General features: G+C 38.1%; 52 protein-coding genes and 2 tRNA genes (2 of these 54 cut by a window edge). 45 read left to right on the plus strand and 9 right to left on the minus strand.

The genetic code is table 11. The annotated features are described in order from the left end of the window. Positions 1-1,526 carry the 3' portion of a RagB/SusD family nutrient uptake outer membrane protein gene (locus R2Q70_RS10835; RefSeq protein WP_316807604.1) on the plus strand. It extends 319 nt beyond the left edge of the window, so the window shows 1,526 of its 1,845 coding nt (coding positions 320-1,845); the start codon falls outside the window, past its left edge; it ends in the stop codon at positions 1,524-1,526. Between the two features lie 69 nt (positions 1,527-1,595). Here the strand turns inward: R2Q70_RS10835 and R2Q70_RS10840 are convergent, their stop codons facing one another. Further along, the gene (locus R2Q70_RS10840; protein WP_316807605.1) at positions 1,596-3,431 is read right to left on the minus strand and encodes a PQQ-binding-like beta-propeller repeat protein; all 1,836 of its coding nucleotides are present in this window, start codon (positions 3,429-3,431) and stop codon (positions 1,596-1,598) included. Between the two features lie 151 nt (positions 3,432-3,582). Continuing rightward, the gene (locus R2Q70_RS10845) at positions 3,583-4,185 is read right to left on the minus strand and encodes a porin family protein (protein ID WP_316807606.1); all 603 of its coding nucleotides are present in this window, start codon (positions 4,183-4,185) and stop codon (positions 3,583-3,585) included. Positions 4,186-4,355: 170 nt separating this feature from the next. Here R2Q70_RS10845 and R2Q70_RS10850 point away from each other — a divergent pair, with 170 nt between their 5' ends. The 6 genes from R2Q70_RS10850 to R2Q70_RS10875 all read left to right on the plus strand — a co-directional run bounded on the left by R2Q70_RS10850 (position 4,356) and on the right by R2Q70_RS10875 (position 16,444). After that, positions 4,356-4,571 (plus strand): hypothetical protein, encoded by a 216-nt coding sequence (locus R2Q70_RS10850; protein WP_010599278.1) that lies wholly within the window; start codon positions 4,356-4,358, stop codon positions 4,569-4,571. A 143-nt stretch (positions 4,572-4,714) separates the two neighbouring features. Then, positions 4,715-6,406, plus strand: coding sequence for a S41 family peptidase (locus R2Q70_RS10855; RefSeq protein ID WP_316807607.1), 1,692 nt, complete (start codon positions 4,715-4,717; stop codon positions 6,404-6,406). 93 nt (positions 6,407-6,499) lie between these two features. Then, entirely contained in the window at positions 6,500-8,758 is a 2,259-nt protein-coding gene (locus tag R2Q70_RS10860; protein ID WP_316807608.1) for a GH92 family glycosyl hydrolase, read from the plus strand. 39 nt (positions 8,759-8,797) lie between these two features. Then, positions 8,798-11,401, plus strand: coding sequence for a glycoside hydrolase family 2 protein (locus R2Q70_RS10865; protein ID WP_316807609.1), 2,604 nt, complete (start codon positions 8,798-8,800; stop codon positions 11,399-11,401). Positions 11,402-11,758: 357 nt separating this feature from the next. Continuing rightward, positions 11,759-14,938, plus strand: a complete 3,180-nt coding sequence (locus R2Q70_RS10870) for a TonB-dependent receptor (protein ID WP_316807610.1) — start codon at positions 11,759-11,761, stop codon at positions 14,936-14,938. Positions 14,939-14,956: 18 nt separating this feature from the next. Further along, on the plus strand, positions 14,957-16,444 hold the full coding sequence (locus tag R2Q70_RS10875) for a RagB/SusD family nutrient uptake outer membrane protein (RefSeq protein ID WP_316807611.1): 1,488 nt from the start codon (positions 14,957-14,959) through the stop codon (positions 16,442-16,444). A 158-nt stretch (positions 16,445-16,602) separates the two neighbouring features. Here R2Q70_RS10875 and R2Q70_RS10880 read toward each other — a convergent pair whose 3' ends face one another. Both R2Q70_RS10880 and R2Q70_RS10885 read right to left on the minus strand, forming a co-directional pair. Further along, on the minus strand, positions 16,603-16,929 hold the full coding sequence (locus R2Q70_RS10880; protein WP_029204033.1) for a 2Fe-2S iron-sulfur cluster-binding protein: 327 nt from the start codon (positions 16,927-16,929) through the stop codon (positions 16,603-16,605). 66 nt (positions 16,930-16,995) lie between these two features. Continuing rightward, entirely contained in the window at positions 16,996-18,006 is a 1,011-nt protein-coding gene (locus tag R2Q70_RS10885; protein WP_316807612.1) for an NAD(P)/FAD-dependent oxidoreductase, read from the minus strand. 251 nt (positions 18,007-18,257) lie between these two features. On the opposite strand from R2Q70_RS10885, the gene R2Q70_RS10890 reads away from it, so the two are divergent. Next, a complete protein-coding gene (locus R2Q70_RS10890; RefSeq protein ID WP_316807613.1) occupies positions 18,258-18,944 on the plus strand; it encodes a hypothetical protein in 687 nt (228 codons plus the stop codon). Between the two features lie 45 nt (positions 18,945-18,989). Here the strand turns inward: R2Q70_RS10890 and R2Q70_RS10895 are convergent, their stop codons facing one another. Beyond that, positions 18,990-21,116 carry a prolyl oligopeptidase family serine peptidase gene (locus tag R2Q70_RS10895; protein WP_316807614.1) on the minus strand — a complete coding sequence of 709 codons (2,127 nt, stop codon included), beginning with the start codon at positions 21,114-21,116 and terminating at the stop codon, positions 18,990-18,992. Between the two features lie 165 nt (positions 21,117-21,281). On the opposite strand from R2Q70_RS10895, the gene R2Q70_RS10900 reads away from it, so the two are divergent. The 5 genes from R2Q70_RS10900 (at position 21,282) to R2Q70_RS10915 (ending at position 24,422) form a co-directional block, all read left to right on the plus strand. Beyond that, positions 21,282-22,022 (plus strand): UDP-2,3-diacylglucosamine diphosphatase, encoded by a 741-nt coding sequence (locus R2Q70_RS10900; RefSeq protein ID WP_316807615.1) that lies wholly within the window; start codon positions 21,282-21,284, stop codon positions 22,020-22,022. Positions 22,023-22,460: 438 nt separating this feature from the next. Next, entirely contained in the window at positions 22,461-23,534 is a 1,074-nt protein-coding gene (gene prfA / locus R2Q70_RS10905) for a peptide chain release factor 1 (RefSeq protein WP_010599269.1), read from the plus strand. A 102-nt stretch (positions 23,535-23,636) separates the two neighbouring features. Next, positions 23,637-23,710, plus strand: a tRNA-Asp gene (locus R2Q70_RS10910). A 60-nt stretch (positions 23,711-23,770) separates the two neighbouring features. Continuing rightward, positions 23,771-24,046 carry a GIY-YIG nuclease family protein gene (locus tag R2Q70_RS21905; RefSeq protein WP_410478372.1) on the plus strand — a complete coding sequence of 92 codons (276 nt, stop codon included), beginning with the start codon at positions 23,771-23,773 and terminating at the stop codon, positions 24,044-24,046. A gap of 302 nt (positions 24,047-24,348) precedes the next feature. Continuing rightward, positions 24,349-24,422 (plus strand) — tRNA-Asp (locus tag R2Q70_RS10915). 146 nt (positions 24,423-24,568) lie between these two features. On the opposite strand, the gene R2Q70_RS10920 is transcribed toward R2Q70_RS10915, so the two are convergent. Together R2Q70_RS10920 and R2Q70_RS10925 are read right to left on the minus strand one after the other, a co-directional pair. Beyond that, positions 24,569-25,420, minus strand: a complete 852-nt coding sequence (locus R2Q70_RS10920) for a DMT family transporter (RefSeq protein WP_316807616.1) — start codon at positions 25,418-25,420, stop codon at positions 24,569-24,571. A 116-nt stretch (positions 25,421-25,536) separates the two neighbouring features. Continuing rightward, on the minus strand, positions 25,537-25,884 hold the full coding sequence (locus R2Q70_RS10925) for a hypothetical protein (RefSeq protein WP_316797188.1): 348 nt from the start codon (positions 25,882-25,884) through the stop codon (positions 25,537-25,539). Between the two features lie 120 nt (positions 25,885-26,004). Here R2Q70_RS10925 and R2Q70_RS10930 point away from each other — a divergent pair, with 120 nt between their 5' ends. Next, positions 26,005-26,535 carry a superoxide dismutase family protein gene (locus R2Q70_RS10930; protein WP_316807617.1) on the plus strand — a complete coding sequence of 177 codons (531 nt, stop codon included), beginning with the start codon at positions 26,005-26,007 and terminating at the stop codon, positions 26,533-26,535. A 94-nt stretch (positions 26,536-26,629) separates the two neighbouring features. Then, positions 26,630-27,160 carry a biopolymer transporter ExbD gene (locus R2Q70_RS10935; RefSeq protein WP_316807618.1) on the plus strand — a complete coding sequence of 177 codons (531 nt, stop codon included), beginning with the start codon at positions 26,630-26,632 and terminating at the stop codon, positions 27,158-27,160. A 66-nt stretch (positions 27,161-27,226) separates the two neighbouring features. Here the strand turns inward: R2Q70_RS10935 and metK are convergent, their stop codons facing one another. Continuing rightward, positions 27,227-28,513, minus strand: a complete 1,287-nt coding sequence (gene metK, locus R2Q70_RS10940) for a methionine adenosyltransferase (RefSeq protein ID WP_316807619.1) — start codon at positions 28,511-28,513, stop codon at positions 27,227-27,229. Positions 28,514-28,731: 218 nt separating this feature from the next. Between metK and R2Q70_RS10945 the strand changes: the two genes are divergently transcribed. From R2Q70_RS10945 to R2Q70_RS11090, 30 genes are all read left to right on the plus strand, one after another. Next, entirely contained in the window at positions 28,732-29,613 is an 882-nt protein-coding gene (locus tag R2Q70_RS10945) for a diacylglycerol kinase family lipid kinase (protein ID WP_316807620.1), read from the plus strand. 21 nt (positions 29,614-29,634) lie between these two features. Next, positions 29,635-29,985, plus strand: coding sequence for a translation initiation factor (locus tag R2Q70_RS10950; protein WP_316807621.1), 351 nt, complete (start codon positions 29,635-29,637; stop codon positions 29,983-29,985). A 230-nt stretch (positions 29,986-30,215) separates the two neighbouring features. Next, positions 30,216-31,811 (plus strand): phosphoenolpyruvate carboxykinase (ATP), encoded by a 1,596-nt coding sequence (gene pckA, locus R2Q70_RS10955; protein WP_316807622.1) that lies wholly within the window; start codon positions 30,216-30,218, stop codon positions 31,809-31,811. Positions 31,812-32,108: 297 nt separating this feature from the next. Then, entirely contained in the window at positions 32,109-32,939 is an 831-nt protein-coding gene (locus R2Q70_RS10960) for a MotA/TolQ/ExbB proton channel family protein (protein ID WP_010601914.1), read from the plus strand. A gap of 74 nt (positions 32,940-33,013) precedes the next feature. Then, on the plus strand, positions 33,014-33,628 hold the full coding sequence (locus tag R2Q70_RS10965; RefSeq protein WP_316807623.1) for a biopolymer transporter ExbD: 615 nt from the start codon (positions 33,014-33,016) through the stop codon (positions 33,626-33,628). Between the two features lie 3 nt (positions 33,629-33,631). Next, the gene (locus R2Q70_RS10970; RefSeq protein WP_010601912.1) at positions 33,632-34,138 is read left to right on the plus strand and encodes an ExbD/TolR family protein; all 507 of its coding nucleotides are present in this window, start codon (positions 33,632-33,634) and stop codon (positions 34,136-34,138) included. An 18-nt stretch (positions 34,139-34,156) separates the two neighbouring features. Next, positions 34,157-34,978 carry an energy transducer TonB gene (locus R2Q70_RS10975; RefSeq protein WP_010601911.1) on the plus strand — a complete coding sequence of 274 codons (822 nt, stop codon included), beginning with the start codon at positions 34,157-34,159 and terminating at the stop codon, positions 34,976-34,978. A gap of 240 nt (positions 34,979-35,218) precedes the next feature. Continuing rightward, positions 35,219-36,121 carry a substrate-binding domain-containing protein gene (locus R2Q70_RS10980; protein WP_316807624.1) on the plus strand — a complete coding sequence of 301 codons (903 nt, stop codon included), beginning with the start codon at positions 35,219-35,221 and terminating at the stop codon, positions 36,119-36,121. A 154-nt stretch (positions 36,122-36,275) separates the two neighbouring features. Then, positions 36,276-37,991 (plus strand): tetratricopeptide repeat protein, encoded by a 1,716-nt coding sequence (locus R2Q70_RS10985; RefSeq protein WP_316807625.1) that lies wholly within the window; start codon positions 36,276-36,278, stop codon positions 37,989-37,991. Between the two features lie 83 nt (positions 37,992-38,074). Beyond that, positions 38,075-38,446 carry an NADH-quinone oxidoreductase subunit A gene (locus tag R2Q70_RS10990; RefSeq protein ID WP_056850770.1) on the plus strand — a complete coding sequence of 124 codons (372 nt, stop codon included), beginning with the start codon at positions 38,075-38,077 and terminating at the stop codon, positions 38,444-38,446. 215 nt (positions 38,447-38,661) lie between these two features. Further along, positions 38,662-39,204, plus strand: a complete 543-nt coding sequence (locus R2Q70_RS10995; protein WP_108197409.1) for an NADH-quinone oxidoreductase subunit B — start codon at positions 38,662-38,664, stop codon at positions 39,202-39,204. Continuing rightward, on the plus strand, positions 39,204-39,704 hold the full coding sequence (locus R2Q70_RS11000; RefSeq protein ID WP_316807626.1) for an NADH-quinone oxidoreductase subunit C: 501 nt from the start codon (positions 39,204-39,206) through the stop codon (positions 39,702-39,704). Before R2Q70_RS10995 ends, R2Q70_RS11000 begins: the two co-directional genes overlap by 1 nt. Before the next feature lie 5 nt (positions 39,705-39,709). Then, entirely contained in the window at positions 39,710-40,924 is a 1,215-nt protein-coding gene (locus R2Q70_RS11005; protein WP_316807627.1) for an NADH-quinone oxidoreductase subunit D, read from the plus strand. Continuing rightward, positions 40,917-41,432, plus strand: coding sequence for an NAD(P)H-dependent oxidoreductase subunit E (locus tag R2Q70_RS11010; protein ID WP_316807628.1), 516 nt, complete (start codon positions 40,917-40,919; stop codon positions 41,430-41,432). The genes R2Q70_RS11005 and R2Q70_RS11010 overlap by 8 nt, the downstream gene beginning before the upstream one ends. A gap of 73 nt (positions 41,433-41,505) precedes the next feature. Continuing rightward, positions 41,506-42,876 carry an NADH-quinone oxidoreductase subunit NuoF gene (gene nuoF / locus R2Q70_RS11015; protein ID WP_316807629.1) on the plus strand — a complete coding sequence of 457 codons (1,371 nt, stop codon included), beginning with the start codon at positions 41,506-41,508 and terminating at the stop codon, positions 42,874-42,876. Positions 42,877-42,885: 9 nt separating this feature from the next. Beyond that, positions 42,886-43,257, plus strand: coding sequence for a four helix bundle protein (locus tag R2Q70_RS11020; RefSeq protein WP_316807630.1), 372 nt, complete (start codon positions 42,886-42,888; stop codon positions 43,255-43,257). Between the two features lie 48 nt (positions 43,258-43,305). Beyond that, entirely contained in the window at positions 43,306-44,316 is a 1,011-nt protein-coding gene (locus R2Q70_RS11025) for a 2Fe-2S iron-sulfur cluster-binding protein (protein WP_316807631.1), read from the plus strand. Beyond that, positions 44,316-45,353, plus strand: a complete 1,038-nt coding sequence (nuoH, locus tag R2Q70_RS11030) for an NADH-quinone oxidoreductase subunit NuoH (RefSeq protein WP_316807632.1) — start codon at positions 44,316-44,318, stop codon at positions 45,351-45,353. Before R2Q70_RS11025 ends, nuoH begins: the two co-directional genes overlap by 1 nt. A gap of 2 nt (positions 45,354-45,355) precedes the next feature. Continuing rightward, complete coding sequence (locus R2Q70_RS11035) at positions 45,356-45,859, plus strand: NADH-quinone oxidoreductase subunit I (RefSeq protein ID WP_316807633.1); 504 nt, start codon at positions 45,356-45,358, stop codon at positions 45,857-45,859. A gap of 179 nt (positions 45,860-46,038) precedes the next feature. Further along, positions 46,039-46,542 (plus strand): NADH-quinone oxidoreductase subunit J, encoded by a 504-nt coding sequence (locus tag R2Q70_RS11040; RefSeq protein WP_316735423.1) that lies wholly within the window; start codon positions 46,039-46,041, stop codon positions 46,540-46,542. After that, complete coding sequence (gene nuoK, locus R2Q70_RS11045; protein WP_010601897.1) at positions 46,542-46,871, plus strand: NADH-quinone oxidoreductase subunit NuoK; 330 nt, start codon at positions 46,542-46,544, stop codon at positions 46,869-46,871. The genes R2Q70_RS11040 and nuoK overlap by 1 nt, the downstream gene beginning before the upstream one ends. A gap of 13 nt (positions 46,872-46,884) precedes the next feature. Beyond that, on the plus strand, positions 46,885-48,786 hold the full coding sequence (gene nuoL / locus R2Q70_RS11050; protein ID WP_410478374.1) for an NADH-quinone oxidoreductase subunit L: 1,902 nt from the start codon (positions 46,885-46,887) through the stop codon (positions 48,784-48,786). Positions 48,787-48,806: 20 nt separating this feature from the next. Beyond that, positions 48,807-50,270 (plus strand): NADH-quinone oxidoreductase subunit M, encoded by a 1,464-nt coding sequence (locus R2Q70_RS11055; RefSeq protein WP_316807634.1) that lies wholly within the window; start codon positions 48,807-48,809, stop codon positions 50,268-50,270. Positions 50,271-50,273: 3 nt separating this feature from the next. Beyond that, positions 50,274-51,647 (plus strand): NADH-quinone oxidoreductase subunit N, encoded by a 1,374-nt coding sequence (locus R2Q70_RS11060; RefSeq protein WP_316807635.1) that lies wholly within the window; start codon positions 50,274-50,276, stop codon positions 51,645-51,647. 48 nt (positions 51,648-51,695) lie between these two features. Next, positions 51,696-52,352, plus strand: coding sequence for a DedA family protein (locus tag R2Q70_RS11065; protein ID WP_316807636.1), 657 nt, complete (start codon positions 51,696-51,698; stop codon positions 52,350-52,352). Positions 52,353-52,354: 2 nt separating this feature from the next. Beyond that, positions 52,355-52,906 carry an inorganic diphosphatase gene (locus R2Q70_RS11070; RefSeq protein ID WP_316807637.1) on the plus strand — a complete coding sequence of 184 codons (552 nt, stop codon included), beginning with the start codon at positions 52,355-52,357 and terminating at the stop codon, positions 52,904-52,906. Then, positions 52,906-54,330: a hemolysin family protein gene (locus tag R2Q70_RS11075; RefSeq protein WP_316807638.1), complete on the plus strand. Its 1,425-nt coding sequence runs from the start codon at positions 52,906-52,908 to the stop codon at positions 54,328-54,330. The genes R2Q70_RS11070 and R2Q70_RS11075 overlap by 1 nt, the downstream gene beginning before the upstream one ends. Before the next feature lie 8 nt (positions 54,331-54,338). Then, positions 54,339-55,043, plus strand: a complete 705-nt coding sequence (locus R2Q70_RS11080) for a 16S rRNA (uracil(1498)-N(3))-methyltransferase (RefSeq protein ID WP_316807639.1) — start codon at positions 54,339-54,341, stop codon at positions 55,041-55,043. Between the two features lie 53 nt (positions 55,044-55,096). Then, entirely contained in the window at positions 55,097-55,759 is a 663-nt protein-coding gene (locus R2Q70_RS11085) for a DUF4159 domain-containing protein (protein WP_410478375.1), read from the plus strand. A gap of 2 nt (positions 55,760-55,761) precedes the next feature. Beyond that, positions 55,762-56,262 carry a biotin/lipoyl-containing protein gene (locus tag R2Q70_RS11090; protein WP_316807641.1) on the plus strand — a complete coding sequence of 167 codons (501 nt, stop codon included), beginning with the start codon at positions 55,762-55,764 and terminating at the stop codon, positions 56,260-56,262. A 66-nt stretch (positions 56,263-56,328) separates the two neighbouring features. On the opposite strand, the gene R2Q70_RS11095 is transcribed toward R2Q70_RS11090, so the two are convergent. Then, a protein-coding gene (locus R2Q70_RS11095; RefSeq protein ID WP_316807642.1) for an SUMF1/EgtB/PvdO family nonheme iron enzyme crosses the window boundary here: on the minus strand, positions 56,329-57,671 show its 3' portion. The gene runs 340 nt beyond the window's last position; only the last 1,343 of its 1,683 coding nucleotides appear in the window; its start codon lies off the right edge, out of view — the gene reads right to left on this strand; its stop codon occupies positions 56,329-56,331.

Raw genomic sequence — 57,671 nt, forward strand, 5'->3', positions numbered from 1 at the left:
GGCTGGCAACTTATGCCGGACCAACGTGGAACTTCTCATGGGTACGAAAATCAAATGTGATGATTAACCGTTTGGATAACGTAGCTAAACCTAAAATTTCAACCGAAGCTTATAACCATTGGTCGGCTGTTGCACGTTTTTTCAGAGGTTTTGAGTACAGCAGATTAGTAAGTGTTTTTGGCGATGTTCCTTATTTTGATAAAGAAGTTGCCGATACTGATTTAGCTACTTTATACAAAGATAGAGACGCAAGAGGTGTGGTGATGGATAAGGTTTATGACGATTTTAAATTCGTAATGGCTAATATTCGTGAAAATGATGGGGCACAATATTTAAACAAATATATCGCTGCTGCATTTATCTCAAGATTTATGCTTTTTGAAGGCACGTATGAACATTATCATGGCTTAGATGCTGCAAGAGCTAAAAAATATTTGGAGTTTGCGGTAGAAGCAGGAGATTATGTAATCAACAGCAATAAATACAACTTCACCCGCGACTTCAAGTCTATCTTTTCAAGTGATAATCTTGCCGGTCATCCCGAAGTATTGCTTTACAGAACTTATGATGCGGCCTTATCCGTTACCCATAGCATTGGCTCGTACCAAAACGGAACCGAAGTTGTAGGTGTGGATGGAAACTTGGTTTTGATTAAGTCATTCCTATTAAATGATGGAAAAGTTTGGCAAAATTCTGCTGTTACAGGTGCAAACTCGTTCACTATCGCTGATTTGGTGAAAACCAGAGACCCACGCTTTGAAGCTTCATTTTATGATAAGGCTTTGGTGCCGTCGGCTACTTTGCTATATGGCTTCAAATTTGCTTCAAGAGATGCCCTTACCTATATCGGTAAAACTTATCCGGCAGCTTGGGGAAGTAATACCAATACCAGTGATGCGCCAGTAATTCGTTTAGCGGAAGTGGTTTTAAACTGGGTAGAGGCAAAAGCAGTATTGGCTCAATATTTTGGTGCGGCAGCGGTTACGCAGGCAGATTTAAATAAATCTGTAAACGCAATCAGAAATCGCCCGTTGGATGCTGCTGCCATTGCAAAAGGCGTTTTAAAAACCGCACCTTTAACCATTGGTTCACTTCCTGTCGATCCTGCCCGTGACGCTGATGTTCCTGATTTAATTTGGGAAATCCGCAGAGAAAGACGTATGGAATTCGTTTTCGAGCACACCAGGTTACTGGATTTAAAACGTTGGAAAAAACTGAATAATATGAACTTCAGCACCAACCCGGATTATTTTCTGGGTCCTTGGGTGAATGTACAAACAGAAGCTCCGGCCTACCTTACACCTGCTAACGCGACGGCAGGAAACGTTAAAGTAAAAAAGGCAGACGGCACTATTGTTACGTATAATGGAACAAACGCAGCAGCTATGGTGGGTTATTGGATGGTTACCAACGCAACAAACAGAAATGCATTTACCGACCGTGCTTATTTAGCACCAGTTGGACAAGCGCAAATTATTCAATACCAGGAAAAAGGGTATAAACTTACACAAACCACTGGCTGGTAACAGCTCAAAAATGTAATACAAAAAGAGCCCTCGTTTAGAGGGCTCTTTCGTTGTGGGGATTTCGCACTATCACTTTTTTACATTCAGCCAAACTACTTTTCCATCCATGGTGCTCACCACCAGATTTTTCCCATCAATAACATTTACCGTGTTTATCATCGAGTTATCTATTTTATGTGCCCATGTTGTTGTTTGGCTTTTAGGATTGACAGCATATACTACACCATTTTTTGTACCAAAGAAAACGTTGCCATCTTTTTCAATCAACATAGATGGCACATGTTCATAACCAAAGCCAGCATTGTATCTCCAAAGCACACCCGGATCTTGGGGCTGTGCCTTGTATGCAACGATTTCATCTTGCATGGTTTTACCGTAAATGGTTGTACTATCAGTTGATAAACCTATTGACTCACGAACCGTAGCTTCTTTGTTTCTCCAAAGGGTACTGCCATTATTTGCGTCAATTGCAGTTAAGTGTCTATCAGGAGCGGCAATGTATACAATGCCTTTAGCAGCCACAGGAGTTACCATTGCCGGAGAAAACATTCTATTTGCCTGCCCATTGTTCCATTTCCATAGCAGATTGCCATTGTTTATATCCAACGCATATAAATGTCTCCCCCATGAACCAAAAATAATTTTGCCCTGATAGATCAGTGGCTTGCCTACAATTGTACCTTCTACTTCTTTGAAAGCCCATACTTCCTTTCCTGTTTTTGCTTCCAAGGCTCTGAAAGTATTGTCACTTCCACCGATATAAACATGTTTACCGTTTACAATTGGCGAACCCAAAACAGAATTAGCAGTTTGCATTTTCCAGCTGATTTTACCTGTCTTTTCATTTAATGCGTAGATAAACCCATCACCAGAGCCTAAAATAACCAGATTGTCTACCACAACAGGAGAGGAGTAGATTGCGCCCCCGGTGTTAAAAACCCAATCTCTTTGACCTGTTTTTTTGTTCAGCGCTTCTACTAAACCAAGGCTGTTTCCAAAAATGACATGATTGCTGGAATAAGCAGGTGTATTTACTACATTGGCACTTGAATGATATGACCATACCTCCTTTGTATTGGCGTATTTTGTATTAACATTAAAATCGGGGCGAGGATATTTCTTCTCATCATCTTTAAAAGTTTTTAAGGCAATTTTTCTCCAGGCGGCACCAATAGCTTGAGTAGGCTTTTTCGTCTGGAAGAAAACAGTGTCCTTTGTCATGCTGACGATGTTATAGCCGCCAATGCTGTCTTTGGCCCGCAAGTTAGAGCGACCCATCGTAGCTTCAATTCCTTCGAAATTATAAGGATGGTTATTATGCCCATGCCCACATAAAGCATATTGAACATTATATTTCTTCAATCGATCCGTTGCTTCGTACCAATTATCTAAGCTGTTATCAAGCGGATAGTGGTTTGCAAAAATGATGGGCATATTCTTTGGGGTTGCTTTTAATACGCTATCCAGCCAAACGGTAGCATCCCTTGGGATGTGTCCATCGCTCATCCTAACATAGGGGCCTGATGCACAGGCGATAAAACGATAGCCATTATGATCGAAAGTAAATTTATCACCACTAAATTCTGTGATAAATTTTACCCCTCCAGATTCCGACCAACCCGTGTCGTGGTTTCCAGGAATAATGTGGTAAGGCTTTTTAAGTCCGGATAAGATTTGTTTTGCTAAAGTCAATTCATTATTGGTACCCATTTCTGTGATGTCGCCAGTAATGATAATAAAATCAATGTCGGACAATTCATTAATGTCGGCAACGGTTCTTCGAAGGTCTTCTTCTCCAGTCGACGATCCGATGTGTGTATCGGTAACAAATGCGTATTTAAAATCTTGTGCCCGGAGGCCGAAAGATATCAGCAGGGTAAATAAGAAAAGAAAAGGGATTTTCATTTTAGTTGGATTAAAAAATGCTGATATAAAAATCGTGTTTTTTTAAGCTAACTAACTGCTGTAATGCCAATTTTACAGATGCGGCATTTGAAAATGATAAGCGTTAAAAATAATCAAGCGCCAAAAAACTAATTTCTGGCGCCTGAGTTGCCTACAATATTTTAAATCCTAAACTCAATTGAAACAAGTTGGGCTTTTGGGTATATTTTTCACTTTTGCTGATGTTTGAAAGGCCAGCCTCATAACGTAAATCAACTGAGATTGCGCCAACATCTACACCTGCTCCAGCCTGGATGCCGAATGCCTGGTCTTTGTAGTTTTTTAAATCAGTAGCCTGATCATAAGCACTGCTAAAGCTGGAGTTTTCATCTAACACGAAGGAAACAACTGGTCCGGCCATTAATCTGAAGTTAAGATTATTGGCTCCAAACTTGGTTCCCAACAAAACCGGAATATCTAAAGTGGTAAATTTCACTTTACCTTCTGCTGCTATTTCAGTATTGTTGTTGTTGGTAAAGCTGATAAACTTATTGCCTTTACTTCCAATATAAGCCTCAGGCTGTACATAAAAGCTTGCGCCGCCAATACGGGCCCAGGCACCAACCTGGTAGCCTAAACGATTTTCTTCGCTGGCAAAATCTGCATTTAGTTTAGATAAGTTTACGCCTGCCTTAACACCCAGGTTAAAAGTTTGCGCCTGAGATGTCGCCCAACCAATCGTTAGGAAAACAATAGAAAGGATGATTTTTTTCATGTTTTTGAATTTAAATTTTTGCGTGTTTGTTTTAATTAGATTGTATAACGGTGTTTTAACACTATTATGGTGTAAAGATATTCCCTAAAACTCTATTTTTTTAACACCAGAGACAAAAAAGTAATAACCTGAGCAAATATTTTTTACTTTTGCGTCAAATAAAATCTGCTATGGCTAATTTTCAACTTACTTCAGAAACTGCATTTAAGGTAAAAACAAAGTTCTTAAGGAAATACCGTGATTTGGCTAATGAGCCTTTGGAATTTACTCCAGGTAAAGAAGATCAATTGGTTGAAGATTTAATGCGTCTCGTAAAACGCGATCGTACCTACATCGAATTTACCATTCAGAAAGCTTTGGCCGATACTAAAGGCAACAGACTTTAGCAGGCTAACATCTCCCAATAAGACACACATCCTCTCGTCTGCCAAATATCTTCTTTTTAATATTTGCACCTTTTCGTACATTTACCTTTATAGAAAATAATCATCCTAACAGTTTAGGCTGTGCCGGATTATAAATAAAAGGTATGAAGAAACTGAAATATTATGTTTTAGCCGCAGGTGTTTGCCTGGCTGTGATCTCTTTTTCTTTCAAAGAAGATTTGTTTCTTGTATCCAAAAACCTCGACATTTTCGCATCGCTTTACAAGGAGATCAACATTAACTACGTGGATGATACCAATGCGCCACAATTAATGAAAACCGGGATTGATGCCATGCTAGACAGTCTTGATCCTTACACAGAATACGTACCTGAATCCGAAATCGAAGACTATAAATTGAAATATGTAAGTACGCAATATGGTGGAATTGGTGCTGCCACTGTATTGATAGACAGTAAATTATTTATAAACGATGTAAGTGAAGGTTATCCGGCCAATAAAAGTGATGTAAAGCCTGGCGATCAGGTGTTGAAAATAAATGGCATTGAAGTTAAAGGAAAAGACAGAAGCCAAATCAGTCAGTTGTTACGCGGTCCTAAAGGAACCATTGTCGATTTAACATTAATCAGAGATGGTAAGGAAATCATTAAGAAATTAAATCGCGATGAAATAAAACAACCTAATGTTTCTTACTCTGGCATGGTTGGAGATGGCATCGGCTATATCAAATTGGATAAATTTTTAGAAAATTCAGGGCAAGAGGTTAAAGACGCGTTATTGGGCATTAACAAGGAAAATCCTAAAGGAATTGTGTTGGATTTAAGGAATAATGGTGGTGGCATTTTACAGGAAGCCGTGAAAATTGTAAACCTTTTTGTTGATAAAGATCAGCTGGTGGTAATTCAGAAAGGGAAAAATGCAGAAAAAACCATTACTTATAAAACAATGGCTGCGCCAGTTTCTACCTCCGTTCCGCTGGTGGTATTAGTTAATGCAAATTCAGCTTCAGCTTCAGAAATTGTTGCCGGATCACTGCAGGATTTAGATCGGGCAATTGTTATTGGCCAACGCAGTTATGGCAAAGGTTTAGTACAACAAACATTTAATCTGCCATACAATAGCCTGGTGAAAGTTACGGTAGCCAAATACTATACACCATCAGGCAGATGTATTCAAAAGCTCGATTATGCTCACAAAGATGCCAATGGAATTGCGGAACGCTTCGCCGATTCAACCATTGCAATGTACCAAACCAAAGCGGGTAGAAATGTGTACAGTGGTAACGGAGTTTACCCAGATGTAGTGGTAAACGCGGCCAAATTAAGCCCGGTAACCATCACCATGATTAATAAAAGTTTATTTTTTAATTATGCCAATGCCTATTGGAAGAAAAATCCAAAACTGGAGTCTGCTAAAGTTTTTCAATTATCAGATGCAGACTATACAGCTTTCGTAAACACATTGGCGGATAAAGATTTAACCTATCAAAGCCGGACAGAACGTTTACTTTCTGACTTGCGGGCCGAAGCCGAAAAAGAAAACAAATCTGCTGAGGTAAAAGCGGATTTGGAGAACTTGAAATACAAATTAACCTCTTCAAAAAAGAACGATTTAGCAACACACAAATCAGAAATCAAACGTGTATTGGAAACGCAGATCATTAGCAGATACTTTTACGAAAGAGGTAGGATTGAGCAAAGTTTTCAGTATGATAAAGAGTTAGCTGCAGCAAAGTCTCTATTTACCAATCAACCACAAATGTTAGCCATTTTAAAAGGCGATGGAAATTACAAAGTAATCGGTAAGCCTGTTAAAGAAGTAGCCAGTATAGATTAATCTTAAATTCAGTCAACCCAAAATAATATTTAGTAACACAATCATTTACACAGGTAAAACGATTTAACAAAATCCTATCCCCGAATTAGATCCATGAAATTAAAAAGCTTTAAACCCTTCTTTTTTTGCGCCTCACTTGTTTTATCTCTTCACGTTCAGGCACAAAAAAGTGCTAAGCTAACCTCCTTTGTTGATCCGATAATTGGTTCGGCTAAACACGGGCATGTTTTTGTAGGTGCCAATGTTCCATTTGGCGCTGTGCAGCTAGGGCCTAATAATATAATGGAAGGTTGGGATTGGTGCAGTGGTTACAACTATGTAAGCAATACCATTACCGGGTTTTCGCATACACATTTAAGCGGAACGGGAATTGGCGATTTGGGTGATATATCCATCATGCCGGTTACCGGAGCAACCATATTAGAAAAAGGTAAAAAGGGCGCTGAAGAACAAGGTTATCTTTCAACATTTACCCACCAGAATGAAATTGCAAAAGCCGGATATTACAGTGTTTTGCTTGATAAATATAAGATCAAAGCCGAGCTTACTACAACTGACCGGGTTGGCTTTCATCAATACAGCTTCCCCAAAAATTCGGTAACGCCACACATTGTGATTGATTTAGTAGAGGGAATCGGCTGGGATGCACCCACCAATGTATCTTTCAAACAAGTTGACGCAACAACCATTGTGGGCAATAGAAATTCAAAAGGCTGGGCAAATGATCAGCGTTTATATTTTGTCATTAAGTTCTCTCAACCGATAAACAATTTCGATATTTATGACGATGACCAGCTGAAAAAAAGTAAAGAGGTTAGTGGTAAAAAGTTAAAGGCAGTGGCCAATTTCACATCAATCAATAACAATAAGCTTCAAATCAAAGTGGCTTTATCGCCCGTTAGTATCGAAAATGCAATCCTTAACCTTAAAACTGAATTGCCGGGCTGGGATTTCGCCTTGACAGTAAAAAGTGCAGATGCGAAATGGGAGCGGGAATTATCAAAGGTTAAAATTGATGCAAGCGCCAATACCAAAAAAATATTCTATACGGCCCTGTATCATACTATGGTTGCGCCGTCAATTTTTAACGATGTAAATAAAGATTATCTGGGTACAGATAAAAAGATTTACAGGGCTGCAAACTTCACCAATTATACTACTTTCTCTTTATGGGATACTTACCGGGCAGCAAATCCATTATATACCATTCTTCATCAGGATAAAGTAAGCGATGTGGTGAACACGATGCTCGCCATTTATAAAGAACAAGGCAAGCTCCCAGTATGGCATTTAATGGGTAATGAAACCAATACGATGGTAGGTTATCATGCGGTTCCGGTTATTGTTGATGCTTACCTCAAAGGTTACCGTGGATTTGATGCAAATCTGGCTTTCGAGGCGGTTAAGCAATCGGCCATGCAAAAAACCAATGGCATTGAGTACATTCAACAACTAAAGTACATCCCGGCAGAAAAAGTAAATGAATCAGTTGCCAAAGCATTGGAATATGCCATTGATGATTACTGTATCGCCATGTTTGCCAAGGCGCTGAATAAAACGGAAGATTATCAGTACTTCAGTAAAAGGGCACAGCTTTACAGAGAATATTTTGATCAGGATGTTCAGTTTATGCGTGGTAAAATGGCTGATGGGAAATGGCGTACACCTTTTAGTCCGGTTAAGGCTAAACACCGCGAAGATGATTATACAGAAGGAAATGCATGGCAATATACCTGGCTCGTTCCTCAGGATGTAGAAGGCCTAATTCATCTTTTTGGTGGCAATAAATCGTTTGTTAATAAACTGGACTCACTGTTCATCGTTCCTGCAGATTTAGGTGAAAGCAGCTCACCTGACATTTCTGGATTAATTGGTAACTACGCCCAGGGAAATGAACCAGGTCATCATATTCCATATCTATATGCCTACGCTGGCCAACCCTGGAAAACAGCCGATTTAATCAGAAAGATCGACAACGATTTTTTCACTGCTAAACCTGATGGGTTATGTGGCAATGAGGATGTTGGCCAAATGAGTGCCTGGTATGTTTTTAGCGCACTCGGTTTTTACCCAGTTAATCCTGCAAACGGTGCTTATGTTTTCGGAACACCATTGGTAAAGTCTGCAACAATTCATTTGCCTGCAAATAAAGAATTCGATATCAGGGTAATTAATAATAGTGTTGCAAACAAATATATACAGCGCATTACAATCAATGGAAAGCCATATAATAAATCCTTTATCCTGCATAAAACAATTGTTAATGGCGGTGAAATGCAGATTTATATGGGCAATACACCTTCAAAAACCTGGGGTGTTAATGCTGCAGATTTACCTGTTTCAACCAAATAAACTCACAAACAATCATTTAAATCAAAGACTGTACAACCAATGAAGAAAATATTTTTGTTTTTTATGCTGTTGTCGAACCTGCATGCCTTTTCTCAACAGCGTTATGAGTTAAACTCAGGTTGGTTATGCGCAAATGTAAAGGACGTAAATGCCAGTGGTACACTGATCTCGGCTTTTAGCTTCAATACCAGTGGCTGGATGCCTGCTACAGTTCCAGGAACAGTACTCACCACTCTGCTTAATAATAAAAAAGTTCCTGATCCTTTTTATGGGATGAATAACGAGAAAATTGCAGATATCTACCATGCCGGGAACGATCATTATACCTATTGGTTTGTAAAGGATTTTAATGAAAATGCAGCTGGAAATGAACAGGTTTGGTTACAATTTCGAGGGATTAATTATAAGGCTGAGATTTTCTTAAACGGGAAAAAGGTTAATCAGAAAACCCATGAGGGGATGCACTTAAGGGCAAAGTATAACATTACCAAACTTCTTTCCTCAACAGGTAAAAATCGTCTTGCGGTAATCGTTTATCCTCCCGATTTTCCGGGCAATCCAAATGGGGGTCAGGGTGGAGATGGAACCATCGCCAAAGGTTTGACCACACAGTACACGGCTGGTTGGGATTGGATTCAACCCACCCGTGATCGCAATACGGGTATTTGGGATAAAGTAACGATTGAAAAAACCAAAGGAATCAATATTCAAAACCCACATGTGGTTACCCTGGTTCCGGGTAAAAGATTACCCGATGCAAAGCAACAACCTGCAACAATTAAGGTTTCGGTAGAGATCGAAAACCCGACAGGAAAAGCCATTTCAGGAATTTTACAATATGAAATCGCCGGTAAAGTGGTGAAGAAAAATGTTACCGTTTCCGCTGCATCATCAGAAATTAGGTTTCCGGATTTAACTCTGGAAAATCCTAAACTCTGGTGGCCAAGCGGATATGGCAAGCAGGATTTGTATCCCATAAATATCAAATTCATCGCTAACAATCAAATTCTTGATCAGGAAAATTTGACCGTAGGGATTCGGCAGATTGATAACATTTGGAATGAGCATACTAGAAGTATGGGTGCTTATGTAAACGGACAAAAGATTTTTATTAAAGGTGGAAACTGGATTATATCTGATGCAATGTTACGTTTCAGTGATGCCCGGTACGATGCTGAAGTGCGGTATCATAAAGACATGAACCTGAATCTCATTAGAATTTGGGGCGGTGCCATTTTAGAGCGGCCAGAGTTTTACAATGCCTGCGATAAATACGGCTTGCTGGTTTTTCAGGATTTTTGGTTCAGCGGCGATTGTAATGGACGTTGGGTAGATCCATTGAAAAAAGAAGATCAATGGACCCGAAGGAACTATCCTGACAATCATCCATTAGTATTAACAGCTATTGAAGATCAGGTAAAAATGATTCGCAACCATGCTTCACTGGCTTTTTGGTGTGGTGGAAATGAGATTACTCCTCCGGAAGATATTTTGAACCCCATCAAAAATGATATTCTGCCTCGATTGGATGGTACGAGAAAATTCTTTGATTTTTCCAACAGTGATGAAATGTCGTACAATGAAATTGGTGGTAATGGCGATGGTCCGTACGGTATTCAGGATCCGAAAAGTTTTTGGGCTGTAAAAACCTTTCCGTACAACTCGGAAGTAGGCTCTGTTGGGGTGGGCGATTATGAATCGCTGGAGCGGTTTATCCCGAAGGAAAACATGATTGCACCACAATTCAAAAGCAAACCCGATTCTGTTTGGGATTATCATAAATACATTGGGTACGATCAATACATCAATCCATACGGAAAAGCTAAAGACGCAAAAGATTTTGCCATGAAAGCGCAATTGGTCAACTATGATCAATACCGGGCGCTAATGGAGGGTTTTTCCAATAAAATGTGGGACTGGTATACTGGCTCAATTATCTGGAAAACACAAAACCCATGGACAGCGCTTCGGGGGCAAATGTACGACTATTATCTGGATCCAAATGCTTGTTTATATGGCTTACGCAAAGGAAGTGAACCGCTACATATCATGATGAATCCGTTGGATAGTATGGTAACAGTGGTTAACAATGGATTAACTGATCGCAATAATTTAATGGTTCAAGCTAAAGTTTATGATATGGCTGGAAAGGATTATTTCTACTCCCAGGTTTTCAATTCTATAGGCGCTTCATCTGTTCGCCGGTTTTTCCCTTTAAATGATTTTCTGAAGAAAATGGATCAGAAAGATGGTGTGTTTGTTTCCCTAAAGTTGTTAAATGAGCAGCAAAAGGTATTAAGTGAAAATATTTACTGGCTGGCTGATAGGGATGGGAATTACAAAGGTTTGCAAACGCTCAAAACCGCAAGCTTAAAAATTACTACAACTCGAAAAGCCAAAGATAAGGTTGAGGTATCGCTCAATAATCCAACCGGAAATCCTGTAGCGTTTTTTAATCGCATTGCATTGATTGATACGCAAACAGGCAAGAGAATACTTCCAGCTTTTTATGATGATAATTATGTAAGCGTGTTGCCAGGAGAAAGCCAAAAAGTTTTAATTGAATATTCAGGCTTGCAAAATAACCTGGCTGTTGAAGTATATGGTTGGAATGTAGAGCGTCAAAAGGTGAACATTCGATAGTTGTGTTCGCCGAGCGAAATTTCCAGTCTTAAAAGGCGGATTTTCAAATCCATAGTTCGGCTGTGGAAATTGCAAATTTCGGCCAAGAACCTATAATCTTTTATCAAAAAGTGAAATTTAATTAAAGTTTTTAAGGTTTCGATCATTTTATATTATCTAACTGACGGATTCACCTATAAAAATGATATAACTAATAATTTAGTACTTATGTTGTCTTAATATTATGGTAATGTTAATGTCATAACACCCCTGATTTGTTAAATTTCATCAAATTACTATGTAAATGTTTGATTTAATTTTTCATATCACTTAAATTAGTCGGGTTAAACTAATAAATCAAACAACTAATTTAAATTCATGAAAAAACTTTTACAAAGTTTGTTCGTGCTTTTGTTTGTTGCATTCAATGCAATGGCTCAAGATCGAACAATTACTGGAACAGTAACATCAAGTGAAGACGGTCTTCCGATTCCGGGAGCTTCGGTGAAAATCAAAGAAACAGCAAGTTCAGGAACATTAACAGGGAACGATGGTAAATATTCCATCCGTGTTAGCCAGAGTGCTAAAACACTAGTAATCTCTTCTCTTGGATTTTTAACACGTGAGGTAGCGATTAGCGGAACAACCGTTAATTTGGCATTAACAACTGATACTAAATCATTAGATGAAGTATTAATTGTTGGTTATGGTACCGCTAAGAAGGAAACTTTTACTGGCTCAACTGCTCAAATCAACGCAGGTGAATTTGAAAAAAGACCGCTTACAAACGTCCTTAGTGCGGTAGTTGGTGCCGCTCCGGGTATTCAAACAAATCTTGCTGGCGGTGCTCCAGGCTCATCTCCCTCTATCCGTGTGAGAGGTTTTGGATCAATCTCGGCCTCAAATTCTGCTTTAATCGTAGTAGATGGTGTAGTTTATGATGGGTCAATATCGAATATTAATCCTGATGATGTTGAAAATGTCGCAATTCTAAAAGATGCATCAACTACTGCACTATATGGATCGAGAGCAGCGAATGGTGTTGTAATGATCACGACCAAAAAAGGTAAGAAGAACTCGGATAACTTAAATTTTAAAGCATCAGTCGGATGGTTGGATCGCGGTTTGCCAGAATACGAACGTGTAGATGCAAATACATACTATCCTTTACAGTGGGAAATTCAAAGAAATACCTTACAATATGGTTCCTTAGCCATTCCTAGAAATGTTGCCGGTCAAATTGCTGCCGGAACGTTAAATAGTTATAATGGCGCAAATTACACTGGTATTAAATCATTGTTAGGCTATAATCCTTACAACGTTGCTGATAATCAAATTGTATCAGCCGATGGTATCCTAAATCCAAATGCATCGTTATTATATGGCGATGATTTAAACTGGGCAGATGCTGCAAGCCAAGGCGGTAAGAAAAGACAAAATTACAACATGACCTATTCAGGTGGTAACGAAAAATCTGATTTCTTTGGATCTGTGGGTTATACTAATGAGGAAGGATTTTTAATTAATTCTGGTTTAAAAAGATACAATGGTCGTGTAGCGGTAAATTCTAATCCATTAAAATGGTTTAAAACCGGTTTAAACTTAACAGGTACCTATACTAAATCATTAGTTGACAATGTTGGTGATGGTGGATCTTCAGTAATTAATCCATTCTACATTTCGCGTTATATCGGCCCGATTTATCCGGTTTATTTGCACAATGCAACAACTGGCGATTATGTATTAGATGCCAATGGCCAGCGTCAATTTGATTTTGGTAATGGTCGTCCTTTTTCTCAGGGTCGCCACACCATTTTTGAAAACCTTAATGACTCACAGAGATCGGCTAGGGGAGTGATAAATGCAAGAACTTACGCTACAGTTAACTTTACCAAAGATTTAAAAGCTACAACAAACGTGAGTTTTGATTTACAAGATACTCATGAGCGTTATTATGATAATCCGATTGTGGGTGACGGTGCGCCTGCGGGAAGAGCATACCAGTATTTATACCGTACTACGAACATTACTTTCAATCAGTTATTGGAATACAATAAGCAATTGGGCAAACACAATATTAATGCATTGGCTGGTCATGAAACTTATACCTATAAATACAATTATTTATCAGGAAGCAGAAGCGGGCAAAGTTTTGATGGTATTACCGAATTATCAAACTTTGCTACAGTTTTAGGTACTACATCTTATGAAGATAATTATGCAATCGAAAGTTATTTAGGTCGTGTAAATTATGATTTTGATGGGAAATATCTAGTAAGTGCAAACTTTCGTAGAGATGGTAACTCTAAGTTTTCATCATTAGTACGCTGGAATAATTTCTATGGCGTAAGTGCAGGTTGGAATATTCACAAAGAGGCTTTTTTCAACGCGAAATGGGTAGATCAATTGAAATTGAGAACATCTTATGGTGAATTGGGTAACGATGGCGGTATCGATTATTATGCATACAAAGCACTTTACAATTTAGGTAATAATAACCAGGCAGAATCTGGATCTAGACAAGCGAGATTAGCAAATCCAGATTTAACCTGGGAAACGGCTAAAAACTTCGACGTTGCCTTAGAATTTGGTCTGTTCAAAAACAGGTTATCAGGTACTGTTGAATATTTTAACAGAGTAACTGATGGTTTAATTTTTGATGTTCCTCAACCATTGGCAAATGGAGGTTCTACTACTAGTCCTTATTATTTCGCAATTCCCACTAACATTGGAAGCCTATATAACAGAGGTTGGGAAGCACAAATAACAGGTGAAGTTGTTCGCAATAAAGATTTTAGATATACAGCAACTGTTAATTTAACAAAGTTCAAAAATCAGATCACTAAAATGCCAGATAATCAGCCATTGATTCAATCAGGTACTAAAGCTTACAGTGTTGGTCACTCCATTTATGATTTCTACTTGAGAGAGTTTTACGGCGTAGATTCCCAAACAGGTGAGGCGTTATATAAAACCAATAGTTTAACAACAAATGCTAAAATTGTAAACGGCACTGATACGGTAACTAAGGTTATTGGTGAAGCAAATTACAGATATACAGGTAATACTTCAATCCCAGATTTGTATGGATCAATGACCAATACTTTTACCTATAAAAACTTAAGCTTAAGTTTCTTATTTACCTTTCAGTTTGGCGGAAGAGTTTACGATAGTGCATATCAATCATTAATGCATGGTGGTACTTATGGTACAGCAATGCATGTTGACGCTGTTAACCGTTGGCAAAACCCTGGTGATGTAACTGATGTTCCAAGGTTTGATAATAACCGTATTACTGATTTTACAGGTGCGAGCACCAGATGGTTAACTAACGCCAGCTATTTACAGTTAAATAACATTACACTAACCTATCAGTTGCCGAAACGTTGGTTAGGCGAAATTAAAGCCAAATCAGCTAATGTTTTTGTAACCGGAGAAAACCTGGCCTTATTCTCACACCGTAAAGGTATGGGCGTATCAAGTACCTTTAACGGAACTGTGGGGAACAATTACTATTTTAGTAAAGTATTTTCAGTAGGTGTTAACGTAGGCTTTTAATTCATTATATAGAAGATTATGAAAAAAATTATAAGTAAAATGATGATTGTGGGCGCTTTGTTAACTACGCTCAGCTCATGTGAAAAGGGTTTTCTAGAAACTAACCCAACTGATCAAGTTTCTACTGATGTACTTTTTAGTACGACAAAAAATGCCTGGACAGCCGTAAATGGTATCCACAGATTAATGTATAACCAAATATTTGGCGCACAAGCACAGGGCGGTCAAAGTGGTAATATGCTTTACATGGATATCTTAGGTGAAGATATGGTTTTTAATACTGCATCAAGCTCTTGGTTGTTAAACGAAGGAAAGTGGATTTCACACCGTAATCCAAATGCCGGTATGTTGTTTTATAATTATCAATTCTATTATGTAATTATTGGTAATGCCAATATGATTATTGCTAATATAGATAATGCTGAGGGTGCTGCTGCCGATAAAGCTGCAATAAAAGCTGAAGCATTAACATACCGGGGATGGGCGTATTTTCAAATGGTTCAATTGTTTGGAGAGCGTTTTGTAGCCGGTCAGGCAAATAGCGGTTTAGCTGTACCATTAGTGCTAGCACCAAGCAATGAGAAAACACCAAGAAGTACGGTAGCACAAGTTTATGCTCAGGCCAATAAAGATATCGATGATGCAATTGGTTTGTTTGCGGGTTACACCAGAACGAATAAGTCTCATTTTAATATTGATGTTGCAAAGGGTATAAAAGCCCGAATTGCCCTTACTCAGCAAAACTGGGCTGATGCGATTAAATTTGCTAAGGAAGCCAGAGTTGGGTACACCCTAATGAATAATACGGTATATCAGGCTGGTTTCAATGATTATAGCAATACAGAATGGATGTGGGCTTCAAGAATTACTTCTGATCAAACCAATTATTTCTATTCATTTTTTGCTTACATGTCTGCGAATTATAACTCTACAGTAATCAGAACGAGTCCAAAGTCAATCAATTCAACACTTTACAACTCAATCCCTGCTACTGATGTTCGCAAAAAATTATGGGATCCAACTGGAACAAATACAGCAGAATTCCCAATTCCAACTTCAGCATCAAGCCGTTACAGATACATGAGCCGTAAATTTAAAGTTGCTGATGTTTCTTTAAGTATTGGTGATGTTCCTTACATGCGTGCTGCTGAAATGTACTTAATCGAAGCTGAAGCAGAAGCTAGAAGAGGTAATGATGTATTGGCAGCACAAGCTTTGTTGCCTCTTGCTGTTAACCGTAACCCTTCTTATACTTTATCAACCAATACAGGTGCAGCTTTAATCACAGAGATCATGAATCAAAGAAGAGTAGAGCTATGGGGTGAAGGATTTAGATTCTATGATTTAAAACGTACCAATTCTGCTTTAGATAGAAATGGTGCAAATCATAACGTTTCTTATGCAAATGTTTTAACAATTCCGGCAGGAGATAAACAATGGCAGTTCTTGATTCCTCAAGATGAGATCAATATTGGTAACGGTGTGGTAACACAAAATCCACTATAGTTTAACCTCTATATTTAGAAAAAAGGAGCCGTTACTTGTAATGGCTCCTTTTTTGTGCTATAAATTTTTGCAATAGGATGATTATGATGCATGCATTGATCACAAAAAAAGGCGATACTGGTTTCAGTATCGCCTTATCTATATTTTATATTGCTAGTCTAGCTTACGCCGTGAAGTTTTACTTTTAAGCCATCCATATTATTATTTAACTGCAGCTGGCATGCCAAACGAGAATTTGGTAATAAATCAGGCAATGTATCTAACATGGCATATTCATCATCCGTCATTTCATTTAACTTTTCTTCGCCCTCTAAAACGTCTACGCAACAGGTAGCACATAAAGCCATTCCGCCGCAAGTAGCTAATATATCATATTCAGATGCTTTCAAAAACTCCATCAAACTTAAGCCCATATCCGTCGGGGCCTCATGTGGTGTAACAGAACCATCCGGTTCCTGCATGTATATTGTAATGTTGTTTTCCATTTTGCTCGCTTATAAGCGCAAACTTAACTAAAATAGTTTTTTATTGAAACAATATTAACGCAAAGCTTAAAATTCTGAAACGCCGTTTACCGTAGTGTACTTCATGGTATATTTAACTCCAGGATTCATGTAAGAATAAGCGCTATGGCTCATTAATGCCGCCTCGTGGAAACCACAAAGAATTAACTTTAATTTATTTGTGTAAGTGTTGATATCGCCAATGGCATAAATACCCGGAATGTTGGTAGAGTAATCGTCAGTGTTTACTTCAATAGCACTTTTGCTGATGTTTAAATTCCATGCTTCAATTGGACCTAGTTTAGGGCTCAGGCCAAATAAAGGAATTAAATGATCGGCAGCTACAACTGTTTTTTCCATGGTACGGTTTTGAACAATTTCAACTTGCTCCAACTTATCGGTACCATGAACGGCTTGTAAATTGCTATTTAAAACAAGATTGATTTTTCCGCTTTCTGCCAGTGCCATTACTTTGGCAACAGAATCAGGTGCTCCACGGAAACTTTCGCTTCTGTGTACCAAAGTCAATTCCGAACAAACATCTGCTAAATAGATGGTCCAGTCTAGTGCAGAGTCGCCACCACCGGCAATAACCATTTTCTGATCGCGGTATTTCTCCGGATCGAGGATCATATAGTTTACGCCTTTACCATTTTCGAAATTTTCCAGATTTTCAACGGCAGGCTTACGAGGTTCGAAACAACCCAAACCACCAGCAATTACCACTACTTTGGCTTCAATTACCGTACCCATGTTGGTAGTAAGTACGAAATCAGCTTCGCCCCGTTTTTCTAACCCTTCGATACGTTCGCCTAGCGTAAAGCTTGGATGGAAAGGTTTAGCCTGCTCCATCAAATTATCAATAAGTTCTTGCGCCAATACCGATGGATAACCAGGAATATCATAGATCGGTTTCTTAGGGTAAATTTCAGATAGCTGACCACCAACCTGAGGAAGGTAATCAATTAAGTGGCAACGCATTTTTAATAAACCGGCTTCAAAAATGGCAAACAAACCAACCGGACCAGCGCCTATTACGGCTATATCAGTAGAGATCATTCAAAAAAATTTGTTGCAAAGTTACAAAATAAACTTTGATCAATATCGCTATTTAGAAATATTCTAGATAATTTTGTAATGTGTTTTTAGTCAGTATTTTGTGTGTTCTAAATAGCCTCAAAACAAAAGATCATGAATTTTAACAACCCTAAACAAACTATAATTTGTCTAGGGATTTAATAGAGTTCATTGGGTATTGTCAGGCTGATGAATAATTTCTATGTTTAAAGCTTAAAAAATAATAGATAATTATGGATCTAAGTATTCTTTTGCCAATTTTAGGATTAGCATTTGTGATTTGGGCCGCGGTATTTATCATTTGTAGCGAAACATGGCAACTTCCAAGTGCATTTATGCCATTAGGACTTGGTGCATACATTTATTTTGGTGCGCAGCCGTGGAATTGGATATTGCTGATGCCTATATTCTCGATCTTTGTTTTTAATGTTAGTGCCGTGTTAAGTAGTCCAAAATTTAGTGGATGGGTTAGCTACCTCAATTACATCCTGATATTACCAGTAGTTGTCATATACTTTTTAAACTTCCGCAAAATCTTTGCAGATGATAGCCTGTTGAAGACCATTATCTGTGGTATATTTTTCCTCTTCATGTTGATATATGTCTCAAAATTTTGGCTTTCGGATGTGATATTATTGTTGGTAAATAAGTTTTACAGTCGTAAAAGCGATGACCTAGAAACAGAGATTACCCACCGATTTGTTACGGGTACCGGCAAAACGAGAACATTCCACGTTACCATCACAACGTTAGGTGCAATTGAAACCTCGGGATTTTTCTATTGGTATATTGGTTTTAAAAAAATTAGTCCCCAAGATAGGGTAATGATAAAATTAAGAACCGGTTGCCTGGGTACAACATATATATCCGGTTTCCCAAAATTGGTTTCCAGGCGTTCCTTTGTGGATAAGTACCAATAAGTAATCTGATGAGCTTTGTCTATGGCTCATCAGATTAATAGTTTCTTACCAACTCATTCCTAAATTCTGAAATACAAAACTCCACACATCGCTTGCTTCTTCGATCATTTTGGTGGTTGGTTTTCCTGCACCATGGCCAGCTTTGGTTTCAATGCGGATTAAGATGGGATTTTCACCTTTATATTTTTCCTGCAAAGTAGCAGCAAACTTAAAAGAGTGCGCTGGCACCACGCGGTCATCATGATCTGCTGTTGTAATTAGTGTTGCGGGATAATTTACACCCGTTTTAATATTGTGGAGTGGTGAATATTTGATCAGGTAATCAAAATCTTCTTTTTTATCACTTGTGCCATATTCTACCGCCCAGCCCCAACCAACTGTAAATTTATGATAGCGCAGCATGTCTAAGACACCAACTGCAGGCAAAGCAACTTTAAAAAGCTCTGGTCTTTGTGTCATGCAGGCGCCTACCAGCAAGCCGCCATTTGAACCACCAGAAATGGCAATTTTTGACGGATTGGTATATTTCTCCTTAATCAAATATTCTGCAGCAGCTATAAAATCATCAAATACATTTTGCTTTTTACCCAGCATTCCACCTTTATGCCAGGCTTCTCCATATTCACTGCCTCCACGCAAACTAGGCTGCACATAAATGCCACCTTTTTCTAAGAATAACATCCTAGATAGGCTAAAGCCTGGGGTTAAACTTACCTGAAAACCACCGTATGCATATAAATATGCAGGGTTGTTGCCGTCAAGTTTAATCCCTTTTTTATGAACGATAAACATCGGCACTTTTGTACCATCTTTAGAAGGATAAAATACCTGCTTGGTTTCGTAATTATCAGTATTAAATTTTAACTCAGATTTTTTGTAAAGCGTAGATTCAGCTTTTGCAATATCGTAACGATAAATTGTCCCTGGAGTGGTGAAATTTGAAAAACTGTAGAAAAATTCTTTATCCTCTTTATAAGCACCAAAACCATCAGCCGTACCCAGAGCGGGCAATTTAACTTCTCTGAGTTTTTTTCCTGTTAAGTCGAATTGAACGATGTTGGTACTGGCATCTTTCAAATAGGAAGCCCACAAATATCCGCCACCAGTTGAAACACCTTCCAATGCAAGTTTCGATTCGGGTATAACGGTTTGCCATTGGGCTGGATCAGCATTTTTAGGATCAACCAGCACAACCTTTTTGTTTTCTGCACCCAAATCTGTATTTACCAACAGTTTATCGTTAATGTTTTCAATTAAACTGTGATTATGGTCATAACCTTTCACCAACAGTGAAATCTTGCTGCCAGGTTCGTTTAAATCCTGATAGTGAAGCGCATTGCCTGAAGTTCCGGCACTTGCATAAACAATTAAAAATCGTTCATCTTCAGTAACGCCGGCTCCAAAATAAAGATTTGGATTTGTTTTATCCTCAAAAATCAATTGATCCTCTTTTTGCTGATCGCCGAGCTTGTGGTAATAGATCTTTTGAAATTTATTAGCTGCAGATAAATCCATGCCTTTGGCTGGTTCATCAAATTTGCTATAATAAAAACCATCGCCTTTCCAGGCTGCGCCAGAAAATTTCGTCCATTTCAGTTCATCGCCAAGTTTCATTTTTGTGGCGATATTCATAACATAGATATTGCTCCAGTCTGAACCTGCCTGAGCCACTGAATAAGCCACGTACTTTTTGTTATGAGAAAAACCAATCAACGAAACAGCAGCCGTTCCATCTGCAGTTAGCTTATTCGGATCAAGAAAAACTTCTTCCACACCATTTAAGCCTTTTTTAATAAACCATACACTTTGATTTTGAAGACCATCATTTTTGGTGAAAAAATAATATTCGCCAACTTTGAAAGGTGTACCATCTTTTGGGTAATTCCAGATTTCGGTTAATCTTCGTTTAATATCCTCCCGGTAAGGAATCTGCGATAAATAATTTTGAGCTACTTTATTCTCAGCCTTTACCCAGGCTGCGGTTTCTGCTGAAGTATCATTTTCCAGCCATCGATAAGGATCAGCGATGTTTGTGCCAAAATAGTTATCTGTAGTGCTATCTTTTTTTGTTTCGGGGTATTTCATTGTTGTAATTTTTTCAGCTGGTTGTTTACCTTGGTTACAGGCAAAAAAACTTGTAGCAAATAAGGCTAATACAATTTGTTTCTTCATGCTCAAAAAGATTTGTTTACTAATATATGTTTTTTCACCGTTTCAATTTTCCTTTGCTTTTACAGCTATTAAGATTTTATTGATTTGTGTTTTTGTTTTCCGAGATTATACTTCGGTCTTCCAACTTCTGACTCCCAACTTTTTCCCCTACCTTTGAAACTGTATATGTCCAAAAATATTTATTTCGCTTCCGACTTTCACTTAGGTACGCCGAATTACGACGAAAGTCGCAGCCGTGAAGAGCGTATTGTAAATTGGTTAAATTTCATAGAGCCAACTTGCAGCGAGTTGTTTTTAATGGGCGATATTTTCGATTTTTGGTTTGAATATGCTAAAGTCATTCCAAAAGGCTTTATCCGTTTGCAAGGTAAACTGGCCACCATGGCCGATGCCGGAATCAAAATTTATTTCTTCAAAGGAAATCATGACATGTGGGTTCGCGATTATTTCACCCAAGAGATTGGGATGGAAATTATTAGCGATGAAAAGATTATTGAGAGAAACGGGAAGAGATTTTACCTTCATCATGGCGATGGTTTAGGGCCTGGAGATGCCAAGTATAAGTTTTTACGAAAGATTTTCAGAAGTAAACTTTGCCAATGGTTGTTTGCTCGTTTGCATCCAAATTTTGGCATTGGCATTGCGAATGCCTGGAGCCAGGGCAGTAGGGCGGCGCAAACAGAAAAAGAAGTCTTTTTAGGAGAAGATAAAGAATGGCTCGCCATTTATGCCAAAGAACAATTGCAAAAACAACACTTTGATTACTTCATTTTTGGACACAGGCATTTGCCGTTAGATATTAATTTGGGCGGTGGAAGCCGATACGTGAACATCGGCGAGTGGCTGAATTACAATTCGTATGGTGTTTTTGACGGGCTTGATTTGAAGTTGGAATACTATCAATAAAATTTTTGAAAGGCCGTTGTCTCGACCCTAGTTAAGAGGTTTTTGTGTATTAAGTGTTTGGAAAGCAAATCGGTAATCAAGATGAATGTCCGTCGGGCTTTACATTGTAGTCCCGATGAAAAACCGGGAGCTGCCATTTCAATCCCGTTTATTTCCGCGGTTTTTTGCTGCTATTTTAGGCTACAATGTATATAGTGTTTCAACAGGGTATTTAATCTTTAACTCTAAACCCGATATAAGTGTAAAGCTCCCGATTTTTCATCGGGACTCGAAACGTTAGCGGGGCTGGCGGCTGCCATTTCTCAAAACCGTTCCTTTCCAAAACCTTTTAATCTGTACAAGCCTGTTTCAAACAAATTCAGCTTTTTTCCTTATTTTCGCATTTCCTTAAATTTTAGCTAAGGCGGGGATACAAAGGATTTCAATACAAAAAATAATATGTTAGATAAATTAGAAGCTATAAAACTACGTTGGGAAGATGTAGAGGAATCGTTGAGTAATCCGGATGTAATTCAGGATATGAAGCGTTTCGCGGCTTTAAACAAAGAATATAAAGACTTGGGCAAGATTGTGGATGAATATAAAATCTACAAAAATGTGATGAGTAATATTGACGCCAACAAAGAAATTTTAGCGGTTGAAAAAGATCCTGAAATGCGTGAGATGGCGAAAGAGGAATTGGATTTGTTGCTAAAACAACAGGAGGAAATGGAAAGTAATATCCGCTTGATGTTGATTCCAAAAGATCCTGAAGATGCTAAGAACGCCGTTTTTGAAATTCGTGGTGGTACGGGCGGAGACGAGGCTGCTTTGTTTGCCGGCGATTTATACCGCATGTATACCCGCTATTTTGAAACCAAAGGCTGGAGGGTAGAAACTGTTGATGTAACTGAAGGAACTGCCGGCGGCTACAAAGAGGTAATTTTGAAAGTAAGTGGCGATGATGTTTACGGCCAGTTGAAATATGAAAGTGGTGTACACCGTGTTCAACGTGTTCCTGATACCGAAACGCAAGGCCGTGTTCATACTTCAGCAGCTTCAGTGGCGGTTTTGCCAGAGGCTGAAGAAATTGATTTGTATATTAACCCTGCTGATATTGAGTTGCAGACATCACGATCTGGTGGTGCTGGTGGACAGAACGTAAATAAGGTAGAAACTAAAGTACAGTTAACCCACAAACCATCCGGTATTGTAGTGGTTTGTCAGCAAGAGCGTTCGCAATTGGGTAACCGTGTAATTGCAATGGAAATGTTGCGTAGTAAGTTATACGATATTGAGTTGCAGAAGAAAAATGGTGATATTGCGGCTAAACGTAAAACAATGGTATCTACGGGAGATCGTTCAGCAAAAATCAGAACCTACAATTATCCGCAAGGGCGTGTTACCGAACACCGTATTGGATTAACGATGTACAATCTTCCAACCATTATGGATGGTGAGATTCAGGAAATTATCGATGCACTTCAGTTTGCTGAAAATGCAGAGAAGATGCAGGAAGGTGCTGGCAATTAGTCGCTTATAATTATTTTAAAATAAAATTTGCAAATAAAGATATTGTCTCTATATTTGCAACCTCGAAAGAGGAAAGAGGTTCAAACTTTAAAGAGAACAAAAGGAGTGGTAGTTCAGCTGGTTAGAATGCCTGCCTGTCACGCAGGAGGTCGCGGGTTCGAGTCCCGTCCATTCCGCAACAAAAGCCTTAACTTGAAAAAGTTGAGGCTTTTTTGTTTTCAGTTCAATTGCGTTATATGGCTTTCTATGTTTATATTATTCAAAGCGCTAAAGATGAATCTTTTTACAAGGGCTTCACTGAAAATCCAATCTCCAGGCTTATTCAACACAACAATGGAGAATCGAAATATACCAGTTTAAAAATTCCATGGCGATTTGTTTATCTTGAAGAAGTGTCATCAAAAAAATGTGCATTAATTCGAGAAAAAGTATTGAAAAAATATAGTCATTCTCAGATTTATCAGCTTATTGGATCTTTGAAAAACGAAATTTCCAAAATTTTGGATCGTTGAATTGATTGGTAATGCGCCTGTCATCCCCAATAATATTGGGGACGGGTTCGAGTCCTCCCGACCTTCGGTTGGGACAAACAAAAGCCTTAACTTGAAAAAGTTGAGGCTTTTTTGTTTTCTACCTGTTGATGTCATAGTGCTTAGTTCATTCAAACCTTTAAGTAAAAAATATTTTAAATGGTATTCAGGTAGTTACGTGTTTGAAAAAGAAATACTCGCTTTAGATAATGATAAACTAAATATAGTGGCTATATTTGCAACCTCGAAAGGGGAAAGAGGTTCAAACTTTAAAGAGAACAAAAGGAGTGGTAGTTCAGCTGGTTAGAATGCCTGCCTGTCACGCAGGAGGTCGCGGGTTCGAGTCCCGTCCATTCCGCAATTAAAGCCTTCACTTGCAAAAGTTGAGGCTTTTTTGTTTTTAGACCTAAAGAATTTCACGCTATAGTAGGCAACAAATCAATTCTCACCCTTTCTCGGTTAACGTTTTGCATAATCCTGTTCTATAAAATCAATCAGAAAAAATTAATGTTTAGCGCTTTTTGCAGTAATAGCCGATCCTGCTGAGGCAATTACCACGCAGGCAACAGCAATGCATTCAGTTACTGACAAATACTCTTGCAGAAATACAAATGCAGCCAATGCTGCCATTGCTGGTTCAAGGCTCATGAGGATGCTGAATGTTCTGGCTGGAAGTTGTTTCAAGGCATTTATTTCCAAGGTAAAAGGAATAGCACTCGAAAGCAGCGCAAGCGATGCTCCCAAACCTAACAATTTTGGAGATAACTGACTCAATCCTCCGCTGAAGATACCAAAGGGAAGAATAAGCATAGTGGCAAACAACATACCCACGGCTACTGCTTCACCGCCTTTCATAATTTTAGATATTCTCCCACCTAAAATGATATAAGCAGCCCAAAACCCTCCGGCCAATAAAGCCAGCAAAACACCTGTTAGGTTTAATCCATTGCTTGTCCAGGGTGCAATGAGGGCGATACCTGTTGCAGCCAAAACAATCCAGATGAAATCAATCGCTTTTTTCGAGCTGAAAATGGCCAAAAGCAAGGGACCTACAAATTCCAATGTTACGCCAAGACCAATCGGAATTCGTTCGATTGCCATATAGAAAACCATATTCATGGCGCCAAGCGACAAGCCGTAAAGTATTACATATTTCCACTGCTTAGTATTAAGCTTGGTTAAGTTGGGGCGAAAGGCCACCAGCAGTATGACCGCAGATAAACCTATTCTTAGTGATGCGGTAGCAGCAGCACCGATTTCGGGGAAAAGACCTTTTGCAATTGCCGCTCCACACTGAACACTTATAATAGATAATAAAACGGCGGGAATAGGTGGTAGGTTTATTTTGAGCTTCATTCAATTGGGAGATGATCACAAAACTACATATTCTGAAGCGAGAAAATATTACTAAATTATTAACGCAAAAGAGGCCCGGAATTTTTCCGGGCCTCTTTAAATGTATTTAAGGTTTTTCAGCAGAATAGCTCCTGTTCATCCCTGTTTTCTGTTGGGATTTTTTTAAGAAAATCGTCAAAACCCGAACCCAGATTGTCAGAATAAATGCCATAAGCATCCAAGATATAGCCTATATTTTTATCTTTATCTTCTACAAGATAAAGAACTGAGTTGTCTGCCGGATCAGAATCACCTTCAAATCTATAAGTTTTTACAATTGTTAAATCTTCAGGCCGGTAAATGTTGCCTAAAGATTTACTTTGCATTTTGCCGTGATCTGACATCTTTAATTCATTATCTTTTCCTTTCAGCCTCAATTTCTCCAAAATTTGACTCAAAGTGTTCATTGCAATTGGCTGTTCCATAGTTATATGATTTTATACTATTTAAACAAGCTGTTTCTTAAATGGTTTTAATGTGGCGATTATAAAATCAAACCAAATGATTGTCAATGTGTTTCTTGTAAAAACTAAATTTTAATTCACATGAAAAAATATTTTCTCGGTTTAGCAATTGCTAGCGTTGCACTTATGAGTGCTTGTACTAAAACAGCTAAAGAAATCGCTCAGGCAAATCTTTCAGAAACTGCCGATCCAGGCAAGAGCATAGGTACGGTAAAGTTTTATGAATTAAGTGATGGCAAAATTAAAATGGATCTGGAACTAAAGTTTGCATCAAGAGCTGACAGCAACGTTGCCGTACACTTTCATGAGCATGGCGATTGTGGAGACATGGGAGAAAATACACATGGACACTGGAACCCAACTAAAGAAAATCATGGTAAGTGGGGATCTGGTGCTTACCACAGTGGAGATATAGGTAATATTATGCTTGATGCTAAAGGCGAAGGCAAAATATCGGTTACTACCGATCGGTGGAGTGTAAAAGAAGGCGATGTTAAAAATATTATTGGTAGAGGAATAATCGTTCATGGCGGAACAGACGATTATACCACCCAGCCAACTGGAAATTCTGGACCACGCGTTGGTTGCGGTGTAATTGAAGCGGCAAAATAAATCCATAAGGATATTAAGTTAGGCGATTAAATTTTAATCGCCTTTTTTATGCAATTTATTCATTGCTTACATCATGATTAAAAACCTAAATCATATGGCAACTTTAAATGAATCGCAGCGTGGCAAAGCCACCAAAGGAAGAATGAGCAAAACGGCTCCACGAGTAGATTTAACCGCAATGGTTGATCTGATGTTTTTACTTACTACGTTTTTTATGCTGACCACCTCGCTTGGTACGTTAAATGCAGCAGACATTGCCAAACCCGATCCATGTGATCACTGCACAATGGATTACCCTGCTTCCAGAACAATGACGGTTTTACTTGGAAAGAATAATCAGGCAGTGAGTTATCTGGGTACAACCGAAAATGCTAAAATGCAAACTACCCCCATTTCAAACCTTCAAAAGGAAATTGCTGCTAATAAAATTCGTGTAGCAAAGGCGAATGGACACAATCCTTCAAAATACATGATCGTAATTATCAAACCAACAGAAACCGCTAAATTTCAAAACTTTGTAGATGTGATTGATGAAATGAAAATTGCTGGCATAAAATCATACAGTATTGATGATCAGCATATTTCATCTTCAGAAAAAGATTTTATGAAGGCACAAGGTTTGTAGCCGTTTTGATTGCAAAAAAAAAGCTTCCTGGTTTTAATCAGGAAGCTTTTTATGTTTATGAAAAAATTAAATTCCGAAAGCAGTTTTTACCTGATCTACATAATCCAATTTCTCCCATGTAAACAACTCAACACTTACTGTTTTTTCTTCACCGTAAGGGTTTTTAAAAGTTTTGTTTACAGTTTCAGGTGTTCTGCCCATGTGGCCATAAGCCGCAGTTTCGCTATAAATTGGGTTTCTTAACTTTAATCTCTGTTCGATAAAGTAAGGGCGCATATCAAAAATTGATTCTACTTTTTTGCTGATTTCGCCATCTGTTAGGTTTACCTTAGAAGTCCCATAAGTTACCACATTAATAGATGTTGGTTTAGCAACCCCAATTGCATAAGAAACCTGAACCAAAACCTCATCAGCTAAACCAGCTGCAACCAGGTTTTTAGCGATATGACGTGTAGCATAAGCCGCACTTCTATCTACTTTACTTGGATCCTTACCAGAGAAAGCGCCACCTCCATGTGCGCCTTTACCGCCATAAGTATCAACAATGATTTTTCTTCCGGTCAAACCAGTATCGCCATGCGGACCACCAATTACGAATACACCAGTTGGGTTAATATGATAAGTGATGTCATCGTTAAATAAATGCGCATACTGCGGATATTTTGCCTTAACCCTTGGAATTAAAATAGAAACTAAATCGCTTTTGATTTTAGTTAACATTTCATCATTTGCAGCGTCTTTATCAGCTTTTGAATCTGATGCTGGCTTAACAAAATCATCATGCTGTGTAGAAATTACAATTGCATCTATGCGTTGAGGTTGGTTATCATCAGAATATTCTAAGGTAACCTGCGATTTGGCGTCTGGACGTAGATAAGTGATTTCTGCATGCTCCCTTCTCAAAGTCGCCAGCTCTCTTAGCAGCGCATGCGATAAATCAAGCGCCAGCGGCATATAATTTTCAGTTTCGTTTGTGGCATAACCAAACATCATACCCTGATCGCCCGCACCTTGCTCTTCTTTACTGCTTCTGTCTACACCCTGATTAATATCTTGCGATTGCTCATGAATGGCTGATAAAATACCACAAGAATTGGCCTCAAACATATATTCGCTTTTGGTGTAACCAATTTTTTTGATCACATCACGGGCAATTTGCTGAACATCTAAGTAAGTTTTTGATTTCACTTCGCCGGCTAAAATTACCTGTCCGGTGGTTACCAAAGTTTCACAAGCAACTTTCGATTCTGCATCGAATGCTAAAAAATTATCAATTAATGCATCCGAAATTTGATCGGCAATTTTATCTGGATGGCCTTCAGATACAGATTCTGATGTGAATAAATACGACATCTATTAAATATTAGTGATAAATAAATAAGGTAATTATTGCCAAACCCTTCGAACAGGTTTTAATTTGATAGAAAGAGGTATTAGCAATTTTTTTAAGTGGTTGCAATCCGGTCCCGATGATCGGGATAGCAAATCAATCCACTTTTAATGCTTGCAAAATTAGCATATTTTCTTTATTTCAAAAATTATAGATTATTTTGTGCTTTCATTCTTACACTTTGCACACAAAGACCAATATTCTATTCATTATTAACCCTATCTCTGGTGGTAGGGGGAAATTACGCATTCCGGATTTTATCGATAAATACCTCGATAAGGAGAAATTTAATGCCAATTTTGTTTTTACAGAATATGTTGGTCATGCTGCGGAGTTGGCCGATGAAGCAGCTACAAAAAATTTCGATGTAATTATTGCTGCCGGTGGCGATGGTACGATAAATGAAGTTGCAACTAAAGTTTTAAAGCATGGAAAAGTTTTAGGTGTGTTGCCGCTTGGCTCTGGAAATGGATTAGCCAGATTCTTAAATATCCCTAAAAATCTGCGCCACGCCATTTTAACCATTAATGCTTTTAAAACAGATCAGATTGATACTGCAGCGTTTAACAGTAAATGTTTTTTTAATTTGGCAGGAATGGGTTTTGATGCGCATTTAAGCTCAGCGTTTTCGAAAGATAAAAAACGCGGTTTAGCAGGCTATGTTAAGTTAGGTTTCCAGGAAGTTTTTAATTACAAAGCAGAACAATATCTCATTAATATCGATGGGGTAGAGTATAAAAGAAAAGCCTTTGCGGTAAGCATTGCAAATTCTTCACAATATGGTAACGATGTTTATATATCCCCAAATGCATCTGTAAAAGATGGCTTGCTTGATGTTTGTATTATCAAACCATTCTCCATTTTTAAATTGCCCGTATTGAGCTACATTATGCTAAAGGGTACTGCAGAAACTTCCGATATGATCGAAATCATACGCGGTAAGGCCATCAAAATTGTTCGGGAACATGCCGGTCCGGTTCATGTAGACGGTGAGCCCCTGCAAATGGGCGCAGAAATTGAGGTAAATATCAATCCCCTCTCATTAAAAGTGATCATTCCTTAAGGTTTACCAATTCAATACATTATGAAATCAAAAAAAAATAGCCTTAGCGATTTAGGTGGAATCATGTATTCTACTAATCCAGAATTCGAATACCAGGAAGAAATTGACGACACCGTAACGCCGGCAAATAATCAGCAAGATCTGCGTGTAATGCTCGATAAAAAGAATAGGGGAGGTAAAGCCGTAACACTTATTACTGGCTTTAGAGGTAAACCAGAAGATCTCGACATACTAGGTAAAATGCTTAAAACCAAATGCGGCGTTGGTGGGTCAGTTAAAGATGGCGAAATAATGATTCAGGGTGATGTTAGAGATAAAGTATTGGGTATTCTTCAAAAGGACGGTTACAAAGTGAAAAAAGCTGGAGGCTAATTAAGTTGATGCCGCTGTTGTAGCCAATTATATCGCCCTACTAACTGTTTTGGATTTGATCTTAGTGTAATTTTTCAATTTTTTTTGCCATGTAAAAACAGTTGTAAATAACTGTGAATAAATTATTTACATAATAGTGTAATTGCTACAATATGTAAATTATTAGCGCTAAATGCTAGTTTTTTTCGTGGAGATCTCTTTACCTTTGCTTTACTAACTAACTTATTGTTATGAGCAAAAAGAAACTGCATGTGCCAGATTTGGGCTATCTAAATCTAGGCGAAAACAATGCCGTAAAGTACCAATTATCTCCAATGGAGTTAATTGATGAGGCCATATTAAATAAAGAAGGCACATTGGCATCTTCAGGCGCTTTAGCTGTAGATACCGGTAAATTTACAGGGCGTTCTCCAAAAGACAGATTTATCGTTAACGATGAAGTAACTGAGGGTACGGTTTGGTGGGGCGATGTGAACATTAAAATAAGCCCTGCCCATTTCGATCAGTTATTTACGAAGATGACAAACTATCTTAAGGATAAGAAAATTTATGTTCGTGATGCCTCGGCCTGTGCAAATCCTGACTATTCTATCTCGATCAGAGTAATTACCGAAACAGCCTATCAAAACCTTTTTGCCAATAACCTTTTTATACGGGGGGATCGCGATAGCCTCGGTGCTACGCCCGAATGGACAATTATAGCTGCACCTGGCTTTTTAGCAGATCCACTAATAGACGGTACGCGTCAGGAAAACTTCTCAATCATCAATTTCACAAAAAAAATGATCCTCGTAGGTGGAACGGGTTATACGGGCGAAATTAAAAAGGGCATTTTTTCTGTATTAAACTTTATTCTCCCAACCTATAGAAACACACTTTCGATGCACTGTTCTGCCAATGTTGGAAAGGATGGGGATACAGCCATATTTTTCGGTTTATCAGGAACGGGCAAAACAACATTATCAGCAGATCCTAACCGAGGTTTAATCGGTGATGATGAACATGGTTGGGGAAAAGATTCAGTATTTAATTTCGAAGGAGGGTGTTATGCAAAATGTGTTGATCTAACGGCAGAAAAAGAGCCTCAGATTTATAACGCCATTAAGTTTGGTGCTCTTTTGGAAAATATAAATTTTCATGATCATACCAAAGATGTGGATTTTGCAAACATCGAAAAAACCGAAAATACGAGGGTAGCTTATCCGATAGAATATATTGATAATGCAATTTTGCCATCTGTTGCTTCAGTTCCTAAGAATATCTTCTTCTTAACTGCTGATGCATTTGGGGTGCTTCCTCCAATTTCAAAATTAAATGTAGAACAGGCCATGTTTCACTTTATGAGTGGTTACACCGCCAAAGTTGCTGGTACCGAAGCTGGGATTACTGAACCACAATTAACATTTTCTGCTTGTTTTGGTAAAGCCTTTTTACCCTTACACCCATCAAAATATGCGGAGTTGCTGGGCGAAAAAATGAAGGCTCACCAGGTTAATGTTTGGTTGGTTAATACCGGTTGGACTGGCGGTCCGTATGGTGTCGGTAGACGGATGAAATTGAGTTTCACAAGAGCAATGATTACTGCCGCGTTAAATGGAGATTTAGAGCATAACCATTATAAAGTGCATCATGTATTTAAATTAATGATTCCTTTACATTGCCCTAACGTACCAGATGAGATTCTAGATCCCTCAAAAACCTGGAGCAACCAGGAAGAGTATTTCATTAAAGCTTACGAGTTAGCTAATGCCTTCTCCGAAAACTTTAAGCAGTTTGAACAACCTAAAGTGTCAAAAATACACCAGGAAGAGTTAAAATTGTGTTAAATCGGGTTTAAAATGCATTTTTTGCCCAAAAAATTTGCAATTAGATTTTTTTTTAGTTTTTATTGTGAAAGAATTGCCTCCAGCTGGGGCAATTCTTTTGTTATACACCCTTTGTGGTTACCGTAAACTAAATCTTAAGTAACGATTTGATTGTTTATTGATTTATTAATTTGTAATTTAAAATCAATTTATAAATTTGTTTTTCGCAACAAAATCAGATAACAATCGTTGTGTGTAGTACAAAAGTAAAAACAGCTAAAAATTAAAAACAAGAACTAAAACTAAAAATTAAAAAAAATGGCAAACGCACCAAAACCAACAACTGTTAAAAAAGAGAGCTCTTCAAGTGCTTCAAATGTTTTTGCAACATTAGTAATTCCTATTTGTATTGTAATCGGCTTTATCATTTGGAGATTTGTATTAGGAGATCCAGCAAACTTTATCGACAACAACAACGAAAATTTACCATTACCAAACAACTATCCAGGTACAGCTTATAAAGGAGGTCCAATTGTTGCGATTTTGATCGGCCTATTATTAACTACAATCGTATTCTCTATTGAGCGTTTAATCGTTATTGGTAAAGCAAGTGGTAAATCAAGCTTAGATACTTTCATCATTAAAGTAAAAGGTTTATTAAATGCTGGTAACATCGAAGCTGCTAAAGCAGAATGTGACAAACAACAAGGATCTGTTGCTAACGTAATCAAATCTGGTTTGAAAAAATATAGCGAAGTTGAAGCTGATACTAACTTAGACGTTGAGCAATCAATCGTTGCCATTCAAAAAGAAGTTGAAGAAGCTACTGCTTTAGAAATGCCAATGTTAGAGCAAAACTTAACCATCATTGCAACTTTAGTATCAATCGGTACTTTGATTGGTTTATTAGGTACAGTAACAGGTATGATCCGTGCATTCGCCGGTTTAGCAAACTCTGGTGCTCCAGATCAATCAGCATTAGCGGTAGGTATCTCTGAGGCCTTGATCAACACGATGACTGGTATCGGTGTATCTACTTTAGCAATTATCATGTATAACGTTTTAACTTCTAAAATTGACAAGTTAACTTACGCAATTGATGAAGCTGGTTTCAGCATCGTTCAAACTTACGCTAGCTCGCATAAATAATATTTTGAAAATATTTTTACCGGCTTTATGGAAAACCGGAAAAAAGATCATCATTATTAAAAAGTTAAAATATTATGCCTAGAATTAAAGTTAAAAGAACCAGTACTGTAACAGATATGACCGCCATGTGCGACGTAGCTGCACTGTTGCTGACGTTCTTCATATTAACTGCTACGGCGAAACAACCTGAGCCTTTAGCGGTATCTACTCCTTCATCAACGTATGAATTTAAGGTGCCGGTAGAAAACAATGCGATATTAACCATTGGTCAGGGTAAAGTTTTTTTCGAAGTGGCAGGCCAAAAAGTTAAGGCTAGAACCTTAGAGTTAATTGGACAACAGTACAACATCAGCTTTACGCCAGAAGAAGTAAAAAAATTCTCGTTGGTAGCTTCATTTGGTGTTCCTGTTTCAGGCTTAAAATCGTTCTTAGCATTAGATGGTGGTGAGCGTATGAAACCAGGTGTTCAAACTGGTATTCCTACTGATTCTACCGACAATCAGCTTAACTCATGGGTTTTGCAAGCTCGTACCGCTACAGCTGAGATTAATTCACAGCCAATGCGTGTGAGTATCAAAGGAGATTCTAAAGAAGAATATCCAGTTGTGAAAAAAATTGTGGATGTATTGCAGAAGCAAAAAGTAAACAAATTTTTATTGGTTACTAACGCAGAAGCTAGAAGAAAATAAGAAATGGCAGAATTAAACACAGGCGGGAAGAAAGCCACGCCAAGAGTCGATATGACGCCGATGGTAGATTTGATGTTCCTTTTGGTAACATTCTTTATCTTAACAACATCAATTTCTACGCCACAGGCGATGGATATTGTGAAGCCAGATAAAGATGATAACAATAAGGATAATAGATTGGAACTGAAAGCTTCTAAAACGATGACTATTTTATTAGGTAAAAACGATAAAGTAGCATGGTATATGGGAGAGGCTGGTGCAACAGCTCCGACTTATGAAAATTTATCACAAGTTGAAAAATCGATCATCGAAAATAGAAAAGTTGCAGATGCATCTGGCGTGAAAGGCGAATTCGTAGTGTTGGTGAAGCCAACAAGCGGTTCTAACTTCAAAAACTTTGTTGATATTATGGATGAATTGGAGATATTAAAGGTAAAAGTTCGTCAGATCGATGATGACAACATCCTTGATAGCGAAAAGGAATCAATGAAATCACAAGGTATTTTATAAAATGTTAAATCAGTAACCATGTCAAAGTTAGATATATTAAGAAGACAGTGGATTGAAGTGGTTTTTGAAGGTAAAAACAAAAACTACGGTGCCTACCAGTTGCGTAAAACCAACGGGGCCAATACCTCTCGGGCATTAATTATTGGTTCGATCGTCTTTCTTGCATTTTTCTTTGCTCCAAAAATCTACGGCCTTATTAAGGGTTCAATGGATACAGAGGAAGTAGTAGAAAAGGCAAAAGAGGTTGTGATCGCTCCACCGCCCCCAGTTAATCCAGAAACACCACCTCCACCACCAGTGGAGCCACCGCCACCAAAAGTGGATCAGGTAAAAATGCCACCTCCAATCGTAAAGCCAGATGAGCAGGTACGTGATGAGGAGCCACCAACCGTTGAAAAACTGAAAGAAGCTGATCCAGGTCAGCGTGATATCAAAGGTGATCCAACTGCTGATATCAGAATCGCAGAGCCGGTTGGCGAAGGACCTAAGCAAGAAGCAGTTGTTGCGGTTGATGATAACAAAGTTTATGACTTCGTTAGTATTGAAAAGCAACCTGAATACCCAGGTGGTATTGCTAAGTTCTACAAGTACTTAGGTGGAGCAATTAAATACCCGCCAATGGCACAAGAAAACAATGTTCAGGGTAAAGTATTTTTATCTTTCGTTGTTGAAAAGGATGGTAAATTAACAGATATTCAGGTTACCCGTGGTTTGGGTAGCGGAACTGATGAAGAAGCAATCCGTGTATTAAAAGCTAGTCCACGTTGGAACCCAGGTATCCAAAATGGTAAGCCGGTAAGGGTAAAATATAACATCAACGTTAACTTTACATTGAACTAATCGTAAATGTTAAATTTTGATATTTTTAAGCAAAAATCGCCTAAACAGCGGTTTTTGCTCATTTTAGGCCTAGTCATGTTTGTGCTTTATGTAGCAATGGGTCTGGCATTTATCTTCTGGGCACCTTTGGCTTCCAGGTTTAACTTTATTCCGGCATGGGGCCGCATCGCAATCGGAATCTTTTTAATTTTTTATGCTTTTATAAGATTACTCAGTCTTGGAAGGCGAGACTAAAAACCCATGATGAGAAACTTTCTTTATATATTCATTCTAATCGCTTTTTTTGCTTGCAAGAGAAAAGAAAAATCTGGTGAAGTAGAGGAAACACGGACTAGTGGTACTTTGAAGATTTTGATTGATGAAAGCGTTAGCCCGATTGTTCAGGAGCAGATCGATATCTTTAGTTTGGATTACCCTAAAGCCAAGTTTGAAACTACTGTTAAACCCGAAGAGAAAATTACACCTGCATTTTTAAACGATAGCGTTCGTGTGATTATCATGCCACGTCTTTTAACTAAAGCGGAAGAAAAATATTATACACAAAGAGGAATCAGAATTAATTCTACCCGTTTTGCTGTTGATGGAATTGCATTAATTACCAATAAAGACAATATTGACAGCACAATTACCGTTAAAGAAGTTATCGATATATTACAAGGAAAAAACTCAGGGAAAAAATTGGTTTTTGATAACGCTTATTCAAGTACCTTCCAATATCTTAAGCAACTGGCGAATATCAGTCAGTTCCCAGCTCAAGGTGTTTATTCAAAAAATTCGAGTGCAGAAGTTATTAAATTTATAGCAGAAGATAAAAATTTTATTGGTATTTTGGGCGTAGATTGGGTTTCTGACAGGAATACAAAACTAGTTGAATACCTCTCGAAGGTTAAAATGCTAGGGGTTAAAAACTTGAAAGGTAAAATTGGCGATGATAAATTCTATCTTCCAACTCAAGATAATTTAATCAATGGAGTCTATCCGTTCTTAAGAAACGTAAATATTATTGATTGCGAAGGCAGAGACGGTTTAGGCACAGGATTTGCAACATGGTTAAGGAGTCAGCGAGGGCAATTGATTGTACTTAAATCTGGACTAGGTCCACACAAGTTGATGCCACGACAAATTAACCTGACAAAAGAGTAATAAAATAACAAATTATAAATTGAACCACGAAGTAGTTTAAAAGACACTTCATTTAATTAAAAAAAAGAATATCCGATGAAACCTGCATGATGTCAATTTCAAATTAATATCTCATCATGCAAGCTTCATCACTATTAAAAAACAATAAAGAACTATGAAAATTTCAAAGAAAGCAATAACCTTAAATGTAGGTTTGGTGTTGATGGGTTCTGCAGTTTTTGCTCAAAATTTAAATGACGCGAAAAAAGCCATTGACGCTGAACAGTATCAAAAAGCATCATCAATGCTTAAATCACTGGTAAGCTCACAAGCTTCAAATGGCGATAATTATTATAATCTTGGTTTAGTTTATTTAAAAACAGGTTATATTGATTCAGCTCGTGCTGTGTTCACCCGCGGTATAGCTGCTGATGCCAAAAATAATCTGAACTTAATTGGATTAGGTGAAGCTGATATGTTATCTAACAACCCAACTTCAGCTAAAACTAATTTCGATAAGGCTATCGAGATCGATAAAAAGAATTACAAAACCTATCTTGAAATTGGTAAGGCATATTTAGCGCAAGATAAACCAGGTGATGATGTTTCGAAACCTGATTTTACCAATGCTTTAGCTAATATTACTAAGGCTGATGAGTTAGATTCAAAAGATAAAGACGCAGAAGTGTTTTTAGCTTTAGGAGATGCTTATGCATTACAGAAAAAAAATTCTGAAGCATTAGGTCCATATATGCGTGTAAACGATGTTGATCCAAACAATCGCAGAGCAAAAACGCAGATTGGGAAAATGTACAAAGAATCTAGAGCGTTTGCTGAAGGCGAAAAGGAGCTGCAAGACGTAATTGCTGCTGATGCAAATTATGGTCCGGCTTATCGTGAATTAGGCGAGCTTTATTTACAGTGGAGTAGTTTTGGTACTGATCAGGCAAAAGCGAAAAAAGCAATTGAGAACTATAAAAAATATATGGATTTGACTGACAAATCATTAGAGTCTCAATTACGTTATGCTCAGTTTTTATTCTACGCTAAAGATTATCCAAGCTTAGAGCAAGTAGCATCAAGTATTCAAGCACCTGCAAATGATCCAAAAAATGCAGTAGTGTCTAGGATGAAAGGTTGGGCTGCTTACGAGAATAAAAACTATCCGGTAGCGCTATCAAGCATGAATGAGTTTTTTGCTAAAGAAAAAGATCCAAATAGAATTGTTGCGCTAGATTATTTATATTTAGGTAAAGCACAATTAAAGTCAGGACAAGATAGTTTAGCTTTAACCAATATCACTAAAGCTGTTGAAAAAGATTCAACCAATACTGATGCTTTAGCTGAAGTTGCAAAAACGTTCTTTGACGCTAAAAAATATGCTCAATCAGCAAAAATCTATGATAAAGTAATTGCGGCAAATCCAAATGCTAAAGGTGTTTTATACAGTTATTTCTATGATGGATTAGCTTATTACTTTGATTATGCAACTCAGTATTCAGCTAAGAAAAATCCTTCAAAAGATCTTTTGGTTAAAGCAGACTCTGCTATTGCAAAAGTTGCTCAGCTGGCTCCAGAGACTACGGATGCTTACTTATACAGAGCTCGTGTAAACAGCTTGCTTGATGATGAGAAAGCACCAAAAGGTTTAATGGTTCCTCATTTCGAAACTTTTATCGAAAAAGTAACAGCAAAACCTGAATTGGTAACGCCAAACGCTAAAAAATTATCTGAAGCATATGATAATTTGGGCGGATATTATTTTAACACTGATAAAGCAAAAGCTAAAGAATATTTTGATAAAAGTGTAGCGGTTTATCCAACCGGAACTTTCGCGGCAGCTAAATTAAAAGAATTGTCAGCGCCAGCTCCAAAAGGAAAAGGTAAATAGTAATCACAGTTAAGTAATTTAGAAAAGGCAGAGTTTGGTTACTCTGCCTTTTTCTTTTACTTTTGCATCAGAAAATTATAATTATGCAAGCGCAAAGTACCTCAATAGATTTTTTACCAATTATATTCCAAGTAATTGTTGCCTTAGGTTTTGTAGTAACAACTTTAGTAGCCACGCACTTCTTGGGGCCTAAGCGTAAAACACTCGATAAGCTTGAAACATTCGAAGCTGGTGTTAAGTCAGTTGGTAATGCCCGTCAGCCATTTTCCATTAAATATTTTGTTGTTGCTATTTTATTCGTGCTTTTCGACATAGAGGTTATCTTCATGTATCCATGGGCAGTAAACTTTAGAGCGCTGCGAATGGATGGAATGATTGAAATGTTCATCTTTATGGGAACATTGTTATTGGGTTTCATCTATGTAATCAAGAAAAAAGTACTAGACTGGAACTAGTAAGTAAGCTGTTTATAGCTAAAATTTTTTTCTTTTTAAACCATTAACCGCTCAATTATAGCCTCAAACTGAAATGTGTAACATTTACACTTACCAAAGAGGTTTGAACTAATTTAGAAAGGTTCTAAATCAGGCTAATCTAGTTTAATTGCCTTTAAAATATTGTAAATTTGTTGCTCATTCTGCAAAGGGATGAGCATTTTTTGTTTATAAACATGAGTGAAATTAATATAGTTGATGCGCCTCCAGGAATAGAAGGTTCTGGTTTTTTTGCCACTTCCCTTGATAAAGTGATTGGTTTGGCTCGTTCAAATTCATTATGGCCGCTACCTTTTGCCACTTCTTGCTGTGGAATTGAGTTTATGGCAACTATGGGTTCGCACTACGATTTAGGTCGTTTCGGAGCAGAGCGTTTGAGTTTTTCTCCGCGTCAGGCTGATGTTTTGATGGTAATGGGTACTATTGCTAAAAAAATGGCTCCTGTATTGAAACAGGTTTATATCCAAATGGCAGAACCGCGTTGGGTAATGGCTGTTGGTGCTTGTGCAAGTAGCGGTGGTATTTTTGATACTTATTCCGTTTTGCAGGGTATTGATGAAGTTATTCCTGTAGACGTTTACGTTCCGGGTTGCCCGCCAAGACCAGAAGCTATTTTAGATGGTTTCCAGCGCATTCAGGATTTAGTGAAGAACGAATCTGGCAGAAGAAGAAACTCTGATTATTACAAAGAACTTTTAGGTCAATACGGCATTAAATAATGGAAGAAACGACACTAAATAACAACATCCACGTTAAGCTAACTGAAAAGTTTGGCGAAAAAGTTACTGCTGTTTCTGAGCCGTATGGCTTATTAACGTTTGTAACTTACAAAGATGTTATCATCAATGTGCTTTCACATCTTAAAGAAGAATTAAAATTCAATTTCCTTACTGATATTACGGCAGTTCATTATCCTGGTAAAGACCACGGTATTGCTGTTGTTTACCATTTGAATAACATGGTAGAGAAGGTTAGGGTTAGAATTAAAGTATTTATTTCAGAGCAAAATCCAACAATTCCGACTGCAACAACTGTTTGGAAAGGTGCTAACTGGATGGAGCGTGAAACCTACGATTTATTTGGGGTTAAATTTGAAGGTCACCCTGATTTACGCCGTATCTTAAATATGGATGATTTAGGCGTTCACCCAATGTTGAAGCAATATCCATTGGAAGACCCAAATAGAGTAGATAAAAAAGACGAATTTTTTGGAAGGTAATTTATATGAATCATAACCATCCGGTATTTACAGATAACGACCCGCAAAGTGAGCTGGTAACCCTAAACTTAGGCCCAACGCACCCTGCAACCCATGGCGTTTTCCAAAACGTTTTGCAATTAGATGGCGAGCGTATTGTGAGCGGCGTTTCTACAATTGGCTATATTCACCGTGCTTTTGAAAAGATTGCTGAGCATCGCCCGTTTTATCAAATTACACCTTTAACCGATCGGTTAAATTATTGTTCATCGCCAATCAATAACATGGGCTGGCACATGACGGTTGAAAAGTTATTGAATATCCAGATGCCAAAACGTGTAGATTATCTTCGCGTAATCATCATGGAGCTTTCCCGTATTGCCGATCATATCATTTGTAATACGATCATCGGTCAGGATACCGGAGCAACAACAACTTTCCTTTACCTGTTTCAGTTTCGTGAGCACATTTACGAGATTTTTGAAGAAGTTTGTGGCGCCCGTTTAACTACAAATATTGGTCGAATTGGCGGATTTGAGAGAGATTTCAATGAAATCGCATTTGCAAAAATTAATAAATTCCTAAAAGAATTCCCGGTTGCGTTAAAAGAGTTTGAGAATCTTTTAACCCGAAACCGAATCTTTATTGATAGAACCGCTGGCGTTGCTGAGGTTACTCAGGAAGCTGCCTTGGAATACAGCTGGACCGGCCCACTTTTACGTGCCACAGGTGTAGATTATGATGTTCGCGTAAGTGATCCATATTCTTCTTATCAGGATTTCGATTTTGAGGTTCCGGTTGGTACAAGTGGAGATATATACGACAGATATTTAGTGCGTAATGAAGAAATGTGGCAAAGTGTTCGCATTATTGAACAAGCACTCGTAAAGTTAAAAACAGAGGAAAAAGGCATTTTTCATGCTGATGTTCCTGAGTTTTACCTCCCTCCGAAACAAGAGGTTTATAATAATATGGAGGCATTAATTTATCACTTTAAAATTGTGATGGGTGAAATTGATGCGCCAAAGGCAGAAGTTTATCACGCTGTAGAAGGTGGCAATGGTGAGCTGGGTTTCTATTTAATTAATGATGGCGGCCGTACACCATATCGTTTACATTTCCGCAGACCAAGTTTTATAAATTACCAAATGTTTGCACCAATGAGCGAAGGCATGTTATTGTCTGATGCCATTATCAACATGAGTAGTATGAATATTATTGCAGGAGAATTAGATGCTTAAAGTAGAAGAACAAACACCTGTACAATTTTCGTCAGAATTGCTTGCCAAATTTGATGAAGTTAAAAGCCGTTATCCTGAAGGAAAACATAAATCAGCTTTGTTACCATTATTACATTTGGTGCAAGCGGAATTTCTTTGGGTGCCAACATCTGCAATGGATCAAGTAGCTGAATATTTAAACATTCAGCCGATTGAAGTATATGAAGTAGCAACTTTCTACACCATGTATTTCCTAAAACCACAAGGTAAATATGCTTTGGAGGTTTGCCGTACTGGCCCTTGTTGTTTAGTTGGAGCTGAAAAAATATTAGACCATTTAGAAGCCAAGTTAGGGGTTAAAGAGGGCGAAGTTACTGCCGATGGTTTGTTCAGCTTTAGAGGAGTTGAATGTTTGGCTGCCTGTGGTTTTGGTCCGGTGTTGCAAATTAGCCCGGAGTACACTTTTTACGAAAACTTAACTGCTGATAGCGTAGATAAACTGATTGAAGATTTAAAGAACAAGATTTGAGAAACTAGATTTGAGATTTGAGATTAGGCAGCAGTCTTACATCTCACATCTCACGTCTCACATCTAAAAAATAATGAGTCGCAAATTATTACTTGAGCATATAAACGTACCAGGCATCAATACACTTGAGGTCTATCGCCAAAAAGGCGGGTACCGTGCCGTAGAAAAAGCCCTTAAAACTTTAACACCTGAAGAGATTGTTGAAGAGGTTAAGAAATCAGGCTTACGCGGTCGCGGTGGTGCGGGTTTCCCTACCGGGATGAAATGGAGCTTTTTGGCTAAACCAGAAGGGGTTGCACGCTATTTGGTTTGCAATGCTGATGAATCTGAGCCGGGAACTTTCAAAGACCGTTACCTGATGACTTACATTCCTCATGCTTTAATTGAGGGGATGATTGTATCTAGTTTTGCATTGGGTGCTAAGGTTTCATACATCTACGTTCGCGGAGAAATGATGCCTCAAATTCGCATTCTGGAAAAAGCAATTGCTGAAGCAAAAGCTGCAGGATGGTTGGGCAAAAACATTTTAGGAACAGGTTACGATTTAGAATTATATGTTCAGCCAGGTGGTGGTGCTTACATTTGTGGTGAAGAAACTGCATTGTTAGAATCCCTTGAAGGCAAAAGAGGTAATCCAAGAATTAAACCACCTTTCCCTGCAATTGCAGGTTTATATGGTTGCCCAACGGTAGTAAATAACGTAGAATCGATTGCTGCAGTGGTGCCAATTATTAATGATGGTGGCGATGAATATGCAAAAATTGGTATCGGTAGAAGTACAGGTACAAAATTAATATCAGCATCCGGAAATTTGGTGAAATCAGGTGTTTATGAAATTGAATTAGGCTTGCCAGTTGAAGAATTTATCTATTCTGATGAGTACTGCGGTGGTATTGCAAACGGTAAACGCTTAAAAGCAACGGTTGCAGGTGGTTCATCTGTTCCGGTTTTGCCTGCTAATTTAACTTTGAAGTTAGCCAATGGCGAACCTCGCTTAATGAGTTACGAATCATTATCTGAAGGTGGTTTTGCTACTGGAACCATGATGGGTTCAGGTGGTTTTATTGCCTTTGATGAAGACCAATGTATTGTTCGTAATACCTGGAATTTCTCTCGCTTTTATCATCACGAAAGTTGTGGACAATGTTCGCCATGCCGTGAAGGTACCGGATGGATGGAAAAAATATTGCACAAAATTGAGCATGGTCATGGTTCAATGGATGATGTAGATTTGCTTTGGGATATTCAACGCAAAATTGAAGGTAATACCATTTGTCCGTTAGGTGATGCAGCAGCCTGGCCAGTCGCCAGTGCGATTCGTCATTTTAGAGATGAGTTTGAGTGGCACATTAAAGAGCCTGTTAAGAGTCAGCAGCAGAATTACGGCTTGGCAAATTATGCTACACCGATAGAGAAAGCTGCTGAAGTAAAAAGTGAAAATTAAAAAGTAAAAATGTCTGAAGAAAAGACAGACGATATAAAAATCAGAAGTTATCATTTTTCTAAATCGATAATCAATTTTATATCAAGTCTTAAATTCGAACGGTTATATTTTTCAATTTTCGACCAATTGTTAAGAAGTGCAACATCAATTGGAGCTAATGTTGTTGAGGGTAAGGCAGGAAGTTCGAGAAAAGATTTTAAAAACTTTTACAACATTGCCTTAAAATCTGCCAATGAAACAAAGTATTGGCTTTGCTTAGTTAGAGACACAGAAGTAGCACAAACGAATAAAGAAAAAGTAAATGATTTATTAAAAGAAGCAGATGAAATATCAAGGATTCTAGCTTCAATAATAATCAACTTAAATAAAGATAAAGCTTAAACCTTTTGAAGGTTTTTAATTTAAAATTTTCACTTTTGAATTTTACTAATGAGTGATAAAGTTAAGGTTACGATAGATGGGATAACAGTAGAGGTTGATAACGGAACCACTATCCTAAATGCTGCAAGGCAAATTGGAGGTGATATCGTTCCGCCTGCGATGTGCTATTATTCTAAATTAGAAGGCAGTGGTGGTAAATGCCGTACCTGTATTGTTAAGGTAACAAAAGGTTCGGAAAAAGACCCTCGCCCGATGCCAAAATTGGTTGCATCTTGCCGTACAACAGTAATGGATGGTATGGAAGTGCTGAACATTACCTCGCCAGAAGTTTTAGAAGCCCGTGCAGGTGTGGTTGAAATTTTATTAATTAACCACCCGTTAGATTGCCCGGTTTGCGATCAGGCTGGTGAATGCGATTTACAGAATTTGGGTTACGAGCATGGTTTGCAAAAAACCCGTTATGAGTTTGAGCGCCGTACTTTCGAACGTATTGATATTGGCGATAAAATTCAGTTGCACATGAATCGTTGTATTCTGTGCTACCGTTGTGTTTTCACTGCCGATCAGATTACAAACAAACGTGTTCATGGAATATTAAACCGTGGCGACCACTCAGAAATTTCGACTTATATCCAACAAGCCGTTGATAACGATTTTTCAGGAAACGTAATTGATGTTTGCCCGGTTGGTGCTTTAACTGATAAAACTTTCCGTTTCAAAAACCGTGTTTGGTTTACTAAGCCAGTTGATGCACATCGCAATTGCGACCATGAAAAGTGCAATGGTAAGGTAACGCTTTGGTATAAAGGAGAAGATGTTTTGCGTGTTACGGCCCGTAAAGACCAGTTCGGAGAAGTAGAAGAGTTTATTTGTAATACCTGTCGTTTTGATAAAAAGGCGACATCTGATTGGACGATTGAACATCCAACGCATATTGATGATACTTCAGTAATTGCTTCTAATCACTACGAAACATTAAAACCACTTCCTGTTATCAAGCCAAATCCGGCTTTACAGGCAGCGAATGAAATTGAGTTACATAAATCAGTGAAATACTAATGGATACAGGTTTTATCATAGAAAAATTTATTCTGGTAGCGGTAATATTCGGTATCAGTTTGGTAATTGCCATGTATTCTACTTACGCTGAGCGTAAAGTTGCAGCCTACCTTCAAGATCGTTTGGGTCCGGATAGGGCTGGCCCTTTTGGTATCTTACAACCACTTGCCGATGGTGTAAAGATGTTCATGAAAGAGGAAATTATTCCTACTACATCGAACAAATGGTTATTTATCGTTGGTCCCGGTTTGGCGTTATTATGTGCTTGTATTGGTACGGCAGTTATTCCTTGGGGAAGCCCAATGGAAATCGGCGGAAAAATCGTTCCACTTCAGGTAGCTGACATCAATGTTGGTGTGCTATACATTTTTGGTGTTGTATCACTTGGTGTTTATGGGGTAATGATCGGTGGTTGGGCATCCAATAATAAATACTCATTATTGAGTGCTATTCGTGCAGCTTCACAAAACATCAGTTATGAAATTGCAATGGGTCTGTCTATCATCGCTTTGCTTTTGATGACCAATACCTTAAGTTTAAAAGAAATTGTTGACCAACAACACGGTTGGCATTGGAATGTTTTATACCAGCCATTGGGATTTTTAATTTTTATGGTTTGTTCTTTTGCAGAAACCAACCGAGCACCTTTCGATTTACCAGAATGTGAAACCGAGTTAATCGGCGGTTACCACACGGAGTATTCTTCAATGAAATTAGGTTTTTACCTTTTTGCTGAATACATCAACATGTTTGTATCATCAGCAGTAATGGCAACATTATATTTCGGTGGTTACAACTATCCGGGTATGGATTATATGGCAACATTGCTTGGACCAACCTGGGCACCACTTTTTGGTGTTGGAGTATTTTTTGTGAAAATCGTCTTCTTCATCTTTTTCTTCATGTGGGTACGTTGGACAATCCCTCGTTTCCGGTATGATCAACTAATGAATTTAGGTTGGAAAGGTTTAATACCTTTGGCGATTGCCAATATTATAATAACCGGGGTTGTGATTGCGATTATAGAGAAGTTTTAATTATGGAATCATTAAGTAATAAGAAAAAAGTACTGGAACAAAAGCCTTTGAGCTTTATGGAGCGCATGTATCTTCCTGCTATTGCAAAAGGTATGGGCATTACCATCAGCCACTTATTCAAAAAAGAGGCTACAGTAAGATACCCGGAAGTAGAACGCGAATTCTCGGCAAACTTTAGAGGTATGCACTCACTTAAACGTGATGAGAATGGAAAGGAACGTTGTACGGCTTGCGGTTTATGTGCGTTATCTTGCCCTGCTGAAGCGATTACCATGATTGCATCGGAACGTAAACCGGAAGAGAAGCATTTATACCGTGAAGAAAAATATGCAGCAACTTATGAGATTAACATGTTGCGTTGCATTTTCTGTGGATTATGTGAAGAAGCTTGTCCGAAAGAGGCTATTTATTTAGACGGCCCAATTGTACCGGCAGATTATCTACGTAAGGATTTCATTTACGGAAAAGATAAATTGGTTGAGGCTCCATTGGAGATGAAAAAATAATTTTGTGGTTCGTGACGACACGAACCATGGCAGATTAGGCAATCGTCATGCTGTCCCGAATATTCGGGATCAGCGTCTATTGAATGAAGACCCTGAAATAAATTCAGGGTGACGAATTAAAGATTGCTTCGTACCTCGCAATGACGAACGAAGAAACAAATAAAACAAATAACAAATTAATGAGTACACAAGTATTCTATTTCGTAGCCACATTAAGTATCATCTTTTCGCTGATGGTGATTTTTGCAAAAAATCCGATCCACAGCGTACTGTACTTAATCCTTACCTTTTTCACATTCACCGTACATTATGTATTGTTGAATGCACAGTTTTTAGCTGTTGTAAACTTCATTGTTTACATGGGAGCCATCATGGTATTATTTTTATTCGTGCTGATGCTCCTCAATTTAAACAAGGAAACTGAACCCGTAAAATCGCCATTGATTAAAATTGTAGGTGTTATTGCCGGATGTTGTTTAGTGGTAACCCTTGTGGGTTCTTTCAAAGCGGCAAGCATTAACAGTCCTTTAATTCTGAAGAATCAAGGATTAGGTTTGGTAGAAAACTTAGGTAAAGAGCTTTTTGGCCCATTCTTATTACCATTCGAATTATCATCTCTGTTACTATTGGCAGCAATGGTTGGAGCCGTTTTATTATCTAAAAGAGATGAGGTAGAAGCATAATGGAAAATTTAACTACACAAATGGCAGGCGTCCCGCTCAATCACTACATCTATTTATGTGCAATTATTTTCACTATTGGTGTAATTGGCGTGTTAACCCGTAGAAATGCAATCGTAATTTTTATGTCGGTTGAGTTAATGTTAAATGCAGTAAACTTGTTATTAACAGCTTTCTCCGTACATAGCAACGACCCATCCGGACAAGTTTTCGTATTCTTCATTATGGCACTTGCTGCTGCAGAGGTTGCAGTTGGTTTGGCGATTATCGTAATGGTTTATAGAAATACGAAATCGATAGATATTAATGTTTTAAATCGCCTTAAGTGGTAAATATATAGTAAGAATGACAATAGAACAATTGATTTGGTTAGTTCCGCTACTTCCTTTTTTAGGGTTTGTAGTTAACGGGCTGGGCAGAAACGCTCTATCTAAAGGACTTGTTGGCATCATCGGAAGTGGCGTAATTCTAGCTTCTTTCATTATCAGCGTAGTTATTTTCTTTAGTTTACAGGGCGATACACAAAAATCTCACGAAGTATTTTTATTCGATTGGATTACCGCAGGAACCTTACACATTCCTTTATCATTTCTGGTTGACCCATTAAGTTCAATCATGCTGTTGATTATCACTGGAATTGGATTCTTAATCCACTTATATTCTACCAGCTACATGCATGATGACGAAGGATTTGGAAAATTCTTCGCCTACCTTAACCTGTTTGTTTTCTTTATGCTTTTACTGGTATTGGGTTCAAACTACATTGTGATGTTTATCGGATGGGAAGGCGTCGGTTTATGCTCATACCTTTTAATTGGATTTTGGTATACAAACAGTTCTTATGCCTCTGCTGCTAAAAAAGCATTTGTAATGAACCGTATTGGCGACTTAGGCTTTTTGCTGGGTGTGTTCTTAATCTTTAATTTCTTCGGAAGTGTTGAATTCTCTAAAATATTCCCTCAGGCGGCGAACATGCTGCCAGGAAATAATACATTGGTTTTAATTACCATATTGTTGTTTATTGGAGCTTGTGGTAAATCAGCACAGTTGCCATTATTCACCTGGTTACCTGATGCGATGGCCGGACCAACACCCGTTTCTGCCCTGATTCACGCAGCTACGATGGTAACTGCAGGTATTTACATGATTGCCCGCTCAAGTGTATTATTCGATTTAGCTCCACTAACGCAGCAAATCATTGCAATAGTTGGTATAACAACAGCCTTAGTAGCGGCAATTATCGCTTTAACACAAACCGATATCAAAAAAGTATTGGCTTATTCAACAGTATCGCAGTTAGGCTACATGTTTTTAGGCTTAGGGGTTGGCGCATATACGGGTTCATTTTTCCATGTATTAACCCACGCTTTCTTTAAAGCATTATTATTCTTAGGCGCCGGTTCGGTTATCCATGCCTTGCATCACGAACAAGACATGCGCCACATGGGTGGATTAAGAAAAAAACTTCCGGTTACTTTCTTAACGATGATGATTGGTACAATCGCGATTGCAGGTTTACCGCCTTTTTCAGGTTTCTTTTCGAAAGATGAAATTTTAGCACACGCTTATCAGGCAAGCCCAATTCTTTGGGGTGTGGGTGTATTAACTGCATTCTTAACTTCATTTTATATGTTCAGAATGATGTTCCTGACTTTTTCTGGAAAATACAGAGGTACACATCACGAAGAAAGCCATGTACATGAATCGCCAAAGGCGATGACCATTCCATTGATAATTTTAGCTGTTTTAGCTGCGATTGGTGGAGCCATCAACATTCCTCACGTTTTCGGTGGAAACGAATGGCTGGCTCATTGGTTAAGTGGTGCTGGTGTTGCGCAACACGAATTGGGATTAAGTCATTCCCTTGAGTTTACTTTAATGGGCGTTTCAGTTGTAGCAGCAATTGTGGCTTTACTTTATGCTTATACAAGATACGTTAAAGGTGCCCGTGTTCCTGTGGCTGATGAAGCACCTCGTTCGGCATTGGCAAAATTATCTTACCATAAATTCTATTTGGATGAGATTTACGATTTCATCATTACAAAACCACTGGATGCTTTTTCAAGATTTTTCTACAGAATTATCGATACCAAATTCATCGATGGCATTGTAAACGGTTTGGGTTGGAGTACAAACGAGGCAAGTAAGGGCGTACGTTTATTACAAAGTGGAAATGTAGGTTTCTACATATTTATGATGGTTGCTGGTATCATCGCATTGCTTGTTTACACATTTCGTTACATATAAAAAGGGTTCAAAAATAAATAATGGAACAACTTTTACTACTTATATTTCTTCCGCTGGTAGGTGCTATCATTACAGCATTTGCAGGCAAGTCGGCTAAAATCGTTTCGACCGTAATTTCGGTTGCTTCCTTAGGCTTGACTTTGTTTATCGCTTGTAACTTCATTCCAAATGCAAGTACACAGTTCGAAGCAAACTTACCATGGATTGCTGATTTAGGGATTCGCTTTCATGCCGGTATCGATGGTATTAGCATGTTGGTTGTATTGCTTACCAACCTATTAATCCCGATTATTATTTTATCGAGTTACAGACACGATTATAAAAATCCTTCTGCTTTTTATGCATTGATTTTATTCATGCAAACTGGCCTGTTGTTGGTGTTTACAGCAATGGATGCTTTTCTTTTCTACATTGGATGGGAAGCAGCATTGATTCCGATTTATTTCATCTGCGCCTTCTGGGGCGGAAAAGATAGAATCCGCATTAACATGAAGTTTTTCGTTTACACGATTGCAGGTTCATTGTTTATGCTGATGGGGATTATTTATTTATATCTACAGAACCCTGCAAATAATTTCGAAATTCAAGCATTCTATGCGCTTAATTTAGATAGTGCACAACAAGGATGGATTTTTTGGGCCTTCTTTATCGCTTTTGCAATTAAGATGCCGATTTTCCCTTTCCACACCTGGCAACCAGATACCTATACAGCAGCGCCAACTCAGGGAACAATGTTGCTATCAGGTATCATGTTAAAAATGGGTATTTATGGCGTAATCAGATGGTTGTTGCCAATCGTTCCGGCTGGTGTTCAGGATTGGTCTTGTTTAGCAATGATACTTTCGATCATCGGCATTGTTTACGCTTCGATAATTGCTTTTACACAGAAAGATGCTAAACGTTTGGTGGCTTATTCATCAATTGCTCACGTTGGATTAATTGCTGCAGGTATTTTCGCATTGAACCAACAAGGTATGCAAGGTGCAATGGTTCAAATGTTAAGTCACGGTATTAACGTAGTAGGTTTATTCTTCGTGTTAGACATTATTTTTTCAAGAGTAAAAACCAATAAAATTGAAGAATTGGGCGGTATCGCTAAAGCGGCGCCACAACTGGCAATAACTTTTTTAATCATAGTTTTAGGAACCGTAGCATTACCAGCAACAAATGGTTTTATCGGTGAGTTTTTGTTGTTGATGGGCGTTTATAACTACGGCATCTTGGCTGCAGCTATTGCTGGTTTAACCATCATTTTCGGAGCAGTTTACATGTTGCGCATGTATCAAAATGTAATGCTTGGTAAAACCAATGAATTAACGATCACTTTTACAAACATTCAGGGAACTGAGAAATTGGTTCTTTACATCATCTGTGCTTTAATCATCATTTTGGGTGTATATCCTAAACCGTTATTGCACTTAACAGAGGCATCTGTACAGCATTTATTAGAACAGGTAAATCAAAAATTAACATCAGTAAAATAAGCAATGAATATTATTATAACCATTAGTATAACCGCTTTTATTGTTCTTTACGCAGGTTTGTTTAAAGCAAAAAAAGCATTATTACCGCTTACTGTTGTTGGCTTACTTACTGCATTGGGCTTTACCGCCGCTGCATGGAATGGCAATGCTGTACACTTCGGCATGATGCAAACTGATAATTTTGCCTTAGCATTTTCAGGCGTTTGTATTGTTGGAACGTTATTGATTTTCCTATTAACACAAAACTATTTCCACGCCAAAAGCGATAATGTGGCTGAATATTATACCTTAATTCTTTTTGCCCTTGCGGGGATGATTATGATGGTATCATACAAAAACATGGCGATGTTATTTGTGGGGCTGGAAATCATGTCGGTAAGTTTATATATCCTCGCCGGTATTCGTAAAAAGGATTTTGCCTCAAACGAAGCCTCATTAAAATATTTCTTAATGGGAGCGTTTTCTACCGGATTTTTATTATTTGGTATCACTTTGATTTACGGGGCTACTGGTTCGTTCGACTTAGATAAAATCCAGGCTTATTTGGTAGATAACAGCAAAGCGATTTCTCCTATCTTTTATCCTGGAGTGATCCTGATGATGATTGGTTTGTGCTTTAAAGTTGGTGCTGCACCTTTCCACTTCTGGACGCCAGATGTTTACGAAGGTTCGCCAACGTTGATTACTACTTTTATGAGTACTGTAGTTAAAACAGCAGGTTTTGCAGCTTTCTTGAGATTGTTTGCAGATGCTTTCCAACCGCTTCACGATTTCTGGGTTCAACCATTAATTGTTATCGTTTTTCTTACCTTGTTTATTGGCAACATTACGGCGTTGTTCCAGAAAAACTTTAAGCGCATGTTAGCCTATTCAAGTATTTCTCATGCAGGTTACTTATTGTTTTCGCTGGTTGTAATTGGTGCTAATTCTCAAAATAGTGTTTTAGTTTATGCAGCCGCTTATACGTTTGCATCAATTATCGCATTTGCGGTTTTAATTCTTGTTAAACAGAAAACCGGAAGTGATAGCTTTGAAAGCTTTAATGGCCTAGGGAAAAAAAATCCCCTAGTTGCCCTATCGCTTACTGTTGCAATGTTGTCATTGGCAGGGATTCCATTAACTGCTGGTTTTATCGGTAAATACCTCATGTTCCTGAACGTAATGGAGCAATACAATACCATTCTGGTTGCTTTCGCAATCTTAAATGCATTAGTAGGTTTCTACTACTATTTCAGGGTTATCGTAGCGGTTTGGTTTAAAGATGGTGCAGAAGTTGAGCTATCCGCTCCGGTTCAATACAAAGTAGTATTGGCAATTTCGGTGGCTATCACCCTTATTTTGGGTATTTATCCAGCAATCATTTTAAACCTGATATAGGTATACACTTGTTAGATAATTATTTGTAGTTTTACGAATAATTGAAATATGCAGGATTTCTGGAATAACCTACAACATTTAATTGACCCCGAAAAATTATTGAGGGAGGGCGGTTTCTATCTTGTTCTGTTTGTTATCTACGCAGAAACAGGTCTGTTTTTCGGTTTTTTCCTCCCAGGCGATTATTTATTGTTCCTCGCAGGCATGTTTGTTGCCACAGGAAAACTAGACGTGAATATTGCTGTATTGCTTGCAGGTTTATGTGTCGCCGCAATATCTGGTAATTTTACTGGTTATTGGTTTGGTCGCCGGACTGGTCCTTTGTTGTATACCCGAAAAGATAGTTTTTTCTTTAAAAAGAAATATCTAAAGGCAGCTGAGGCCTATTATAACAAGCAAGGAGCCTTCGCACTCATCATGGGTCGCTTTGTTCCGATCGTTAGAACTTTTGCTCCAATTTTTGCAGGCGTAGTAAAATTAGATTTCAAACGATTTGCGTTTTATAATGTTGTTGGAGCAATACTATGGATTTGTTCACTTACCTTATTGGGTTATTTTTTGGGCAAAAGGTTTGAAAAGGAAATTAACGATTACTTATTATATATTATTATTGGCTTTATCGCTATCACAACTATCCCTTTATTGATTACCTTTGTGAAAAGTAAAGTTAATAGCGCTGAAGAGGAAAAGACAGATTTAAATTAAAAATGGCAAAAGAAGAAAACCACGCATGGCATAGCGTATCTCCAGGAAGTAACCTTCCAGAAACAGTTAACGCAATCATTGAAATTCCAAAAGGCTCAAAAGCCAAATACGAGATAGATAAAGAATCAGGACTAATTAAATTAGACAGGGTTCTTTTTTCATCAGTAATGTACCCTGCCAACTATGGCTTTATCCCTCAAACTTATTGTGATGATAAAGATCCATTAGATATTTTGGTACTTTGTTCTGTTGATGTTTACCCGATGACCTTAATTGAAGCTAAAGTTGTTGGTGTAATGCACATGGTAGATAATGGTGAGCAGGATGATAAAATCATTGCTGTAGCCGCACATGATATGTCGGTTAATTATATTGATGATCTAGATCAGTTACCACCACACCAGATGAAAGAAATTGTTCGTTTCTTTCAGGACTATAAAGCTTTAGAAGGTAAAAACGTAACTATCGAACATCTATTAGGAGTTCGTTACGCACATAAGGTAATTAAAGAAAGTATAGAACTTTACAATACAACATTTAGAGAATTAGCATAATGGATTTACCCACGGCCTGCTTGTTTTTAAATACAGAGTTAAGTGCAATATTGCCCACCAATTTAATCTTGGTTGCGTTAGAAGAACCAGATACTACTTCGGTAGGTTGGCGATTATTTCTAGCATTATTTTTAGTGCTATTGAATGGATTTTTTGTGGCAGCAGAGTTCGCTATCGTGAAAGTTCGTGCATCTCAAATCGAAATTAAAGCAAAAACAGGAAGCCGCGTTGGTAAAATGGCTAAAACAATCATTCATAATCTGGATGGTTATTTAGCCGCTACACAGCTTGGTATTACCCTTGCCTCACTTGGCTTAGGTTGGGTTGGTGAAGGTGTAATGCATACCATCTTTAAAAATTTATTTGATAGCCTTGAATGGGGTTTCAGCGATGCAACCATCCATACGGCATCAACCATAGTGGCCTTTTTATTAATTACCGTAATGCATATCGTATTTGGTGAGCTGGCTCCTAAATCTTTTGCCATTCAAAGGCCGGTTGCCACAACATTATTTGTATCTGTTCCGCTACAAATCTTCTACGTTGTTTTTAGGCCATTTATTTGGACTTTGAACAGTCTTGCAGCTGTGATTTTGAAACCTTTTGGTATCGATACCTCAGCAGGTCATGAATCGCTTCACAGTACGGAAGAGTTACAATACCTGTTGGATCAGGGAAAAGAAAGCGGTGCATTGGATAACAATGAGCACGAGCTGATCAAAAACGTTTTTGATTTCAATGAGCGTGTGGTTAAAAACATCATGGTTCCGAGAACCAAAATATCTGGCATCGAACTTACCTCAGTAAAAGAAGAAGTTGTTGATAAAATCATCAAAGAAGGTTACTCTCGTTTGCCTGTTTATGATGAAATTATGGATAAAATTGTTGGTATAATTCATGCCAAGGATATCTTACCATTGGTTGCAGCAGGAAATCAACACTGGACGTTAAACGATATTATTCGTAAGCCCTACTTCGTTACGGAAACAAAAAAAATAAACGATTTGATGAGTGAGCTGCAAAGCAACCGCATTCAAATTGCTATTGTTTTAGATGAATTCGGTGGAACGGCAGGTATGGTTACGCTGGAAGATATTGTGGAAGAGCTCGTCGGCGAGATCCAGGATGAGTACGATGAAGAAAAACCATTGGTAGAGAAAGTGTCTGATAATGAATTTATCGTAAATGCTTTTGCAACGGTTTACGATGTAAATGAACACCTGCCACATGATTTACCAGAAGATGAGGATTTCGACACCATTGGCGGCTTGGTTTCACATATTTTTGAACGTATACCAGAAGTAGGAGAAAGCAACATGTCATACGGTTATCTGTTCACCATTCTTAAGAAAACCGAGCAAAACATCGAAACCATTAAGTTAGAATTGGTTCTTAATAAAGAAGATCAGGTTGATATTCACTAATTTCAACAATGCATATTTTTTATACGCCAGATATTACCCAAACCACTTACACACTTAACGAAGAAGAAAGTAAACATTGTGTAAGAGTGCTAAGGCTGCCCGTGGGTGCTTTGGTAAATTTGGTTGATGGTAGAGGTGGTTTTTACACAGCAGAAATTACATCAGATAACCCAAAAAAGGTTAGTCTGAAAGTTCTCAAATTAGAAACTGAATTCCATAAGCGAAATCATTACCTGCATATTGCAGTAGCGCCTACAAAAAATATCGATCGTATGGAGTGGTTTTTAGAGAAGGCAACTGAACTCGGAATCGACGAAATTACCCCGATTATTACCGATCGGTCTGAAAGACGGGTAGTGAAAGAAGATCGTTTGAACAAAGTAATTACTTCTGCAGTTAAACAATCTATCAAAGCTTATCATCCCAAATTAAATGAAGCTGTATCGCTGAGTACGTTGCTTAAAGCACCATTTGAGGGAACTAAACTCATTGCTCATTGCATCGATAATCAGGAAAAAAAATACATTTCTGAACTTATCATCCCACATCAAAAATATCTACTACTTATCGGCCCAGAAGGAGATTTCACACCCGAAGAAGTTAATTTGGCTTTGAACAAAGGCTTTAAACCATTAACTTTAGGAGATAACAGATTGCGCACTGAAACTGCTGCATTGTCTGTTTGTTTTGAAATCAATTACCTTAACCGATGAAAAGAGTTGAATGTTATAAGTTAAAAGTTTTAGGTTCATTCCTGTTCAAGCGGATGCGTTTATTGTCGTTTGTCTTTATTCCTTGCTCCTTATTCCTTGTTCTTATTTCATTTACTGTTCCTTCCTACCGCATGGCGAAACTAAAGTATAATGGGGGAGGAGATTGGTACGCCGATCGAACTGCACTGCCCAATTTAATTTCTTTCTGCAATTCCAATTTAAAAACCAATTTTTATCCGGAAGAAAGTATTGTTGAAGTAGGGTCGAAGGAGCTTTTTAATTACCCTTTTGTTTACATGACGGGCCATGGGAATGTTGTTTTCAGCGATCAGGAGGTGAAAAATTTACGTCAATATTTAACTGGTGGCGGATTCCTGCATATTGACGATAATTACGGGTTGGATAAATTTATCAGACCGCAAATGAAAAAGGTATTTCCTGAACTTAATTTCGTTGAACTGCCTGCCAATCATGCCATATATAATCAAAAATTTAAGTTTCCGGGTGGCTTGCCTAAAATTCACGAACACGACAACAAGCGGCCTCAGGGTTTCGCCTTAATTTACAAGGGAAGAGTCGTTTGTTATTATACTTTTGAATGCGATTTAGGCAATGGCTGGGAAGACTTCGGTACCTATCCTGAAGATACACAGGAAACCCGAAGCAAAGCGCTAAAAATGGGCGCAAATTTAGTGCAATACGCTTTAACACAATAGCTATGTATAAAGTAAAAGTTAACGGACAATTTCAGTTCGATATTGAGATTGAAAAAAAGAATTTGAAGGTAAACGGCGAAGACACTTTAATTGACTCAGCTGCACTGAACACTGGCGCCGCTCATTTGCTTTATAAACATCAATCATATAATACTGAAGTAATCTCATTTGATAAAGCCGCGAAGACTTGTCGAATCAAGGTCAATGGAACGGTGTACTCGGTAGGTGTTGAAGATCAATATGATCAGCTTTTGCAGCAACTTGGGCTAGACAATTTAGCCAGCAATAAAATCACCGAGATAAAGGCACCTATGCCTGGATTGGTTTTGAATGTGATGGTTGCTGAAGATACTGAAGTGAAGAAAGGAGACAGCCTTTTAATACTCGAAGCGATGAAGATGGAGAATATCCTGAAATCATCAACCGATGGAATTGTGAAGAAGATAGCGGTTGTAAAAGGTGATAAGGTGGAGAAGAATCAAATTCTGATACAGTTTAAATAATTCTTTTCTACAAATATCATTGTAAAAAGAAAAAGTCCCAATTCTCTCGAACTGGAACTTTTTATGTTATTTACCTTTACTCACCCTGTATGGTACTTGACGAGGGGTTTTGAAACTTCGTTTGCCACTGGTACTTATTTCCGGTGCACCTAACATGGTCATTGCGCAACGGAAGCCAATTTCTGCTGATGACTCATCCTGAGACAAGAAACGTCTGGTTGCTGGGTTTAACCAGTATGCCATATCGTTCCATGAACCACCCTTGTAAACTCTTGATTTATCGTTGATCAAAGTAACGCCTTCTTCATTTAATAGAAGATTTTGTCTGTCTCTGTAACCTCTCTGATCGGCTTGATAGGTAGTTGATGCTGTTGCAGTTTGTGGATCTGTAGATCTTGAAATTGAATCAGCACGTTTAGCTTGTGCCTGCTTTTCAGCCCAGGTTTGTTTTCTGCCTGAATAAGCATTTTCTTTAATCGGGTTGCCGTATTTATCTAAAGCAATCTTCCCTGATTGTGCGTTTTCTAGTTTTTTATTTTCGAAATAGTTACCGCGATAAGGGTTAAAGGCATCAGCATCCGTAAATGTTCCTGTTCTGTAAACATCATTTACCCACTCATTCACATTTCCAGCCATGTTATATAAACCAAAATCATTTGGTGTATATTGAATCACCGGCACGGTTAAATCACCTTTATCATTTAATGATCCGCCAACACCCATGTAATCACCAGGCGCTCTCTTAAAGTTGGCCTGGATTAAACCTCTTGTTTTTTTACTTGCTGAACTAACACCTAAACCATTCCAAGGGTAAATTTTATTCTGGTTAATATTTTCATATTCCGTGTTTCCAATTAAGCCTAAAGCAGCATATTCCCACTCTGCTTCTGTTGGTAAACGATAAGGCTGCATAATTAAGCCATCTTCCAATGTAGCCGTTCTTCTTGGCTGGTTATTGCCTCTGCCACCAGCAGCAGCACCTGCAGTACCTGTTGCTGCGCCTGCTTTAGTATTGTAATCAATCGGAGCGTTTTTACCCTTATCATCATACTGTCCATTCAAATAAGCATCTGTATTAAAAGGCTTATCAGGTCTTGGCGTTGCAGCTGCAGTTGCAGCATTATTATTACGCCCTGTATTTCCACCAGCTAGCGTTCTGTAGTCTGTTAAAATGCCTTTTTCACGTAGAATAAATTCATTCGCTCGTGATGATCTCCAAAGGCAATAACGATTTGCCTGTTCCCAGGAAACACCTACCACCGGATAATCACGGTAAGCCGGATGACGTAAATAATTATCTACATATGGCTCATTGTAAGAAAGTGCACTTCTCCAAACCAATGTGTCAGGAAGTTCATTGTAGTAAAATTCCTGATCTTCTGGGTAGTTATACCTAATCCAGTGTAAAT

The sequence above is a fragment of the Pedobacter agri genome (genome assembly GCF_032678665.1).
Lineage (GTDB): Bacteria > Bacteroidota > Bacteroidia > Sphingobacteriales > Sphingobacteriaceae > Pedobacter > Pedobacter agri_A.

Excerpts from the sequence above, each read along its gene's own strand:
- R2Q70_RS10975 (WP_010601911.1), top strand. The coding sequence starts at position 34,157 with ATGTCAAAGTTAGATATATTAAGAAGACAGTGGATTGAAGTGGTTTTT.
- R2Q70_RS10920 (WP_316807616.1), bottom strand. The coding sequence starts at position 25,420 with ATGAAGCTCAAAATAAACCTACCACCTATTCCCGCCGTTTTATTATCT.
- R2Q70_RS10935 (WP_316807618.1), top strand. The coding sequence starts at position 26,630 with ATGGCAACTTTAAATGAATCGCAGCGTGGCAAAGCCACCAAAGGAAGA.
- R2Q70_RS10990 (WP_056850770.1), top strand. The coding sequence starts at position 38,075 with ATGCAAGCGCAAAGTACCTCAATAGATTTTTTACCAATTATATTCCAA.
- R2Q70_RS11075 (WP_316807638.1), top strand. The coding sequence starts at position 52,906 with ATGGATTTACCCACGGCCTGCTTGTTTTTAAATACAGAGTTAAGTGCA.
- nuoF (WP_316807629.1), top strand. The coding sequence starts at position 41,506 with ATGAGTCGCAAATTATTACTTGAGCATATAAACGTACCAGGCATCAAT.
- R2Q70_RS21905 (WP_410478372.1), top strand. The coding sequence starts at position 23,771 with ATGGCTTTCTATGTTTATATTATTCAAAGCGCTAAAGATGAATCTTTT.
- R2Q70_RS10925 (WP_316797188.1), bottom strand. The coding sequence starts at position 25,884 with ATGGAACAGCCAATTGCAATGAACACTTTGAGTCAAATTTTGGAGAAA.
- R2Q70_RS10965 (WP_316807623.1), top strand. The coding sequence starts at position 33,014 with ATGCCTAGAATTAAAGTTAAAAGAACCAGTACTGTAACAGATATGACC.
- R2Q70_RS10970 (WP_010601912.1), top strand. The coding sequence starts at position 33,632 with ATGGCAGAATTAAACACAGGCGGGAAGAAAGCCACGCCAAGAGTCGAT.
- R2Q70_RS11005 (WP_316807627.1), top strand. The coding sequence starts at position 39,710 with ATGAATCATAACCATCCGGTATTTACAGATAACGACCCGCAAAGTGAG.
- R2Q70_RS11000 (WP_316807626.1), top strand. The coding sequence starts at position 39,204 with ATGGAAGAAACGACACTAAATAACAACATCCACGTTAAGCTAACTGAA.
- R2Q70_RS11035 (WP_316807633.1), top strand. The coding sequence starts at position 45,356 with ATGGAATCATTAAGTAATAAGAAAAAAGTACTGGAACAAAAGCCTTTG.
- nuoK (WP_010601897.1), top strand. The coding sequence starts at position 46,542 with ATGGAAAATTTAACTACACAAATGGCAGGCGTCCCGCTCAATCACTAC.
- R2Q70_RS10840 (WP_316807605.1), bottom strand. The coding sequence starts at position 3,431 with ATGAAAATCCCTTTTCTTTTCTTATTTACCCTGCTGATATCTTTCGGC.
- R2Q70_RS11085 (WP_410478375.1), top strand. The coding sequence starts at position 55,097 with ATGCGTTTATTGTCGTTTGTCTTTATTCCTTGCTCCTTATTCCTTGTT.
- R2Q70_RS10890 (WP_316807613.1), top strand. The coding sequence starts at position 18,258 with ATGGATCTAAGTATTCTTTTGCCAATTTTAGGATTAGCATTTGTGATT.
- R2Q70_RS11055 (WP_316807634.1), top strand. The coding sequence starts at position 48,807 with ATGGAACAACTTTTACTACTTATATTTCTTCCGCTGGTAGGTGCTATC.
- R2Q70_RS10950 (WP_316807621.1), top strand. The coding sequence starts at position 29,635 with ATGAAATCAAAAAAAAATAGCCTTAGCGATTTAGGTGGAATCATGTAT.
- R2Q70_RS10985 (WP_316807625.1), top strand. The coding sequence starts at position 36,276 with ATGAAAATTTCAAAGAAAGCAATAACCTTAAATGTAGGTTTGGTGTTG.
- R2Q70_RS10880 (WP_029204033.1), bottom strand. The coding sequence starts at position 16,929 with ATGGAAAACAACATTACAATATACATGCAGGAACCGGATGGTTCTGTT.
- nuoH (WP_316807632.1), top strand. The coding sequence starts at position 44,316 with ATGGATACAGGTTTTATCATAGAAAAATTTATTCTGGTAGCGGTAATA.
- R2Q70_RS10980 (WP_316807624.1), top strand. The coding sequence starts at position 35,219 with ATGATGAGAAACTTTCTTTATATATTCATTCTAATCGCTTTTTTTGCT.
- R2Q70_RS10875 (WP_316807611.1), top strand. The coding sequence starts at position 14,957 with ATGAAAAAAATTATAAGTAAAATGATGATTGTGGGCGCTTTGTTAACT.
- nuoL (WP_410478374.1), top strand. The coding sequence starts at position 46,885 with ATGACAATAGAACAATTGATTTGGTTAGTTCCGCTACTTCCTTTTTTA.
- R2Q70_RS10860 (WP_316807608.1), top strand. The coding sequence starts at position 6,500 with ATGAAATTAAAAAGCTTTAAACCCTTCTTTTTTTGCGCCTCACTTGTT.
- R2Q70_RS11070 (WP_316807637.1), top strand. The coding sequence starts at position 52,355 with ATGGCAAAAGAAGAAAACCACGCATGGCATAGCGTATCTCCAGGAAGT.
- R2Q70_RS10850 (WP_010599278.1), top strand. The coding sequence starts at position 4,356 with ATGGCTAATTTTCAACTTACTTCAGAAACTGCATTTAAGGTAAAAACA.
- R2Q70_RS11090 (WP_316807641.1), top strand. The coding sequence starts at position 55,762 with ATGTATAAAGTAAAAGTTAACGGACAATTTCAGTTCGATATTGAGATT.
- R2Q70_RS10900 (WP_316807615.1), top strand. The coding sequence starts at position 21,282 with ATGTCCAAAAATATTTATTTCGCTTCCGACTTTCACTTAGGTACGCCG.
- R2Q70_RS10930 (WP_316807617.1), top strand. The coding sequence starts at position 26,005 with ATGAAAAAATATTTTCTCGGTTTAGCAATTGCTAGCGTTGCACTTATG.
- R2Q70_RS11010 (WP_316807628.1), top strand. The coding sequence starts at position 40,917 with ATGCTTAAAGTAGAAGAACAAACACCTGTACAATTTTCGTCAGAATTG.
- R2Q70_RS11025 (WP_316807631.1), top strand. The coding sequence starts at position 43,306 with ATGAGTGATAAAGTTAAGGTTACGATAGATGGGATAACAGTAGAGGTT.
- metK (WP_316807619.1), bottom strand. The coding sequence starts at position 28,513 with ATGTCGTATTTATTCACATCAGAATCTGTATCTGAAGGCCATCCAGAT.
- R2Q70_RS11080 (WP_316807639.1), top strand. The coding sequence starts at position 54,339 with ATGCATATTTTTTATACGCCAGATATTACCCAAACCACTTACACACTT.
- R2Q70_RS11020 (WP_316807630.1), top strand. The coding sequence starts at position 42,886 with ATGTCTGAAGAAAAGACAGACGATATAAAAATCAGAAGTTATCATTTT.
- R2Q70_RS10995 (WP_108197409.1), top strand. The coding sequence starts at position 38,662 with ATGAGTGAAATTAATATAGTTGATGCGCCTCCAGGAATAGAAGGTTCT.
- R2Q70_RS11060 (WP_316807635.1), top strand. The coding sequence starts at position 50,274 with ATGAATATTATTATAACCATTAGTATAACCGCTTTTATTGTTCTTTAC.
- R2Q70_RS10895 (WP_316807614.1), bottom strand. The coding sequence starts at position 21,116 with ATGAAGAAACAAATTGTATTAGCCTTATTTGCTACAAGTTTTTTTGCC.
- prfA (WP_010599269.1), top strand. The coding sequence starts at position 22,461 with ATGTTAGATAAATTAGAAGCTATAAAACTACGTTGGGAAGATGTAGAG.
- R2Q70_RS11040 (WP_316735423.1), top strand. The coding sequence starts at position 46,039 with ATGAGTACACAAGTATTCTATTTCGTAGCCACATTAAGTATCATCTTT.
- R2Q70_RS10865 (WP_316807609.1), top strand. The coding sequence starts at position 8,798 with ATGAAGAAAATATTTTTGTTTTTTATGCTGTTGTCGAACCTGCATGCC.
- R2Q70_RS10870 (WP_316807610.1), top strand. The coding sequence starts at position 11,759 with ATGAAAAAACTTTTACAAAGTTTGTTCGTGCTTTTGTTTGTTGCATTC.
- R2Q70_RS10855 (WP_316807607.1), top strand. The coding sequence starts at position 4,715 with ATGAAGAAACTGAAATATTATGTTTTAGCCGCAGGTGTTTGCCTGGCT.
- R2Q70_RS10960 (WP_010601914.1), top strand. The coding sequence starts at position 32,109 with ATGGCAAACGCACCAAAACCAACAACTGTTAAAAAAGAGAGCTCTTCA.
- R2Q70_RS10845 (WP_316807606.1), bottom strand. The coding sequence starts at position 4,185 with ATGAAAAAAATCATCCTTTCTATTGTTTTCCTAACGATTGGTTGGGCG.
- pckA (WP_316807622.1), top strand. The coding sequence starts at position 30,216 with ATGAGCAAAAAGAAACTGCATGTGCCAGATTTGGGCTATCTAAATCTA.
- R2Q70_RS11065 (WP_316807636.1), top strand. The coding sequence starts at position 51,696 with ATGCAGGATTTCTGGAATAACCTACAACATTTAATTGACCCCGAAAAA.
- R2Q70_RS10885 (WP_316807612.1), bottom strand. The coding sequence starts at position 18,006 with ATGATCTCTACTGATATAGCCGTAATAGGCGCTGGTCCGGTTGGTTTG.